The organism is Lacticaseibacillus huelsenbergensis (assembly GCF_029726355.1).
GTDB classification, from domain to species: domain Bacteria; phylum Bacillota; class Bacilli; order Lactobacillales; family Lactobacillaceae; genus Lacticaseibacillus; species Lacticaseibacillus casei.
In genome coordinates, this window is record NZ_CP120687.1 from 519,044 (window position 1) to 576,714 (window position 57,671).

54 protein-coding genes (2 of these 54 running past the window's edge) are annotated in these 57,671 nt (G+C 46.3%); 25 read left to right on the top strand and 29 right to left on the bottom strand.

The genetic code is table 11. The features are described 5' to 3' along the window. Nucleotides 1-16, top strand: partial view of a CPBP family intramembrane glutamic endopeptidase gene (locus LHUE1_RS02295; RefSeq protein ID WP_277848219.1) — the end only. 752 nt of this gene lie to the left of the window's left edge; the window shows 16 of its 768 coding nt (coding positions 753-768); the start codon falls outside the window, past its left edge; its stop codon occupies nucleotides 14-16. 10 nt (nucleotides 17-26) lie between these two features. Here the strand turns inward: LHUE1_RS02295 and LHUE1_RS02300 are convergent, their stop codons facing one another. After that, the gene (locus tag LHUE1_RS02300; RefSeq protein WP_049171329.1) at nucleotides 27-1,226 is read right to left on the bottom strand and encodes a DUF2075 domain-containing protein; all 1,200 of its coding nucleotides are present in this window, start codon (nucleotides 1,224-1,226) and stop codon (nucleotides 27-29) included. A 200-nt stretch (nucleotides 1,227-1,426) separates the two neighbouring features. Between LHUE1_RS02300 and LHUE1_RS02305 the strand changes: the two genes are divergently transcribed. From LHUE1_RS02305 to LHUE1_RS02330, 6 genes are all read left to right on the top strand, one after another. After that, entirely contained in the window at nucleotides 1,427-2,482 is a 1,056-nt protein-coding gene (locus LHUE1_RS02305; RefSeq protein ID WP_049171328.1) for an Mbeg1-like protein, read from the top strand. Between the two features lie 247 nt (nucleotides 2,483-2,729). Next, complete coding sequence (locus LHUE1_RS02310) at nucleotides 2,730-3,386, top strand: helix-turn-helix domain-containing protein (RefSeq protein WP_049171325.1); 657 nt, start codon at nucleotides 2,730-2,732, stop codon at nucleotides 3,384-3,386. Nucleotides 3,387-3,608: 222 nt separating this feature from the next. Further along, a complete protein-coding gene (locus tag LHUE1_RS02315; protein WP_049171324.1) occupies nucleotides 3,609-4,256 on the top strand; it encodes a helix-turn-helix domain-containing protein in 648 nt (215 codons plus the stop codon). Between the two features lie 128 nt (nucleotides 4,257-4,384). Beyond that, complete coding sequence (locus LHUE1_RS02320) at nucleotides 4,385-4,714, top strand: PadR family transcriptional regulator (protein ID WP_049171321.1); 330 nt, start codon at nucleotides 4,385-4,387, stop codon at nucleotides 4,712-4,714. Further along, nucleotides 4,714-5,499, top strand: a complete 786-nt coding sequence (locus LHUE1_RS02325) for a UbiA prenyltransferase family protein (RefSeq protein ID WP_049171319.1) — start codon at nucleotides 4,714-4,716, stop codon at nucleotides 5,497-5,499. Before LHUE1_RS02320 ends, LHUE1_RS02325 begins: the two co-directional genes overlap by 1 nt. A 30-nt stretch (nucleotides 5,500-5,529) precedes the next feature. Next, entirely contained in the window at nucleotides 5,530-6,333 is an 804-nt protein-coding gene (locus LHUE1_RS02330; protein WP_277848220.1) for a hypothetical protein, read from the top strand. Nucleotides 6,334-6,348: 15 nt separating this feature from the next. Here the strand turns inward: LHUE1_RS02330 and LHUE1_RS02335 are convergent, their stop codons facing one another. Continuing rightward, the gene (locus LHUE1_RS02335; protein ID WP_049171314.1) at nucleotides 6,349-6,639 is read right to left on the bottom strand and encodes a bacteriocin immunity protein; all 291 of its coding nucleotides are present in this window, start codon (nucleotides 6,637-6,639) and stop codon (nucleotides 6,349-6,351) included. Nucleotides 6,640-7,403: 764 nt separating this feature from the next. Here LHUE1_RS02335 and LHUE1_RS02340 point away from each other — a divergent pair. Next, nucleotides 7,404-8,381, top strand: coding sequence for an aldo/keto reductase (locus LHUE1_RS02340; RefSeq protein ID WP_213291504.1), 978 nt, complete (start codon nucleotides 7,404-7,406; stop codon nucleotides 8,379-8,381). Nucleotides 8,382-8,667: 286 nt separating this feature from the next. Here LHUE1_RS02340 and LHUE1_RS02345 read toward each other — a convergent pair whose 3' ends face one another. The 4 genes from LHUE1_RS02345 to LHUE1_RS02360 form a co-directional block, all read right to left on the bottom strand. Beyond that, nucleotides 8,668-10,023, bottom strand: a complete 1,356-nt coding sequence (locus tag LHUE1_RS02345; protein ID WP_049171308.1) for a threonine/serine exporter family protein — start codon at nucleotides 10,021-10,023, stop codon at nucleotides 8,668-8,670. A 113-nt stretch (nucleotides 10,024-10,136) separates the two neighbouring features. Continuing rightward, nucleotides 10,137-11,516: a bacteriocin secretion accessory protein gene (locus tag LHUE1_RS02350; RefSeq protein WP_049171305.1), complete on the bottom strand. Its 1,380-nt coding sequence runs from the start codon at nucleotides 11,514-11,516 to the stop codon at nucleotides 10,137-10,139. Between the two features lie 11 nt (nucleotides 11,517-11,527). Further along, nucleotides 11,528-13,720, bottom strand: a complete 2,193-nt coding sequence (locus LHUE1_RS02355; RefSeq protein ID WP_049171302.1) for a peptide cleavage/export ABC transporter — start codon at nucleotides 13,718-13,720, stop codon at nucleotides 11,528-11,530. Nucleotides 13,721-14,033: 313 nt separating this feature from the next. After that, a complete protein-coding gene (locus tag LHUE1_RS02360; protein WP_191978410.1) occupies nucleotides 14,034-14,180 on the bottom strand; it encodes a bacteriocin-like peptide, LSEI_2386 family in 147 nt (48 codons plus the stop codon). Between the two features lie 168 nt (nucleotides 14,181-14,348). Between LHUE1_RS02360 and LHUE1_RS02365 the strand changes: the two genes are divergently transcribed. Next, a complete protein-coding gene (locus LHUE1_RS02365; RefSeq protein ID WP_049171300.1) occupies nucleotides 14,349-15,650 on the top strand; it encodes a GHKL domain-containing protein in 1,302 nt (433 codons plus the stop codon). Nucleotide 15,651: 1 nt separating this feature from the next. Further along, nucleotides 15,652-16,458 carry a response regulator transcription factor gene (locus LHUE1_RS02370; RefSeq protein ID WP_049171298.1) on the top strand — a complete coding sequence of 269 codons (807 nt, stop codon included), beginning with the start codon at nucleotides 15,652-15,654 and terminating at the stop codon, nucleotides 16,456-16,458. A gap of 180 nt (nucleotides 16,459-16,638) precedes the next feature. On the opposite strand, the gene LHUE1_RS02375 is transcribed toward LHUE1_RS02370, so the two are convergent. The 4 genes from LHUE1_RS02375 to LHUE1_RS02390 all read right to left on the bottom strand — a co-directional run bounded on the left by LHUE1_RS02375 (nucleotide 16,639) and on the right by LHUE1_RS02390 (nucleotide 19,491). Beyond that, nucleotides 16,639-16,920 carry a hypothetical protein gene (locus tag LHUE1_RS02375; protein ID WP_049171294.1) on the bottom strand — a complete coding sequence of 94 codons (282 nt, stop codon included), beginning with the start codon at nucleotides 16,918-16,920 and terminating at the stop codon, nucleotides 16,639-16,641. Nucleotides 16,921-18,055: 1,135 nt separating this feature from the next. Then, complete coding sequence (locus LHUE1_RS02380) at nucleotides 18,056-18,214, bottom strand: hypothetical protein (protein WP_047105543.1); 159 nt, start codon at nucleotides 18,212-18,214, stop codon at nucleotides 18,056-18,058. Between the two features lie 27 nt (nucleotides 18,215-18,241). Beyond that, nucleotides 18,242-18,439, bottom strand: a complete 198-nt coding sequence (locus LHUE1_RS02385) for a ComC/BlpC family peptide pheromone/bacteriocin (RefSeq protein ID WP_213291503.1) — start codon at nucleotides 18,437-18,439, stop codon at nucleotides 18,242-18,244. 431 nt (nucleotides 18,440-18,870) lie between these two features. Beyond that, nucleotides 18,871-19,491, bottom strand: a complete 621-nt coding sequence (locus LHUE1_RS02390; protein ID WP_080978145.1) for a CPBP family intramembrane glutamic endopeptidase — start codon at nucleotides 19,489-19,491, stop codon at nucleotides 18,871-18,873. Nucleotides 19,492-21,393: 1,902 nt separating this feature from the next. Here LHUE1_RS02390 and LHUE1_RS02395 point away from each other — a divergent pair. After that, a complete protein-coding gene (locus LHUE1_RS02395) occupies nucleotides 21,394-22,152 on the top strand; it encodes a response regulator transcription factor (RefSeq protein WP_049171945.1) in 759 nt (252 codons plus the stop codon). A gap of 270 nt (nucleotides 22,153-22,422) precedes the next feature. Here the strand turns inward: LHUE1_RS02395 and LHUE1_RS02400 are convergent, their stop codons facing one another. The 6 genes from LHUE1_RS02400 to LHUE1_RS02425 form a co-directional block, all read right to left on the bottom strand. Continuing rightward, nucleotides 22,423-22,593 (bottom strand): bacteriocin class II family protein, encoded by a 171-nt coding sequence (locus LHUE1_RS02400; RefSeq protein ID WP_049171943.1) that lies wholly within the window; start codon nucleotides 22,591-22,593, stop codon nucleotides 22,423-22,425. 194 nt (nucleotides 22,594-22,787) lie between these two features. Then, nucleotides 22,788-23,336, bottom strand: a complete 549-nt coding sequence (locus LHUE1_RS02405; RefSeq protein WP_049171939.1) for a PedC/BrcD family bacteriocin maturation disulfide isomerase — start codon at nucleotides 23,334-23,336, stop codon at nucleotides 22,788-22,790. Between the two features lie 232 nt (nucleotides 23,337-23,568). Then, nucleotides 23,569-24,399 (bottom strand): alpha/beta hydrolase, encoded by an 831-nt coding sequence (locus LHUE1_RS02410; protein WP_049171937.1) that lies wholly within the window; start codon nucleotides 24,397-24,399, stop codon nucleotides 23,569-23,571. Nucleotides 24,400-24,688: 289 nt separating this feature from the next. Continuing rightward, nucleotides 24,689-25,132 carry an RrF2 family transcriptional regulator gene (locus LHUE1_RS02415; RefSeq protein ID WP_049171935.1) on the bottom strand — a complete coding sequence of 148 codons (444 nt, stop codon included), beginning with the start codon at nucleotides 25,130-25,132 and terminating at the stop codon, nucleotides 24,689-24,691. Between the two features lie 55 nt (nucleotides 25,133-25,187). Then, entirely contained in the window at nucleotides 25,188-26,627 is a 1,440-nt protein-coding gene (locus LHUE1_RS02420; protein WP_049171933.1) for an MFS transporter, read from the bottom strand. A gap of 179 nt (nucleotides 26,628-26,806) precedes the next feature. Next, nucleotides 26,807-27,145, bottom strand: a complete 339-nt coding sequence (locus tag LHUE1_RS02425; protein WP_049171931.1) for a bacteriocin immunity protein — start codon at nucleotides 27,143-27,145, stop codon at nucleotides 26,807-26,809. A gap of 303 nt (nucleotides 27,146-27,448) precedes the next feature. On the opposite strand from LHUE1_RS02425, the gene LHUE1_RS02430 reads away from it, so the two are divergent. After that, nucleotides 27,449-27,625, top strand: coding sequence for a hypothetical protein (locus tag LHUE1_RS02430; protein ID WP_160312074.1), 177 nt, complete (start codon nucleotides 27,449-27,451; stop codon nucleotides 27,623-27,625). Nucleotides 27,626-27,817: 192 nt separating this feature from the next. On the opposite strand, the gene LHUE1_RS02435 is transcribed toward LHUE1_RS02430, so the two are convergent. Then, entirely contained in the window at nucleotides 27,818-28,771 is a 954-nt protein-coding gene (locus LHUE1_RS02435; RefSeq protein ID WP_010492394.1) for an aldo/keto reductase, read from the bottom strand. 215 nt (nucleotides 28,772-28,986) lie between these two features. Between LHUE1_RS02435 and LHUE1_RS02440 the strand changes: the two genes are divergently transcribed. After that, nucleotides 28,987-29,718: an SDR family oxidoreductase gene (locus LHUE1_RS02440; RefSeq protein WP_047105472.1), complete on the top strand. Its 732-nt coding sequence runs from the start codon at nucleotides 28,987-28,989 to the stop codon at nucleotides 29,716-29,718. Nucleotides 29,719-29,752: 34 nt separating this feature from the next. Beyond that, complete coding sequence (locus LHUE1_RS02445; RefSeq protein WP_049171928.1) at nucleotides 29,753-30,898, top strand: NADH-dependent flavin oxidoreductase; 1,146 nt, start codon at nucleotides 29,753-29,755, stop codon at nucleotides 30,896-30,898. Between the two features lie 11 nt (nucleotides 30,899-30,909). Here LHUE1_RS02445 and LHUE1_RS02450 read toward each other — a convergent pair whose 3' ends face one another. The 4 genes from LHUE1_RS02450 to LHUE1_RS02465 all read right to left on the bottom strand — a co-directional run bounded on the left by LHUE1_RS02450 (nucleotide 30,910) and on the right by LHUE1_RS02465 (nucleotide 35,512). After that, entirely contained in the window at nucleotides 30,910-31,227 is a 318-nt protein-coding gene (locus tag LHUE1_RS02450) for an SHOCT domain-containing protein (RefSeq protein ID WP_010492411.1), read from the bottom strand. A gap of 51 nt (nucleotides 31,228-31,278) precedes the next feature. After that, on the bottom strand, nucleotides 31,279-32,655 hold the full coding sequence (locus tag LHUE1_RS02455) for a class II fumarate hydratase (protein ID WP_049171926.1): 1,377 nt from the start codon (nucleotides 32,653-32,655) through the stop codon (nucleotides 31,279-31,281). Nucleotides 32,656-32,805: 150 nt separating this feature from the next. After that, complete coding sequence (locus tag LHUE1_RS02460; RefSeq protein ID WP_049171959.1) at nucleotides 32,806-33,561, bottom strand: hypothetical protein; 756 nt, start codon at nucleotides 33,559-33,561, stop codon at nucleotides 32,806-32,808. 343 nt (nucleotides 33,562-33,904) lie between these two features. Beyond that, a complete protein-coding gene (locus tag LHUE1_RS02465; RefSeq protein ID WP_049171922.1) occupies nucleotides 33,905-35,512 on the bottom strand; it encodes an Nramp family divalent metal transporter in 1,608 nt (535 codons plus the stop codon). 563 nt (nucleotides 35,513-36,075) lie between these two features. Between LHUE1_RS02465 and LHUE1_RS02470 the strand changes: the two genes are divergently transcribed. Then, nucleotides 36,076-38,793, top strand: coding sequence for an HAD-IC family P-type ATPase (locus LHUE1_RS02470; protein WP_049171920.1), 2,718 nt, complete (start codon nucleotides 36,076-36,078; stop codon nucleotides 38,791-38,793). Between the two features lie 288 nt (nucleotides 38,794-39,081). Continuing rightward, nucleotides 39,082-39,447, top strand: a complete 366-nt coding sequence (locus LHUE1_RS02475) for a hypothetical protein (RefSeq protein ID WP_010492426.1) — start codon at nucleotides 39,082-39,084, stop codon at nucleotides 39,445-39,447. A gap of 236 nt (nucleotides 39,448-39,683) precedes the next feature. Here LHUE1_RS02475 and LHUE1_RS02480 read toward each other — a convergent pair whose 3' ends face one another. Continuing rightward, entirely contained in the window at nucleotides 39,684-41,054 is a 1,371-nt protein-coding gene (locus LHUE1_RS02480; protein WP_049171918.1) for an MFS transporter, read from the bottom strand. 35 nt (nucleotides 41,055-41,089) lie between these two features. Then, the gene (locus tag LHUE1_RS02485) at nucleotides 41,090-42,619 is read right to left on the bottom strand and encodes a multicopper oxidase family protein (RefSeq protein ID WP_049171916.1); all 1,530 of its coding nucleotides are present in this window, start codon (nucleotides 42,617-42,619) and stop codon (nucleotides 41,090-41,092) included. Between the two features lie 132 nt (nucleotides 42,620-42,751). On the opposite strand from LHUE1_RS02485, the gene LHUE1_RS02490 reads away from it, so the two are divergent. The 3 genes from LHUE1_RS02490 to LHUE1_RS02500 all read left to right on the top strand — a co-directional run bounded on the left by LHUE1_RS02490 (nucleotide 42,752) and on the right by LHUE1_RS02500 (nucleotide 44,178). Then, nucleotides 42,752-42,952, top strand: a complete 201-nt coding sequence (locus LHUE1_RS02490) for a hypothetical protein (protein ID WP_010492431.1) — start codon at nucleotides 42,752-42,754, stop codon at nucleotides 42,950-42,952. A gap of 125 nt (nucleotides 42,953-43,077) precedes the next feature. Next, on the top strand, nucleotides 43,078-43,707 hold the full coding sequence (locus tag LHUE1_RS02495; protein WP_049171914.1) for a cation transporter: 630 nt from the start codon (nucleotides 43,078-43,080) through the stop codon (nucleotides 43,705-43,707). Nucleotides 43,708-43,845: 138 nt separating this feature from the next. Next, the gene (locus LHUE1_RS02500; protein ID WP_049171912.1) at nucleotides 43,846-44,178 is read left to right on the top strand and encodes an ArsR/SmtB family transcription factor; all 333 of its coding nucleotides are present in this window, start codon (nucleotides 43,846-43,848) and stop codon (nucleotides 44,176-44,178) included. Between the two features lie 161 nt (nucleotides 44,179-44,339). Here the strand turns inward: LHUE1_RS02500 and LHUE1_RS02505 are convergent, their stop codons facing one another. The 5 genes from LHUE1_RS02505 to LHUE1_RS02525 form a co-directional block, all read right to left on the bottom strand. Continuing rightward, nucleotides 44,340-45,281: a metal ABC transporter solute-binding protein, Zn/Mn family gene (locus LHUE1_RS02505; RefSeq protein ID WP_010492438.1), complete on the bottom strand. Its 942-nt coding sequence runs from the start codon at nucleotides 45,279-45,281 to the stop codon at nucleotides 44,340-44,342. Then, nucleotides 45,278-46,171 (bottom strand): metal ABC transporter permease, encoded by an 894-nt coding sequence (locus tag LHUE1_RS02510; protein WP_049171910.1) that lies wholly within the window; start codon nucleotides 46,169-46,171, stop codon nucleotides 45,278-45,280. Before LHUE1_RS02510 ends, LHUE1_RS02505 begins: the two co-directional genes overlap by 4 nt. Then, nucleotides 46,168-46,911, bottom strand: coding sequence for a metal ABC transporter ATP-binding protein (locus LHUE1_RS02515; RefSeq protein WP_010492443.1), 744 nt, complete (start codon nucleotides 46,909-46,911; stop codon nucleotides 46,168-46,170). Before LHUE1_RS02515 ends, LHUE1_RS02510 begins: the two co-directional genes overlap by 4 nt. A 342-nt stretch (nucleotides 46,912-47,253) precedes the next feature. Next, entirely contained in the window at nucleotides 47,254-47,523 is a 270-nt protein-coding gene (rpsN, locus tag LHUE1_RS02520; protein WP_025012864.1) for a 30S ribosomal protein S14, read from the bottom strand. A 76-nt stretch (nucleotides 47,524-47,599) separates the two neighbouring features. After that, nucleotides 47,600-47,719: a putative metal homeostasis protein gene (locus LHUE1_RS02525; protein ID WP_010492447.1), complete on the bottom strand. Its 120-nt coding sequence runs from the start codon at nucleotides 47,717-47,719 to the stop codon at nucleotides 47,600-47,602. A gap of 199 nt (nucleotides 47,720-47,918) precedes the next feature. Here LHUE1_RS02525 and LHUE1_RS02530 point away from each other — a divergent pair, with 199 nt between their 5' ends. The 5 genes from LHUE1_RS02530 (at nucleotide 47,919) to LHUE1_RS02550 (ending at nucleotide 53,480) form a co-directional block, all read left to right on the top strand. Continuing rightward, nucleotides 47,919-48,848 (top strand): metal ABC transporter solute-binding protein, Zn/Mn family, encoded by a 930-nt coding sequence (locus tag LHUE1_RS02530; protein WP_049171909.1) that lies wholly within the window; start codon nucleotides 47,919-47,921, stop codon nucleotides 48,846-48,848. A 401-nt stretch (nucleotides 48,849-49,249) separates the two neighbouring features. Continuing rightward, the gene (locus tag LHUE1_RS02535; RefSeq protein ID WP_010492451.1) at nucleotides 49,250-49,891 is read left to right on the top strand and encodes an NAD(P)H-binding protein; all 642 of its coding nucleotides are present in this window, start codon (nucleotides 49,250-49,252) and stop codon (nucleotides 49,889-49,891) included. A gap of 159 nt (nucleotides 49,892-50,050) precedes the next feature. Further along, on the top strand, nucleotides 50,051-52,015 hold the full coding sequence (locus LHUE1_RS02540; RefSeq protein WP_277848221.1) for a SpaA isopeptide-forming pilin-related protein: 1,965 nt from the start codon (nucleotides 50,051-50,053) through the stop codon (nucleotides 52,013-52,015). A gap of 210 nt (nucleotides 52,016-52,225) precedes the next feature. Next, nucleotides 52,226-53,128 (top strand): metal ABC transporter solute-binding protein, encoded by a 903-nt coding sequence (locus LHUE1_RS02545; RefSeq protein WP_049171904.1) that lies wholly within the window; start codon nucleotides 52,226-52,228, stop codon nucleotides 53,126-53,128. Nucleotides 53,129-53,330: 202 nt separating this feature from the next. Then, entirely contained in the window at nucleotides 53,331-53,480 is a 150-nt protein-coding gene (locus LHUE1_RS02550; protein ID WP_041084771.1) for a hypothetical protein, read from the top strand. 271 nt (nucleotides 53,481-53,751) lie between these two features. Here the strand turns inward: LHUE1_RS02550 and LHUE1_RS02555 are convergent, their stop codons facing one another. Continuing rightward, nucleotides 53,752-55,266, bottom strand: coding sequence for an MFS transporter (locus LHUE1_RS02555; RefSeq protein WP_087912778.1), 1,515 nt, complete (start codon nucleotides 55,264-55,266; stop codon nucleotides 53,752-53,754). A 652-nt stretch (nucleotides 55,267-55,918) separates the two neighbouring features. On the opposite strand from LHUE1_RS02555, the gene LHUE1_RS02560 reads away from it, so the two are divergent. Then, nucleotides 55,919-57,671: the 5' portion of a family 78 glycoside hydrolase catalytic domain gene (locus LHUE1_RS02560; RefSeq protein WP_049171899.1), read on the top strand. 986 nt of this gene lie beyond the right edge of the window; the window shows 1,753 of its 2,739 coding nt (coding positions 1-1,753); it begins with the start codon at nucleotides 55,919-55,921; its stop codon lies off the right edge, out of view.

The window sequence follows — 57,671 nt, forward strand, 5'->3', positions numbered from 1 at the left end:
TGAAAAACTGACATAGCTTTACTTTTTCACCGCTTTGCAACCTCCAACAACCGTTCCCGCAGTGCCGGATCGGCCGCATATAGGTACAAGCCATGCTTTGCCCTTTTCAGCAAAATGTTAATGGCATTCATCATAATCGCGGCTTTGGCATCCTGCGTGTCTGCCAGATCCGGCCGCTTTTTGAAGGCTTCCTTGTCTTGGTACTGTGCCAGATTAACGGTCAGGCGATCGCGTTGCTTATCGTAGCCGAGACTTGGTCCCAAAATCACTCCGGCATAATTTAAGTCAAATCCTTGAATCGTATAAATCGAGCCGACCTCATGGAGCGTTTCCGGCCGTTGCGCCCATGGTCGATCGGTGAAGTTGATTTTGTCCCATGGCAAACGCAAGGATCCCGCAGTGACATACCAGGTTTTGTTGTCCAATACCGTAAACGGATAGTCCGCGGTCGCAATCATGCGCGATAGGCCCACCGCCGCATCGCGTTGCTGAATCAGTTGATACATTGGCTGGCCATCAGCAAAAATTCGAAAGTCAAAGTTTGTCGGTTGCGGCAGGGGCATGATCCGGCCACGGACAAAATGATCAATCCAGCGATTCACCGCCGCATCCCCTACCCGCATCTGCTCGGTTAGCCGATAATGCGTCACGGGATAATCGCGCGTAATTCGTTTGAGCAGCGCTGGGGTCCAAAAGCTTTTGAGTTTTACCAGCTGATGAAAATCAAAGACCAGCACCACCAGTCTCGCCAAGTGAAGGATATCTGCCAATTGATTGGCGTCCCGAAAATTGTTATACGGATCTGGCGCGGTCAAAAGCAAGTGGCCTTCGTCAATAAATACCACATCAGCCTTTTTGCCTGCTTTTCGATAAGCGTTGATAAAGGGCGTGGGCTTCATGAAATCCTTTTTATGGAAGTAGGCTTTGGTTCCGGCAATTTCTTTGTAAATCTTCAACATTTCATTGTGATTGACCAACAGCTTATTGTCCGTTCCTGCAAGTGGCCCACTATCTGCACGCGCGGCTTGTTGCAATTGGGCAAACGCCGCGTCCAGTACCACACTTTTACCGGATCCCGCGTCGCCTGAAATGATCAGCAGATGCGTCTGACTCGTTGGATAATTGGTAGTGATGAAGTCATGAATGTGTTGCTTCAAGGCAGCCTGTGCTGAAGTCAAAGCCGCATCCTGTGGCAAAATAAACGTTGACTGCGCTAAGTCCGGCATATGAGCACCTCCGAAATTAATATAGCATTTTCAAATTAAGTTGCCACACGTCTTCGCCAGATAGCTGAATAGCATGACTTTTCAAAAAGAACACTAAAAGAAACCTATCTGTAAAGCAAATCACATACTTTATTCATATAAAGCGGTTAAACTATAAGTAATGAGTTTGAACTGTGATTCAAGAACTAGGAGTACTTCATATGCCTTCAATTGCTGATTACCCACAACGCCCGAGTTTGGCGTCATTTCAACAGGCTCCGCTGACTGAGCTTGATGCCGGTTTATTTGCGCAGCTTGGTTATTTGAATTTTAATTACCTCATTGGCCAGCCGTATGCCCGGTTTGCCGATTTAAATGACAGTATGCGGCTGCATAAAGCGACCTTAACGACATGGGCCATCCCGACACATCAAGCCATGCTGCATGCGATGCATCAGAGTAAGCGATTTGCCCGAGTTGCGTGGACCAACTGGCTTGAGACCTGCAGTCATCGTAATGAAGAAGATTTCGCGGCCATCACCTTTACGCTGGCACCGGATGTGTATTGTGTTAGTTTCCGCGGCACGACGAATAAACTGGTCGGCTGGAAAGAAGATCTCAATATGAGCTTCATGCCGACCATTCCGGCGCAGCGACGGGCGTTGAGCTATCTGACTAAGCAAATCAGCCGCCACCCTGGCACCTATTATCTGACTGGGCACTCCAAGGGCGGCAGCCTCGCCACTTACGCGTTTGACCACCTGCCAGAACCTCTTGCCGATCAAGTTGCACATGTCTATAGTTTTGATGGGCCAAGTGGTGTCCCACTCGATCCCAGCCATCGCGACCGGGTGACCAAGCTTGTGCCGCAAAGTTCGCTCATCGGTGTCAGTTTGGATCCGGCAACCAACTTTGAAGTCGTTAAAAGTCGCGTCAAATTATTCGGTCAGCATGATGTGCTCACCTGGAGCATTGCAGACGATACCTTTACGCACTTGCCGACAACGACATGGGTTTCGCGCTATTTTCAAAAAACCTTTGCCCTGTGGTTAGCTGGTCTCGATGCTACGGCAACTGCCATCACGGTCGACGCTTTGTACCGAATTCTTCGCAGCGGCAACGCCATTACACTTGATGATCTGGCGAAAACTAAAAACCACTGGCGCCACTATTTCCACGCCTTCCGTAGTTTGGACAAACATCATCGCAAACAGCTAGGCCGTTCATTCCGCGGTCTGCTTGGTGCAATGGCGGGATCGTTGGTACAAACGCATTAAAAGTAGCAAATGGGTATGATTGTCCCACAAAATGTCTAAGAAAAAACGTTCCGCCAGACAAGCAACCGTCTTGCGGAACGTTTTTGTTTGTGTTGACATTTTTGGGACATGTGCGACTATCGACCGCTCATAAAAATCACACAAACCGCATCACACCAGTACTCTATGATTCTTAGACCCGTGCTGAGCAAAAAAGACTTGTGCAAAATCAAAAATGCTTTGACAATGTTCTCAAGGGGGTAAAGGTATGCAGTTCAGTGACAAACTCAAAATGGCACGCCAACAGCAGCACTACACGCAGACACAAGTCGCCGAGCAATTACACGTGTCACCAAAAACCATTTCCAGTTGGGAGAACGCGCGCAGTTTTCCTGACATCGGCACACTCGTCAAAATCAGCGACTTCTATGATATCTCATTGGATCGCTTACTAAGGGAGGATCAGACTATGATGGATCATTATGAGGCTATCGACAAACAAGCAATACGCGACAAACGGATTTTTCAGTTCACTTACTTCACTAACCTTATACTTCTTTTGGGTATCGTGAGTTTGAAAATGCTCACTGTTATGCTGCCTTGGGTGCGTCAATATGCTATCGGGTTAAGCTTGATATTCATTGTGAATCTGATTGTATTAGCAACACACTATCCTGATTATCATCAGTGGGTTCGTTCACGACCGAGACTAGCCTTATTCCTCATACTTCTTGTGGGACTCACAACGACCTTAATTTTTATTGGCTTATATGAACCAATTACAGTCCCCGGTGGCGATAACTCGTATGCTCAGGAAGCTTATATAGCCGGGTCAAGAATGGGCATTGTCTTACGCGGCATAGCAGTGACTTTCAGTACCATCTTCATCGTCTTCGGTTCTGAAGAGATCTTGGACAAAAATTAGGCTTTTATTCATAGCATACCTAGCGCACAAAAATCACAATTCTGTTTCTTGCTTGGTCTTGAACCAAGCTTTTTTAGTTGGTTATCAATTGAGATGCTTTTTGATGGGTGGCTCATATTCCGCGCCACACCAACAACTCTACGATTCTTAGAGTCAGTATTTCGCAAAAAGACTTGTACATTTTTAGCCACACCTTAACAATAGCAACAGGTGGTGAAGAATATGCAACTTAGCGACAAGCTGAAATTGGCTCGGCAACAACAGCACTTGACCCAAACACAAGTTGCCAAGCAACTACATGTTTCAGCGAAAACAATTTCCAGCTGGGAGAATGCGCGTAGCTTCCCCGACGTCGGAACATTGGTCAGCATCAGTGACTTTTATAACATTTCTTTGGATCGATTACTTAGGGAGGATCGTACAATGATGGATCATTACGAGACAATCAGCAAACAGGCGCAACGAGACAACCGGTACTTTCAAGTTACATATTATTTGAACGTCATACTTATTTTAGGAATTTTGGCGGTTAAAAGTTTTCCAGCTAACACACGGCAATTATCAGGATGGCTTGCCATCGCTTTAATCATTAATCTAGTAATCTTAGCGACTCACTATCCTAATTATCACGCCTGGGTTGACAGCTTCTCTCATAAGCTTCTGCTGACGGTACTGGGGATTGGCTTAGGTGTTGTCTTAATATTTATTAGCGTGGAAGGCAGCATGACACTTCACATTTATAAATCAATTTCTGACGAGGCTGCTTACTTATTCGGCTACTATTCAGGCTTGCTTATGAAGCCGGTAGCCGAAACATTCAGTATTATTTTTGTGATCTTTGGCTTCGCCGAACTCAAAGAAAAGCCTTAACCTCCGCATTCACAGCCATCCCAAAGCCAGCCAATTGCGCTGGCTTTTTTTAGCTAAGATATCTTGCTTTACAAGGTATCTCCCCATGATTATACTATGCTTAACAAGGTATCAAGGGAGGCGAGGCCATGCAACCTTCATCGCAAATGCTGAAGGGCATTCTAGAAGGCGCCATCTTGAAAATTATTCAGCAAGGCGATATTTACGGCTACGCTTTACACGAAAAGTTGGCCGCGCTTGGGTTTGGCGACATTCCTGAAGGCACCATCTATCCTTTACTGTTGAAGCTGCAGAGAAATAAACTCATCATCGGTGTCCGCCGACCAACCGGCAATGGCCCTGATCGCAAATACTACCATCTCACCGACGAAGGGAAAAAGACGCTCACCATTTTTCAACAACAATGGCATCAATTGGTTCAAGCCATGGCAAATCTCAATCAAGGAGGCGAATCGTGATGAAAAAACTAAACCAACTCCGAGCTGCCAATGACCAACAACTCAAAAAGATTCACGGTACAGACTATAGTTACACGGAATCCGTCATCATCTATTTACGCAGCAAGTTAAGTAAAGATCCCTATGCCATTGAAGAGGCTATTAGCGACTTACTGGCGACTCTCATTGACGCCCAAGAGTCCGGCCACCGCGTCGCAAGCTTTTTCAGCGATGACCCTCAAAAGGCTGCGGATCAGATTCTAGAGGAGCTACCACCTGTGCCTGCTTGGTACCTCTCAAATCAATATTGGCCAGTAATCATGTTCTTCTTTACCGTTAGTTCTTTTATCATGTTAGCTAGTCAAAAAACTCAGCTATCCTTAGGCAATATTGCTGCATTGTTAACGGTTGCCTTTGCTTTCGTCAATATGCCATTTGCCCGCGGCCTCTCATTCAACAAACTCTCGCGTAAAACCGTTTATAGTGCCATGTTAGGCTTTGCCATGATGATAATTGCGTTACTGATACTCAGCTATTTGGTAGCTGGACGCACACCTTTTTCAGTTTCCAGATCAACGCTTATGCTCTTCAGCGTTAGCTTCCTCGTACTGAATCTAATCGGTGCTTTGGGCTTTCGCAAGGTTGCTCACTTGTTTCTCGCATGGACCTGTGTGTGGTTGCTGGCATTCATTGGTATGATGTTGCCCACTTCGCCACTGACTGTTGGCATCGCGATTACCGGCGTGCTCGTTGCCACCCTTTTGCTGTTCTATCATTCCGAGCCGAAATCACAGTTACCTGTCTAACTCAGCCAAGTTTCAAGGAGGCGACACCTCATGAAAAAATTAACCCAACTTCGCACCGCCAATGATCAACAACTCAAAAAGATTCACGGTACGGACTACACCTACACCGAAACAGTCATCCAATATTTACGCGGTGATCTACGCAAAGACCCTTATGCCATTGAACAGGCTATTAGCGACTTATTGGCAACGTTGATCGACGCACAACAGAATGGTCATAAAGTAGCAGACTTCTTTAGTGACGATCCTCAGGCGGCAGCCGACAATATTCTAAAAGAGTTGCCACACATCTCAATCACTTACCTTTTCACGATGTATTGGCCACTGCTCATGTTTCTGCTCATTCAAAATATATTAATCATGTTGATTAGCCCCAGTTTGCGTTTTAGCCTAAGCGATGTGATCGGCATTAATTTCTTTGCCTTACTCATGATTGGCGCCTCGTTTGCCCGTGGCATTTTCTTTAACAAACTTTCGCGCAAGACAATCGCTGGGTTATGGATATTATTAGTGCTTATGTTTGTGGTGCCTTTTTTGACGGGATACCTGTTCCGTGGCGTGGCACCCTTTGCTATTTCCAGTCCGACACTCATCAGATTTTCTGCGATTCTTTGTGCTATTAATCTAGCTTGCGCACTGTGGTTACGGCCGATTTTTCTCATCTTCCTCGGCTGGACCGGCGTGTGGCTAATCGCCGTGCTCGGCCTTGCTTTGCCGTCTTCTGAATTAACGGTCATCCTGGGCATTGCCGGAATCGTTTGCGCGCTTGGCTTGCTTTTCTACCGGCCCGATCCGCTGCATTCATCAACAAACGGTACTAGCATCCATTCTTAGTCGCCTTTTCCATCTTTATCTAAAAAATAGACTAAAAACACTCGCCTCACCGTTATAGCGTTCACCCATCGGTCCAATTGCTATAAAGAGTCGTCCCGCCGCAGCCGGCATTTGCAAATGGTTCAGCAAAACGTACCGCGAAATCGTCCGCTTCAACTTGACCGCAACTATCTGATAAGCTGTCCCGTTTTGCAATTCTTGGGCCGCCATTAATAAGTCACGCCGAATTTGTGGGTAGGCCGTCATTTCAGGATCGTTGTAAGCTGTGTCGATCGCCTGAAATAACTGGGTTTCTTTTTTATTCATTTTGGGCACCTCCAGGATGAATGCAGTTTAGCGCGTTACTGTACTTGATGCAATGTTACATCGCTTTTTGTCTAGAAGAACGTGTCGTTTTGACAACTTGAAAAATAACGCAACGTTTATTTGGGAAAACCCAACGTTTATTTAAATTTTGTCACAACGCGGCGGTTTTGTCGCAAACTGAGGGTTAGTAAAAGTATTCATTGCAAAGCAACGGGAGGGCGCATATGACCGATTCAACCTACAAATTCGCTGTCGAACCAACCCTAGGGCAAAATTTACGAGGTGTCTGCTCATCATGAACGCAAAAGAAGCGCTTATCAGTACCTGTGTTTTCACGGTTTTCCTTTTTGGCGTTGATTTATTTTTAGGTGGCCACTTTCAGGTCTTCAGAAATCTGTTTACTGGAGTCGTGTTCTTTTTGATCGTCTGGATCTCGGGATACCTATTCCATAAGGAGGCGTAAATCTTGTTCGAGCCTGAGCCCATTGTGGATTTTATTGCGATGGGTTTTTGAATGTCCAGTTCTGGTGTCTGCCCGAAACTCCTTAATCCTCGTGCAGCCAATCCTATCAAATCCATATTGCATCGACACAAAATTATTTGTAAAGTTGAGATGGTGTTACGTCTCGCTTCGTGAAGTTTTGGGGGGACGAACCTTAGTGCAATGGATAGCCACCAAGCCAGCGCGATCCACTTTTAATCAGTGTCGCGCCTGCTTTTGCAAAAATTGGAAATCCTATTCAGGTTAAGAAAGGATCTTTCAAGTGAAATATCGTTTATTAGGCAAAACCGGTTACAAAGTCAGTGAAGTTTCCCTCGGCACTTGGCAATTAGGCGGCAAGTGGGGTGCGCCGTTTGATGCCAAGGTTGCGCGCGAAACTTTGGAAGAAGCTTATGCTCATGGCGTCAACTTTTTTGATACTGCCGATGGTTATCAAGGCGGTGAAAGCGAAAAAATGGTCGGCGCCTTTGTCAAACAGCATCCCGACGTTCATTTCACGACAAAAATCGGCCGTAAAGAAGAACCATTGACCGCCGAGCATTTTGATCCTGATCATGTACGCCGCTATGTCGATGAATCATTACAAAATATGGGCTTGGACAGCCTGGATATTGTCTTGTTGCACTGCCCGCCAATGCAGGTCTACTACCAACCCGAGACCTTCTTTGCACTGGATGCCTTGCAAAAAGCCGGCAAGATCAAGCATTACGGTGTCAGCATCGAGCGCGCCGAGGAAGGCATTAAAGCTTTGGACTATGACACGGCTGTCGTTGAAGTGATTTTCAACATGTTCCGTCTGCGCCCTGCCGAAACCTTCTTCCCGCTGGCCAAACAACATGATGTTGGCATTCTCGCTCGCGTCCCATTAGCAAGCGGCTTACTGACCGGCAAGTTCGATGAAAACACCAAATTTGCCCCGACCGATCAACGAGCCAACAATCGTCACGGCGAGCACTTCAGCAAAGGTGAAACTTTCTCCGGCGTTGATTATCTAACCGGCGTTAAAGCTGCCCGTGAACTTAAGGAACGCCTCGGCTCCGACAATCTCGCCGCAACCGCATTGCGTTTTATCTTAATGTATGATGCTGTTTCAGCCGTCATCCCCGGTGCCAGCAACCCTACCCAAATCGAACGCAACACCGATGCTGCGGACGTGCCGCCACTGACGCCTGAACAAATGGCAGTGGTCAAAGATGTGTATGATCGCATCATCAAAAATCCGGTTGGATATGAATGGTAACAGCTTCATCACTGTTGTCAAAAGCTGCCGCTCACCGATTTATATTGATGTAAGGGTACATTTACACGCCACCCAAGTGTGATCAAGGCCAGCTCACATGTTAGCTAGGTGGCATCAGGATTTATGCACCACTCATCGCTGCCGGCAGCTTTCTTTGGCAACAGCGCTGTTGCGACATAACGATTTGCTTCATTGCTGACAAATCAAATCATTCAAGCAATCAACGCAACAACCCCACTTTGCCAAGCAAAGTGGGGTTGTTTGTGTGCTTCGGATGACTAGAGGCTCAATCGCTTTTCCGCCACCGCGAATCCATAATCAGACGCGCGGTAAATAAGCCCAGTGGCAAAAACATGATAATGAGTGCCGCGCGGGTCATCCATTCCGCGCCAACGCCAATGTTGTTAAGACCGATATTATACACAGCCCGATAAATATAAAGGCCCGGAACCATGATCACAATTGACGGCACGGTCAGCGAAATTCGCGGATAGCCGTCAACCCGGTTGATCGCCGAGGCAATCAAACCGGCCACCAACGCACCGATAAACGCTGCCGCAGCTGGCGGAATCGTATTTAAATCCACCAGTTCAAGCCGCAACGTGTTGGCGACGGCCCCGATCAAACCAGCCTGAACTGCCATGCGCCGCGGGCTGTTGAACATTACGGAGAAACCGAAAACCCCACAAAAGCTGGCGATGAGCCGGAAAACCAGTAAAAGTGCCGGATTAAGGCCTAAATCGGCAAAATTCTCCGGGCGCAAGTGCACCACCATGGCCACTAACCACCCAACCAATGAAGCGACAATCGTGATCATCAAGGCATATAACAGCCGCTCCATGCCTGAGCGCATATCCTGCTTGGAAATATCCAACATACTGGTGATAAACGGGAAGCCCGGAATGACGAATAACATAGCACCGATATAGCCAGCCTCATGCCGTGCAGCAATTCCCAAGCTCATTTCCAGGCCTCGGAAAACAAGAAAGTAAACCAGACAGGCAACCGCAACACTGACCCCGATGCACGCCAGCAACGTCCAATTGCGCCGAATCATGATCCCGCGCAGCCAGTTACCGATACCCGCACCGACAAAACAACAAATCATCTCAATCGGACCGCCTCCAAGCAGGAAAACGAAGGCACAACAGGCCAACGCCGCAGCAAGACCTGCACGAAGCGGATCATAGTTGCCGGACATTTTCTGAATCTGATCAAGCCGGTGATGAATATCCCGCACCGTCTCTTTGGCATACTGCGTATCAAACTCGCGCACAAATCGTTCCAGCGCATCCAACTTGTCCGTGTTCACACCACTTTGCGGCAACGATAACACTTCGGAATAAGCGTGGTTATTGCTGAAGCAGGTATACGACAATGAAATTAAGCCAATGTCAGCCGAACACGACATCCGCAAGGCTCGCGCCACCGTGTTCATGGCTTCCCGAACTCGCCACGCCCCTGTGCCACACGCCAGCAGCATAATGCCAACCCGGCCAACAAGCGATGCCCGTTCTTCAAGCGTTGCATGATCCGCCTGACGTTCTTCGCTAACGATGACGTCATACCAAGGAATCTGCATATGGTGTTTTTCTGAAAGCGGTGGATTCCCCTGCGCCGCCTGATTACTTTTTGACGTCATAACTTGTGCCAATCCTTCTTCTTATAGGAATATTCGTTTTGAAAAATGAAAAGAAACATTCACTATTTTAGCACAACTTTAGCTGGCTTATTTTAAAAATATCGCCGCACTTGTTACTGGCGATTGAACATTTTATCAACAAAATACTGCCAATACGTCTTTGTACCGGTAATCACGGTTGCTTCTCCAGCGATGCCATAGTAGAGCGACTGTTGATGTGTTTTAGACAAGTGTACCCTAGCCTGGGCTTTAAAGTAGTTGCCGGTTTTGGGATTTACGGTCGGTGCAACGTCAACTGCATAAATCCTGCCCGTTACCGTCATAGGCGTCGGAACGTTCCGAGCGATTCGTAAGCGAACGTTTTGACCGCGTTTCAGGCTCATGACCTCAGTCGGCGAAACTGCTAGCTTCAAATCAGCTTCTTTTTGCTTAGCCAAATCCGGCAAGATCTGGGCTAAGACTGTGCCGGTGGGAATGTACTTGTTGCCACTTAGAGTTGCTTCAAGATGCAAAATCCCGTCGGCTGGCGCTTTGACTTGATAGTTATTGCGTTGATCTTTGAGTGCCGTGAGTTTTGCCTCGCCTTCCTGAATGGCCTGTTGCACCTTCAGTTGCTCTGCCGCGATGGTTTGCTGCATTTTGTTTTGCAAAGAAGCTAACTTTGCCTCATTTTGCCCTGTTTGTTGCGTAGAAAGATCGGCTTGCTTTTGGTTGGCGCGTTGGGTTTTTAGTGCAGCGAGCGCCTCTTTTTCACTTGTCAGCAGATTTTGCAGCTGTGACTGGTATTGACCTTTTAAGTTGCCAAGATTAGCTGTCTCCGTATTTTTGGCTTCGGCTTGATATTGCGCATAAAGGTAACTATAAATATGGTCGGCTTTTAGCGGCTGATCGGTTCGGATGGCGTTTTGAGCCTCGCGAATCGCTGCTATTTTATCCTCGCTGGCTTGCATACTGGTCCGTAACAATTGATCAATTTCCTTGTTCTTGGCATTAGCCACGTTTTGGGTTGCATTCACGGCTTCCGACTCTAGTTCGTAAACCCGGCGCTGATTGAGATAATCGCGCACTTGTTGCTGATAGCCGAACTTGTCAGCACTGGTAAAAAGATCCTTATTGGCGGCAATACTCCGATTGAGCGTGTCCAAATGGCCTTTTTGATCTTTTAGCGTGTCCAACTGTTGGTTCAACACCTTTAATTGTGCATGATTGGCTACATCGTGATACACCAGCAGCGTCTCGCCTTTTTTGACCCGCTTGCCTTCCTTCATATGATTCGTCACAATCCGATTCGCTGCTGTCCCCTGAATGGTTACGGCAGTTTTAACTGGGGCAATTTCCGCCGCAATTGTCACGGTCACCTCGCGTTTAGCAAAAATTAAAAAGAGCAACAGGCCTATAAACAGAATCGCTGTCGGCAAGATAATCATGGTCGAAAAATTGCGGTAACGATGATTATAAAACTCGGTGGTCTCTAATTTCTTAAGATCAATCATCGTCAACCTCCTTATTCACTCACCAACCGCGCATAATATCCCTGCTTCGCCAGCAGTTCGGCATGATTGCCCTGCTCAACAATTGCCCCGTGATCCATCACCACGATCTGCTCGGTTTTAGCCGCGATGGTGAGTCGGTGCGCAACAAAAATAATCGTTCGATCCTTCATTGCCAACAATCGATCCACAATCCGCCGTTCTGTAATGGTATCCAGACTGCTAGTTGACTCATCAAAAATCAGCACTTTGGCCGGCGACAACAGTGCTCGCGCAATCGCCAATCGCTGCTTCTGCCCGCCTGATAAAATGCTCCCGCTTTCCGTGAGCTTGGTCTGCCACATTTGCGGCAGATTCATAATATCCGTGGCAATCTCCGCAACAGCACATGCGTCTTCAAGTTGCGCCTGCGTCAAATCGGCACGACTGCCTAACGTTAAGTTTTCCATCACCGATCCGGAAAAAATAAATGGTTCTTGCGGCACATACTCGATATATTGCCGTAGCGTCGTGAGCGCCACATCATCGATCTGCGCGCCATTAAAAGTGATTTTCCCCCTGCCTGTTTCGACCGGGTAAAAACCGACCAATAATTTGGCCAAAGTTGATTTACCTGACCCACTCATGCCGACAATCGTGTATTTAGCGTTTGCGGGCACTTCAAGATGGACATGCTTCAAAATATCCTGACCAAATCCATACTTAAAAGAAACGTCATTCACAATGATGGCGCCATCGATCAAGCTGCGATCGGTCAGATGGCGCTGTTCTTTAAACTCAGATTCAACCAAATAAACCTCATTCAGCCGATTATTCGCCACCTTAGCCATTTGCAATTTTGGTTGCAAGTTAATGATGCTTTCTAACGGATTGGTGAAGTATGACAGCAAGGCATTGAACGTCAGCATCTGCCCCAAGCTCATCTTGTTAGCCATCACCAGACTCGCCCCAATCCACAACACCACCACATTCAAGACGAGTTTCAGCAACCCCTTGATGGCTTGTTGAAGTTGGTCAGCTTTCGCGTAATTGAATGACTTTTTTAAATACGTAACGAATTCACGGTCAACCCGTTCATAACTGACTTTTTCGCCTGTCAGCGACTTAATGGTCTCAATACCGTTCAGATCCTCAATAATCGATGAGCTCAAAATGGCATTGCTTTCCATTGTCTCTTGATTCAGCCGATTGAAAGGACGTTGAAACGCGAAAACAATCACCAAGTAACAAGGCACCGCAATTAAGGACACCAGGAACAATGTGGTATTTTGAATGCCCAAAACAATGCCTAAAATAAGCACGATCCAAACGTCAAGAAACAGGGTCATAATCGTATTCGCCAAGGCATCGATAATTTTATTGGCATCCGAAAACCGCGACACAATCTCCCCTGTCCGGCGCGTTGCAAAAAAGGACATGGGTAATTCATACAGATGCCGAACGTAACCTAAAATAACGTCAATCGACAATCGCTGGCCTAAAACCGCCATCAAGAAATTCTGGCCATACGTCAAAACGGATTGGAGAATGTAGGCGAGAATCAGCCCACTGGCGATCATCCCTAACGTCGTCCGCATGGCACTTGGAATGTAGGTATCAATGATCGATTGCAGAAAATACGACCCAACAATGCTAATCATCGTGATCAACAAAGCCGCCACAATAATATTGGCAATGATCACTTTTTGCCGCGCGAGCAACGGCACGAAGGCAAACAAACTGCCTTTGTCCTCTTTGCGCGGTTGATATTGCGGTTCAGGAGCAATAAAGATAGCCACCCCCGACCACTCCTTGGCAAACTCCTCTTTTGAAAGCCAGGTCATCGCGACTGAAGGGTCAGGATCACCGATTAAGATATGATCCTTCGTCGCCTTAAACACGACATAATAATGCGACAACTCGCCGCGCTTCAAAACATGAACCAAAATCGGATATGGCGCATCATCCAAATCAAACAACGTCATATCCGCCTTAACTGCCTTGGTTTCAAAATGAAGTTCCTGGGCAGCACGAACAATGCCTAACGCTGTTGTTCCTTCCTGATCCGTCTTTGCTAATTGCCGTAAATGTGCGAGCGAATAGTCGGACCCATGAAACTTCAGCAACATATTAAGCGCCGCAACGCCGCAATCACGCTCATCCACCTGAGGCGTGTAATAGCGTTTGAAGTATTTTGCTTGGCCTAGTTTAAATTTGTATTTGAACATCCACGGCCTCCCCTTATTGGATTTCAGATTGTAAAGACTGCAACGTCAACAGTTCGCAGAGAGATGCGACAAGTTTGCTCGGAGCTTACCCTTTTATCATAGTTGTTAAGGTTAAGCATATTAACTGCCACGAAAACAAATTTATGGTAATATGACCCTGCTGAGAACCAATAGCATCTTAAAATAGAGAATTTAATATTAAATAAAAATCACAATTTACTTTTTATTTAATAAAAGTGGCTTATCCGCTGCTTCATTCATGCATCCTTGACGAAGATATCAGGCCCAAAAGCAGATCTTTTTCCTGCACCCCTTATTGTTTTCCTCGAAAAAGACCAGCAATCCAACTTTTTAAATCCTCAAACGGCTGACTCGAGACACGATTGGTGCCTCCGCGCACTTGCGAAAGGCTGTAATCGGACATGGTTGTCTCCTTCTGAATACTCTTTTGGTCAGTCATGGTAAGTTTCCTCCTAGACACTTTATTTTGATACCATCAGCCTAGCATGAATGGCACAGCTGTTGTTAAACAAAAAATTAACGTCGTATTTTGGCCAATTAACGTCGTTTTATGACACGAATGCAAAAAATAAATTGGCCTATTCTCAAGGAAACGGGTGTTTTTAATATGGTCAGTCTTCCCGGTCATATATACTTTTTTATAAATTGGCCAGTCTTCATTTTTGGCATTGGGTTTCTTTCGTATATCTTCTTTTGCCGTATCCGTCCGCTTCACGTTGCTTTATGGTCAATTACTGGAACGACGCTTTCGTTGTTTTTTCTAACTTATGGAGAAATCAGTTTTTGCTTAATTTATGCATGGTATATATCCAAAACGAACCAAAGTTCTGACAAATTCTGGGTCTTTATCTTTATGGAAGTTAATCTCATCATCATCACGATTCAAACCTGTGTCATAAGAACTTTCGCTGCGGCAGGTATAAAACACCTAATTTTAATCAGTGTGGTTACCACACTGATTCTAACTGCAATATTAGCAGTGATTGTGATATGGCTCTTAGTAAAGAAACAAACGCAACTTGACCAGCTACGAATGCTCATCAGGGAGCAAAACCATCTCCAGAAATCAGTTATTCTCTATACAGGTGCCACATGCGTTTCGTTGTACTGCTTTGAGGCGATATCTAATTTAGTCAACATCGGCATCATGTTGGACTTGCTTATTCTCGGTATCTTTACGCTGTCAATTATCATCAACTTATATTCACTTTTCTTGATTTTGAAGTCGTTCAGTTACTATGTTGAACTCACCTGGATCAAGCGGGCCGAGGCCTCTCAGCGGGCGTACTACACTACCCTGAGCCAACAGCAAAAAAACACGAACAAGCTTCTACACGACTACAAAAATCTGTTAGCATCGCTTCAACTGTCTCTGCAGCAATCCTCTTCAACCATCTCGCCGGATACCCAAGCCATCCTTTCGCGAGCCCAGGCATCGCTAAATCAGGCAGAACTAGGCAAAAGTTCATTCACATCAATTAAAAGTGATCCTTTAAAAAGCTTGCTTTATTTAAAATGGGCTGAATCAATGAACCACAATGTCATCATGAATGTCCAAACTAAAGGAATCATTCATCCTCTAGAAAGTGCCCTTGGTTTTGCCATTATCAGAGCGCTTGGCATCTTGATCGACAATGCTCTAGAGGAAACGGTCAGAATTAAACATCATCGCTTCAACGTCACGTTAATTGCCTTGGAGCAAGGTCTAGAAGTCAGCGTCATAAACGATGTCGATCCTGATTTTAATCTGGCAAATCTCGAAAAGAAGGACTTTACGACTAAGGGCGACGGACATGGCAATGGCTTGTCCATCATCAATGAGCTCATGCAACAAAACAAAAATATCCTTATCAGAAAATCGGTTATTAACCAACAGCTGAAAATCACTTTATTCATAGGGGATTCATGATATGACTACCAACCGTACAACCTTAAAAATCTTCATCTTGGAAGACGATGCTACCTTCCTAAGGTTCATCGAAAAGACACTAAACAACTACATCATGATTGAAGAATTGCATGCCGAAATTAAAATCGCTACCCAATCTGCTACGGATCTGTTAAACGCCATTGATCTACAGCAAATTAATGACAGCTTCTTTCTGCTGGACATTGATATTCCCGGATCCTCTATCAATGGTATTGATATTGCCAACATTGTCCGGAAACATTCGCTATATGCAGACATCATGTTCATTACCAGCCACACCGAACAAGCACTTGCCATTCTATCCCAGAAGATTCTACCTTTAGACTTAGTGGATAAAAGCGTGCCTGCAGAAGTTGAAACGCGACTGCGTACCAATCTTGTTCAAGGGATAAAGCGATTACGGTCACGTCAACTCGAATCTCCACGGCTATTCAGCTACCAGATCGGAGCCAATCTCTTTTCACTTCCGCTAGACGACGTGCTGTACATTCAAACCGTGCTCGGTACACCTAGCACGCTCGAATTGCACGCTAAACATGAAACCACGACTTTCCCAGGGAACTTAAAGGAAGTTTCAACTCGATATCCAACCTTATTTCGATGCCATCGAAGTTTCCTGCTTAACCCCCTTCACGTTCACAAATTGAACGCCTCTGGTCGGTTTGTTTACATGGATAATCAGGATAAGCTTGACGTCAGCATTCGTAAAGTTTCAGCTTTACGTAGACTCATGGCAGCGGCTAATCGTTCACATGCTGAGGCTAACAATCTGGCGGATGACGCTTAAAAAAACGCCCGTCACCCTCGCGGCAAGTGCAAAAAAGGCCCAGAAATTCTTCCGTTTTCGAAGGAATATCTGGGCCTTTAGAAAGCTTGTCGATTGAGCTGACTTTTCGCCGATTCTCGGGCTATTGGTCGCTGATTCAAAGAACAGCTGAAAAAGCATATTAAGGAATACAACAGCCGCTCATTCACTTGCGATCCAATCATAGTTGCCTAATTGTTTGTACTCAAAGACAGCATCCCAAAATGTTTTTTCTGACTCACTGAAAGAAATACTGTCAGACAATTTGATAACTGCGGTGTTAAAGAAGTATTGGAGCTTGTTGTGGAATGCAAGACCATCGCACGTTTTCAACACTTCTAATTCTCGGTCAACAAACAGTGCTGTTTCAGAGTTTTTATGACACATACTCAACTTAATGGCTAGCTTCTCCATTGCAACAATTATCTCATCTTTAGATGGCATTTTTCTGCTCCTACCCGCAGTTGCGTGATTCTTCTGCCTTTATAAACAAACTTTTAAATATGGTCATTCCTTGTTGTTTCGTTGTCGATCATACGCTCTTGTCATTGTGAACAGTTTTCTCAAAAAATCGTACGAATTGGATAGAATTGCAATGAGGATAATCGCATACACCTGCCAACTCGCATCATCAGACATGATCCACAGTAGTGTGAACAAACAAATCTGGACTATCCATATAGAAAGCGGCTGTCTAAGTCGCTTATGATCAAATGCAGCCATTTCTTTCATGTAAGTGAATTCACCTTCGATTTCGCCGATAACTGCTCGTGCAACAGTGCGCACAAACCCAAAGAGAATCCGAGATATGGACCGGAAAGGAAACCCTAACAGCTCTTGCTTCTGCAGTGCCAGAGCCACATTTTCCTGAACGGTTATCATCCCGTCTCTCTTAAGAGCACGCCGATTATAAACTCGTTACGGGCTTTTTTCTACGATGTTTAAAGCCGTCAATTTCCTAGTAAGTGTAATTTGCCGGAATGCCTAAAAATGTGCTTAATAACGCGCATCACCATTGCAAAGGTTGCCAAACTAATTGCAAAAACACTTCTCAAGCCTTTGAACTCTTTCGCTAATTATCGTCAGTGCTTTAAGTTCATCATTGAGTCGAAAAAAATGGAGACTTTCAAGACCAGAAAGTCAAGACAATTTACGGTCATAAAGCTCTAAGCATAGGTAATAAACCATATTGCATTTAAAACGTAAGCACGTATAAAAGATATTTCGTTATCACTATCGAGGTACTTATCATTCCAAACTCGATAATGCCCGTTTTTTTTGCTGAGTGTATATACAAGAACCCCTAATAGATACACCAATACAAAAATAACTAAAAGTAAAGTTTTTGTCATATTCATACGTACTTTCATCTCTAAATTTAGCGGTGTCCACGAATAAGTTGTCCGCCGACATCAAATCCCGCAGACACTGCACACCCACCTATGGCGTTTCCTCCGAAAGCAACACCTAGCAAAGCGCCTTTAGCGCATGAACCGATCACTGTTCGACAAAGCAACAGCTCTGCAGATCAAACAAATTTAGGCCAGTACTAGATCCACATGCTCTCGATATGACTTTGTTATGGCCTCTCCCAGCCTTGTTTAAACCCATCAATCAGCTGGTCAGCATGATTAAATGCATCTGTCGCCAGAATACCTAGAATCGTTGCTACCGGAATCGCGAACGGTAAAAAGCCACCTGTAATCTGGCAAAGTTCGGAATCTTTTAAGTTGGTCATGACGCTCATCCTTTCTTTTGACTCATCCTATGGCAGGTTTTCTTTTCGTTTAAGCTCGTTGAGAACATCGATGCTAAGACTCATTGCAGGTGCCACAAAACCACCTTGAACCCAGCTTCGTGCAATCGCTCCGAGTCCCATGCCAATGTAAGTCCAAAAATTATCAGTGCCGCCACCACTGATCCGTTCCAGGCTGCTATCATCCAACGTCACGAATTGTTGCATGGCGTTTCCTCCATTTCTTCGACTTATTCACAGCCGATATATTTAAACTTTTTAGGGTGCTAGCTTCCCTAAACACAATATACGATAGGTTTGAGTTCATCTGATTAATTAATTTTAAACGTCGGTATTTTTGAACTTTTCGTAGTGAATTTAACCAAAGACGACAAAATTCAACGAAAAAAGCCGATTTTGCGACGTTTATTTTTTGGCTGGATCATCTTTAGTCGCCGCCAGAGCATTAAAAGCGGTGATTAATTCGACAAGCAGGTAGCGCCTTGCTGGAATTAATCGCCGCTTTCAACGAACATGCTGTTGGTATAATGCGCCGTAGCACAACAGAACCATCAGGGATTAGACACTATCGACAGCCAGGTTTGCCATGGCAATAACGAGTCACTTAACTTTTTCAGGTAGGCAACTCCTATAAGTGCCTAAAAGTTAAGGAAAAATACGACTGTGTTGACAACCATGTGGGCAACAATCGACGCGCTGATATCTGTCTTACCACGATTACAGAAACTGAAAATCAAAGCCATTAAAAAATACAAGATGATGAGCGGAGAAAGATAGTCATGTAGCAGGGAAAAGCCAAGCGATGACACGACCAGTCCAAGAATTGATCCGCGAAAGATCCTTTTGTTCAAAATACCTCTAAACAGAACTTCTTCCCAAAGTGGCCCACAAATACATGCGTACAGTGGGATAAACGGTGTCATGTTGGGATCCAGTTGCGAGCCTTGGATATTCGGAAAAAGTTCAGCAAAGATCACCTCCAGGATTAAGACGAGTATACCGCCAAGCAATCCGATGAATATTTTCGAAGGTGAAGGCTTTAGATAAGACACTGCAGCGAGATACTTATATGAAACGAACATATAAAAGAAAGTGAGCACATACCAAATAACCAAAAAAATCGGATTATTCGGACGAACAAAACCAATGCCCCACAGCGCTACTTGCGGCATCACTAGTCCAAACCATATTGCAAATCTTAAATTGCTTACTCCGCCATGAGAATCTATCCTTGGATTCAACGACACTTCCCCTTCCATAAAAAAGCGTTCGCATGTCGGCAGCCGGCATTGCGAACGCTTTTGTGGCTAAATACATTCAAATTAGCTCTTCATTTTTCATCTTTGTATTTTCCTTTTTCTCGGCTTTAAAAATACCGTGATATAAAAATGAAGTCCAAGTAGGATGAATCCAGCGATCAAGCCAAAAGTTCCTAGGTATTTGAAAAGATAAAACGGCACAATAAACATCGGAACCGCTAGTATTCGCGGAATTCCCACAGAAATGAATCTTCGCATCGAGAACAGCGCGAATGCAAAAAGCGACAGTCCGATCAGGAGCGATAACGGAGCATATAGTACACCAATGGTATTGGCCACTAGTGCACAGACAAAATAAAGCAAAAATTCTGTCACAGTGACTTGTAGAAAGGCACGTTTGCTAATCGGTAATCGCAAATTTGCAAAAGACCACATGCCACGCCAGTTTTTTAAATACCCATTCAAGATTCCCACAAAAAATTCCCCAATCTATCATTTCTTCAGCAAAATATTACCGATCCGTGATTGAACTTGGCAATTCGACCGCTAACTCTCCTGCAAAATTGGACGGACAATTGGCAACCCGTATCTTTTCCCTGGCAAATGGACTGGTTCTATCAAGGTCTTATTCCAGAGTAGATCGTCAAATTTCGTGAACGCATTGCCGCCCACGACTTTCTCAAGTGTACGTCGTGTTAACGCATGAAATGGTTCACCGTTCAGTTTAGTCATTTAGAATCACCTTTCTCAAAATTGGAGATGTTGAAGACTAAAAGGCATTTTAACGTAATGACCTTAGTTAGTGTCTCTTAGCCATCCCAATTGTCACTTTCTATCCACTTTTATCTTCAGCGTTGAATGTCATCGCTCGACCATCATTCGCATACGGCTCATCTCTTTAATCTATTAATCAGATTCGTCCCGGCTATAAGGATGAACAGAACGAGTAAAAGCCAATAGTAACGATCGATTAATGAAACCCGCGGCAATACTTTTAAATCACTTAACATTAACCACATAGTTGCGGTTAAAAACACGGCCCAAACCAGAACAATGCTAACTGTTCTTATTTTCATAGAAATTCTCCGTTAATTGCGATTGACGATACTCCTACTTAAAAGCCCCAAACTGTGAAGCCATGCAGTACAACGAGATCCTCTCGAATCAAATTAGTAGGCTAGCTTCCCTACACACAACATACAACTTAATGCATACTTTTAGGTTCTCAAATTTTAAACGTTGAAATTTGCCGTTTTTTCGTTGCCTTCTTTTCTAAAGGCGTCAAAAGACGACGAAAAAAGTGCTTTTCATTGCGTTTACTTTGTGAGTACGCTAGTCTTCTGAAATTTTCACGCCAAATCCATCTTCACTAACATCCAATCAGCCTTCCCCATTCAACCGGTTACCGCCATAGGCTCTCTTCGATCCCTAATCATATTAAGATTCACCTTTCTTTGAAACTTCGGCCTTGCACTAACTTCAAGCATAGGCAAGCGTTAATAAATAACTACACTAATCTAATGGAGGCTATTTTATGGTTAAAATAGTTCTAAATACATGCTCATTTTTATTTTGTGTGTTATTATATTTACTGGGTAGAGGCAATGGCCCATCGTTAAATGTTGTAAGCATATTTTTGATCAGTAAGTCTTTGTCCCCTTTTAAAAATTTATTTCAAGGGTCTTAAAACGCTAATTCCGTCTTTGCTATAGTATTCGAATAGCTGCGCTTAATGAATACGGTTTTTAACACCCCAGACCAATGCTTAATTATAAAGTCTCATTATGCCCAACGAACCTCCATGTTAACCGTAGTCGTTATTAATAAATAGTTTAGCAGTATGTTCCATAAGGTTACTTCCGGATTAAGCTAACAACCGTTGTGTTTGCTGGAGGATTGCATATGTTGCAGAGTCAAAACGTACTTCATATTTACATTCTCGAAGATGATCCTGATTATCTTACATTTTTGTATAAGATGTTACAGCGTCGCATTTCATTTGAGGAATGGCCCGCCAAAATTGAACTTGCCACCACATCACCAAATGAATTAATTTCAAATATTGATCAGCGGATTGCAAACGATAGTATATTTTTTCTCGGCTTTGGGTTCACAAATTCATTGAAGGATGGTGTTGATGTTGCACTTGCCATTAGAAAGAAATCACTATATGCAGATATCATCTTCGTTACCGGTCACACTGAGCAAGCATTGACGATTCTATCGCATAAGATTGCTCCATTGGATCTGATCACCAAGGACAGTTCGATCCCTGTAGATTCACTCGTTCAAGACAATGTTGAATATTCCCTTAAACGCCTTAGAGCCCGAAAGCTAATGTCCCCGAGGTTATTTAGTTATAGCATGGATTCAAGCGTCTTCTCGTTTCCATTGAATGAAATAATTTATATACAAACAATCCCAGAAAAATCAAGCATGTTAGAGTTCCACGTAAAAAGTGAGTCCGTACCTTTCTCTGGTAACCTTAAGGATTTGACTTTAAAATATCCTACGTTGTTTCGTTGTCACAAAAGCATTCTTCTCAATCCCTTACATGTCATCAGTGTAAACACCTCAGAACGATTTGCTTACATGGACAACCACGACAAAGTTGAAGTTAGTTTCAGGAAAATGGTCGCTCTTCGTCAGATGTTGCGATAATCCATAGTATTTTCGGACACGTCAATCAATATTACTTCGTCAACTCCACCGTGTTATGTACCAATATCCTTGATCACTCAAACACCGACACCCTTTAAGTCAAGACTATTTTAAAACTTCTATTCACTTGCATCAAAGAACTTATAAATCCACAAAAACAGAGAAGTCTCACAGTCAATTAAGCAATTATCTTGCGACTATGAAACTTCTCTTATTCATTTGGCACAATGGTGAAGCAACTTTTTCCAAAAAAATACGTTTCAGAAAAGATTAGCAAAAAGTAGCATAACCCACCATTGCTCCACCCCAATATCCAACTGGTCCGCCAGCGCTTCCTAATAAAGCGCTCCCGATCGTTCCCGCATAACATTTAACCCAATTCTTTCCACCCATAATGTTCGCCATTTCTTCGGTATTCATCTCTACAAATAACTCATTCATATTAATTTCTCCTCTTCTTTAGTCGTCGATAAGTGATGATTTCTGCATAAATAACCAAAAGCAATCCAGTAATTATTAGAATGCCGTTTGCTGATAGAATTTGATTAGCATAGAACAACTTGCCAAGAGTGACAAATCCTATCAATAGAAGCAAATTTAGGGGTAAAAGTTGTCTATACTCTTTAGGAATCATATCAATTTGCATAGCTCATCGATATTCTTTTTAAATATTGAAGATCAGCTAGAGTTGTTGCTGATCCGACAAACTCTTTTTCTGCAACCCCATCTATAAGCAATTCAAAAGTTGGAGTACCGTAAAAATGAATCTGGTTATTTAAGATGTTTAACATCACTGCTTCTTTGGAACCTTCAAAATCATTTAAACTAGTGTCCAAATCAATATAATAGATCGGACGATCCATTTGAGGGATAAAGTCTTTGAGAACCTTAGAAAACTCCCGACAATATGGACATTCTTTGTAACCTATAAACAGATAGAAGCTTGTTTTTGATTTTAATAATTCAATCAACTTCCAACCGTCGATTTTGACGACACCCTGGATATTTGACACATATTGAGTCTCAGTAACATCTGTTTCAAACTGCTTTCCCAAAACATCTGTTTGACCCACATTACTAGCATCAACAACATTAGGTTTCATTATTGTCGTCAAGAGTGTCATGGAGAGAATGAAAGCCACGAAACCTGTTATACATTTTGGGCATTTCACTTCATGAGTCATACATTCACCACCTTTCTGTGTCTTCATAATACCGTGAAAACAGAGCGATGAATTAAAAAGATTTAAACGTATGATTTTAACTAATTAACGTCAAATCGAGACCAAAATAAGCTTTGATTCTTGCAAATCTTTCCTAATAAGAAACATTTCCCCCGTGGATCATCTAATAAAGACCACTTGTTTCAAATCTCAGGTAAAGCTCGAAGGAACATGTTGTGTTGACGGCTCAACCTTATTTCTGATTCAAAAATTTATAAAGATGCGCATTCACAACTTTATTCCGCTGATGCAACTGACTATGCTGCGCCCGATGCCTGATTTCGTGTTCCGTGTATTCTCTGACCCGATCAGCTACAAGGTACCTTAGTGACTTGGCCGAGCCAATTGGCACTCGGCCATCGGAGCCGTCACCAAGATTGCCAAAAAGATTGAGCACCTTGGCTGTTTTTGGGAAAAACTGGCGGTTGCGGTAAAAATCGGCATACTGCTTCGACATCTTTTGAAGCTGCCCCTTCGAATTTTTGGTAACTGTCTTACCGCTATTGACTCCCATTCCCGGAATGGCATTGAAAGGGCCACCAACGGCCGCAAATTTTTTCAAACTTGGCATACCCGTCTTATTCGCTTGCGACGCCCAGTATGTCCATCCCAGCGAACCGGCAGAATGGCCAACCGCGTTAAAATACCTGACACCATAACGAGTCTTCAGTTGTTTGAGAATTTTGCCGAGTGCAGAGGCATCTTCCGGATTGCCGCTTTCAAAAACGACCGCAATTAACGGATGCTTCACGTTTGGTCGCCATTTCCCCTTAACCACCAGCCGGCCATCTCTCTTAATCAGATAATAAAGCACTTCCTGATAGCCGGCATACTGACTAAGCCCGTCAATCATCCCTTTTTCCGAGGCATAGCTGCCGCCAAAACCATGGACAAATAAAGTCGGCACTTGATTGGTCTTACCTGTTTGACCTTGTGCAACTGAAGATTGGCGATTTGATTGAAGTCCAAACCAACCAGCCGTCATCATGAAAAAAATCAGTGCGATTTTAGCGAAAAACTTCATGGTCTTACTCCTTGTCTACTTAGGCAATGGGATTAACTACTTGGACTACCATTGTATCATGCAACGTTTTTTCTTTTAATTATTTTGCCTCGTCCGCTGATAAGGCACCATCTTTCCTGAAACCCGACTTCTAAGCGGTTCATCAGATTCCGTCTAAACAGTCTTCATTGAAAATAGATTTACCATCCTCAATTTCTAAATTTGCCATAAGATCGAAAAAGCCACTTCATCCAAACCCAACATGTACGGGGGGTTGAATAAAGTGGCTATTTGTAACGATTTGTTTCGACTAATCGCGGTCTGAGCCCTTAGCCAGATCAGCGAGGCTGGTATTTTTTAACACCTTCAGCATCGCTTCTTCGGCTTGGTTCAATACCTTTGAGCTAGCATCAAGCCAGCGCTCAACCCTTGTTCCATTGACAAAAGCACTTGGATCCACTGCTTCATGAATTTTAAATAGCGGTGTTCTGCCTTCAATGGCGATCAAGATATCGTAAATGGTAATCGCGTCAGCAGGTTTGGCCAATCGCAGTCCACCATTGAGACCGGTTTTGGAGCTCAAGATGCCATTCTTTTTAAGTGTTGCCGATATTTTCTTAATGCTGGGCACCGGGATATTCAACATTTCGGAAATCTTTTGGATCGATAAATATTGGTCACGCTGATCTTGTGACTTCGCATTGACATAGGCAGCAATGTCGAGCGCTTGCGAAAATGCAACGGAAAAGGCCATCGAATATACCCTCCAATTAATCGATTAAGTATATTCCATTATACCAATTATCTGATCAAGCACTGCGCTTTTCTGCGGGAATGATCAAAGTCAGCACGAGGACAATGCCGACAAGGGTCATCCCGACGCCGATTAACATGGCCTGACCAAAAACATCGGCGATATTCGTCAGCCTTCCGGTCGTTGCCGCAAAAACAGCAAGTCCCAAAGCACCGCCGAATTGACGCGCTGTGTTGTAGACGCCTGACGCGGCACCTGATATCTGCGGCCGAATTCTAGCTAAGCCTGAGGTGGCTAATGTCGCGAAAGCCAGCGCAAACCCAACAGCAAATCCCAGTGTTCCGAGCAACAGTAACCAATAATTGGCAAAGCGTGAGACAACTACGAGTTCTGCCAGAGAAAGTGAAACAACCACGAATCCGAAAAGCATGACACTCGAATTATGCCAGCGATCGACGAATGTTCGGGCCCGGACTGCCACAATAAACAGTAAAATTGCCATTGGCACCATACCAAGCGCTGTCATGAACGGTGTCAGTCCAAGCGCTTTTTGCATAAACTGCGGCGTATAGAACCAAAAGCCGATCGCCGCGGCACTAAATAACAGTGAACTGACATAGGATGCCATCCGTTCCTTATCCGTAAAAATCTCCAGTGGCATTGTCGGATGGGCAACGCGTCCTTGACTGATAATAAATGCGCCCCATAACACCAATGAAATCAACAATGTCATTACTGGCCAAGGACTGCCATCAAGACCATATGAAATCGAGGTCATCGCCAAAACTGATAAAATTGTGCCAATCCAGTCAATCTTCCCGGTTTGGCGCTTAGCACTAGGCAAATACCGCGCTGCAATAATCACCATCAGCAACGCAATCGGTCCGTTAATGTAAAAACCGACCCGCCATGAAGCAAAAGTGGCAAAAAAACCACCGATCACCAAACCGACTGCTGCGCCGGCGCCAATGACAGACGCATAATAGCCAATTGCCCGCTGGCGTGCTTTTCCTTGAAAGGTATCGGTTAAGAGCGCGAGACAATTCGGAGCAAGTACTGCGGCACCAATCCCTTGAATCGCGCGAAAACCGATCATGATCGGCGCATTGGTTGCCGCTCCGACAACAAGACTACCAATGCCAAAAATGATTAAGCTTGCAATAAAAAGCGGTTTACGTCCATAAATATCGCCTAATTTCCCGCCTACAAGCATGAACCCCGCATAAGTCAAGGCATATGCAACCTGCACCCATGACAAGGCATTGGCATTCAACTGTAATTGTGCCGCCATCTTAACCGTTCCTGTATAAACAATCGAGGTATCAAGCACCCCAAGAAAAGCACCGATCAGCGCCAGTCCTAAAATGATACGCTGTGTGATCGACATGATGTTAGTTTTAATCGGCTTGGATTCAGTCAAGTCCGTATCTTCAAGTGATTCATCAGCTACCAGCCTATCTGCAGCCGCAACCTCTTTGTCTTCTGTTTTATTCATATGCGATTCTCCCTTCCTTGGTTCAATTAGTATATTCCGTATATACTAATATTGCAATTTTTTTTTGTATAAAAATAGCCGTAGACTGCTCCACGGCCAGTTGCAGCAATGATTTATTTGGGTAAGGTTGTCATTTTCAACGATTCCCCAGTCAGTTTACCCCGGATCTCACACCAGTATTAATGACCACCCCAAACAATCGGCATGGCACCTAATCCTGCTGCCAGCGCCTGTTTTCGATAACGGGCGGCGTCAGCCTCGCTTATGGCGACATCTTTCTTAATGAAGTTGAAAATGTCCACCAGCTCTTTTGGCATCGTATGATGAATGAGATAATACATTGAAATATCGTGGGACAACTGGGTCACCGCAGTCACATAAGCTTTGTCATCATCGCCTTCATCAAGTTTCTTGGCATTGATTTTGATTAGCGCCTGTAAATCTGCCTGTGCTTTGATCGTTGGACTCGAATAAGCCTTGCTTAACAAGTCTAATAAGGTTTCACGTTTGTCTGGCATCTTGCACTTCCTCACGAAAATCGGCTTGCGTAATTTCACTCTTCTGAAATCTTGTCTACTTTCCAAGTACCCATAGGATGCTCCGGGAAGTTAATGATTGAAAGTCCAACCTCAGCGCTCTTAAGTAGGCACGAGATATTAACTTTTTTTAACGCAGTAAAATCTCCTTTTTTCGTCGTCATTTACCATTTTAAAAACCTCAGACGACGAAAATTGCCAAATTACCTACGTTAAAATTTTTTGATTCCCGAAGTCATGCTGTCATCGTATACTGGGTGTAAAGAAGTCTGGAGGAACTTTCAAATGATCATAACCGCAGATATGGTACTAAGAGTGATTACATGGATCAGCGCCATTTCCTTGGTGCTGTATATCGTTGCTGCCGCGTTCAAATGGCTGCCTTCATCTGATTTTGTCGTCCCGATGCTATTGTTATCAGCCCTGATTTCATATTTTGTCTCATCAATCGATGAAGAATGAAAAGATCAACGCATAGCTTTTTGCCGCGTAAGAATTGATGTACGGTTGCAAATTTCCATTTTGCTAAGGGATTCCAACGAACCAAAAAGTCCGACAAGATTTTGACATTTAGTCAAATTTTGTCGGACTTTTTAACGAGCCACGTAAAATTAAAATACTTCAGTTGCGTGCCCTTAACACGCTAGCTGATGTTTACGGCAAATCATTGCCTGCCGCAAAGTAAATGTTGTACCACTCTTGCCGCGTCAGCGTGATGTCCGCGCCAGCTGCACTTTCCTTAATATGCTCAGGATTCATGGAGCCGAGGATAACCTGGACACCAACCGGATGGCGTAAGAGCCAGGCAACGGCGATGGCATTTTTATTGGTGTGGTAGTGGTCGGCGACTTTTTGCAGTTCATCGTTCAGATCCTTGAACTTCGGGCTGTCGATGAAGGTGCCTTCAAACATTCCGTATTGGAACGGTGACCATGCCTGTAATGTCATCTGTTTGCGCTGGAGATAAGGCAACAGACTGCCATCATGGTCGATGGACCGATCGTCTTCCATGTTCGTGTGCATGCCTGCGTTGACCATGCCAGTATGAGCGACCGAGAATTGCACTTGGTCGATTAACAGATGCTGGTGAATGCCACTTTGTAGTAAGGCAATTTGCTCGGGATTAAAGTTTGAAACGCCGAAGTGACGAACTTTGCCGCTTTGCTGCAACTCGTCAAATGCCGCCGCCACATCGTCCACTTCCATTAATGGATCCGGCCGGTGCAATAACACTGAATCGAGATAGTCGATTTGCAGGCGCTCCAAGATCTTATCAACTGCGCCCAGCAAGTGTTCCTTTGAAAAGTCATAGCGCCGGCCAAAAACAAGACTGCCGTGTGAACGATCTGGGTCAACCACGATACCGATCTTCGACTGAATATAGAGTTGATCGCGGTTAACACCGGATTGCTTCAAGGCTTCACCGAAAACTTCTTCCGACTTGCCTTGACCATAAATATCCGCGGAATCAATAAAGTTAATGCCGTCATTATACGCACTGTCTAAAACGATCGCAGCTTTTTCCGGCGAAAGTACATTCATGCGCATGATGCCCAGTGCCACGCTTGAAGCCTGCCAGTTAGAACCGCCTAATCGCACTTGTTTCATGTCTTAAAAACCCCTTTCAATGCAAACTTAACCATCGTGATATCATCTATCACAACCGTAACCGCCTCTAGTTTAGCCCCTAAAGTCCACTTGAGGTCAAGCCATTATTAGAATTTCAATATAACGACTTGTCATCATCTTTTTCGCGCGGTAATTTAAATATATAGTCACTTATTTTTTATCAGCAAAAGTCCCTTATTAGGAGGTCAATTTTCATGACTGTTAAAGATAAAGTCGTTGTTATTACCGGTGCATCCAGCGGTATTGGTGCCGCGACCACGCAAGTATTGGCGCAAGCCGGTGCGAAATTGGTGATTGGTGCACGGCGCACGGAGCGGCTCGCCGAATTGGCTAAGCCTTTTGGCGATCAAGTTCGTTATCAAGCAACCGATGTCACCGATCAGCAACAAGTTAAAGCCTTAGTTGATTTGGCCATCAACACCTTTGGCCACGTCGATGTGCTGTATAACAATGCCGGCCTCATGCCGCTGTCGGAACTTTCTGAGTTGAAGGTCAATGAATGGGAGCGGATGATCGACGTCAACATCAAAGGCGTCCTTTACGGGATCGCCGCCGTCTTGCCACATATGATCGCTCAGCATAGCGGGCAAATTATTACGACTGATTCGGTTGCCGGCCACATCGTTCATCCCGGAACCGCAGTTTATTCCGGAACCAAGTGGGCGATTCAGGCAATTATGGATGGTCTCCGGCAAGAGCAGGCTGCCAACCATATCAAAACGACGATGATCTCCCCAGGTGCTGTTAACACCGAGCTGTTCAGCACCATCAGTGATCCTAAACGGCGCGAAGCAGTTGAGTCCGATGAAAAGAATAACGGCCTCAGTGCAACCGATGTCGCCAATGCGGTTTTGTACGCCATTGATCAGCCGGCCAACGTTGCCGTTAACGAGGTTCTGATGCGCCCAGTTACCCAACAGCGTTAACCCGTACCCTTGTCTTTTGCAAAAGGAGCTTTAAATGTCAGAGTATTCTTTTTTGAAACCATTCACTTTTAAACATCAAGCAATCCAGTTGAAAAATCGGATTGTGATCCCACCGATGACCACGCGCCTTTCGTTTGAAGATGGCACGGTCACCAGTGATGAAATTCGCTACTACCAAGAACGCGCTGGCGGTGTGGGGCTTTTTATTACCGGAACCGCCAACGTTAATCCGCTGGGTAAAGGCTTTGAAGGCGAATTAAGTGTTGCGGACGATCGGTTCATTCCCGGTCTCAGTAAACTGGCCGCTGCCATGAAAACCGGTGGCACCAAGGCGGTTCTGCAGATTTTCAGTGCCGGCCGCATGAGCAGCAGCAAGATTTTGCGCGGCGAGCAACCGGTCAGCGCCAGTGCCGTCGCCGCCCCACGTCCCGGTTATGAAACGCCGCGCGCACTCACGACTGCCGAGATCGAAGCAACGATTCATGATTTTGGTCAGGCGGTGCGGCGCGCGATTCTCGCCGGATTTGATGGCGTGGAATTGCATGGTGCCAACACGTATCTGATTCAGCAATTCTTTTCCCCGCACTCTAACCGGCGAACCGATGAATGGGGCGGCAATCGGGACAAGCGGATGCGCTTCCCGTTGGCTGTTGTTCATGAAGCCGAAAAAGTGATTGCGGCAACCGCTGATCGGCCATTTTTGCTGGGCTACCGGATTTCACCCGAGGAATTGGAAGAGCCGGGCATTACGTTGGATGATACGCTCGCCCTTATTGACGCCTTGAAAACCACCAAGATTGATTATCTGCATGTTTCACAATCCGATGTCTGGCGAACTTCGCTGCGTCAGCCGAATAACCCCGCAATTGTGAACGAAGTCATTCGGGATCACGTTGCCGGTGCCTTCCCGATCATCGTGGTCGGCGATGTCAAAACGCCTGCCGATGCCGAAAAAGCTGCGCAGGCATTTGATCTTGTCGCTATCGGCCACGAGCTGATCCGCGAGCCACATTGGGTTCAAAAAGTGTTAACCCACGACGAAAAGGCGATCCGTTACCAGATCGCCCCTGAAGATCTTGATGAGTTAGGGATTGCCCCGACTTTCCTTGACTTCATCGAAAGTATTTCCGGCGGCGCCAAGGGTGTTCCTTTGACGACCGCACTAGCTGACGACCATTAAGCCGTTGCAATTTAAAATTTAAGTTCATCATGCGAGTCGAGCCGTAATAGCTCGGCTTTTTTCTTGTTGTATTCGTCTTGCGTAATCGCCCCAGTGTCGAGCAGATCCTTATAGGCTTTCAGCTTGGCAATGGTCGCCTGTTCATCCGCTTGTTCCTGAGCCGTTTTGGCTGCCTGGGCTGCCGCTTCCTGCTGCTTGCGGTGGTAGTACAAGTAAAGCGCGACGCCTAAAACAACGATGGCCAAAACAATGTACCAAAATTGAATCAGAATGGCGATGACGACCAGAATGGCAAAAAGGCCTGCGCAACCCATTTTTTGATTTTTCATATTGTCCTCCATATGTGCCGCTAGTAATCGTTGCAATCGTCATGATCCGGATCAGATACCGGTCATTTTTGCAGGATCCACCCAAGCATCGAACTGGGCGCTAGTGACATAACCTGACTTAAGTGCGGCAGTTTCGAGATCGGTCCCTTCGCGTTCAGCTAGTTGCGCAATTTCGGCGCTTTTTTCATACCCAATGTGTGGCGTGAGGGCCGTTACTGTCATCAGCGAGTGCGCCACCAGTGCCTTCATTCGCGGTTCATTCACGGTTAGCTGATCTACCAGCTTGGTCGTAAAACTCGTCACGGTTTGGGTGAGCAGCGTGGTTGATTCAAGGAAGGTGCTGATGATTACCGGTTTATAAACATTCAGTTCGAAGTTGCCTTGGGAAGCCGCGACGGCAATGGTGGCGTCGTTGCCCAACACGCGCACAGCCGCCATGGTCAACGCCTCGGCCTGGGTTGGATTCACCTTGCCTGGCATGATCGAGCTGCCTGGTTCATTGGCCGGAATGGTCAGCTCCCCATAGCCTGCACGCGGACCACTGGCCAGAAACCGAATGTCGTTAGCAATTTTCAACAAGTCAGCAGCCAAAGTTCTGATGCCGCCATGAACCAGACTGATTTCGGAATGCGCCGCCAAAGCCGCAAATTTATTGGTCTGCGCCGTCAACGGCAACCCATAAACATCGCTCAACCGGCCAGCAACGATTCGGCCAAAGTTCGGCGCTGCATTTAGTCCCGTTCCCACCGCCGTGCCGCCAATGGCTAACCGAAAAAGTGCCGGCTGCAGTTGCTTGATTGCCGCCTGATCGTGGTCCAGCATGGCCGCCCATCCGCTGACTTCCTGGCCAAACGTCATTGGCGTTGCATCTTGCAGGTGGGTGCGACCGATTTTAACCGTTTTGGCATATGTTTCGGCCTTTGTTTGTAGAGCTGCGTGTAATTCGGCCACTGCCTTCAACAATTCATCCACAGCCAAGGCTGCCGTGATGTTCATGGCCGTTGGAAAGGTATCGTTGGAACTTTGGCTGCGGTTTACATCGTCGTTAGGCAAAATCGGCAAATCGGGATTGAGCTTTGCTGCCTGATGACTGACAACCTCATTCACATTCATATTCGTCTGCGTACCGGAACCGGTTTGGTAAACATGCAACGGAAAGTCCTGGCGTAACTGGCTATCCGGCAAGGCCAGCAGCGTATCCACCGCGCGGGTAATGAGTTGACCCTTAGGCGCAGGCAAAACGTCGGCCGCCACATTGGCGCGCGCTGCCGCCTTTTTGATCTGCAGCAACGCTTTGATCACCGCCAGCGGCATCAGCGGACCCGCTTGAAAATTGTGCCGGCTACGCTCGGTTTGCGGCCCCCACAAAGCAGTCTCCGGAATTTCAACTGGTCCTAGTGTATCTGATTCGGTGCGTGTTTTTGTCATCCTTGCCTCCGTCTGCATCGCCACCATGCCTGTCGCGAGATTGATAGTCCTATTTTACACGATCCGCCAACCAAGCGAACCCTAGGAAGCAAAAAAGTGCGCCGCAGAAGCTGATTTTTCCAGACTTCAGGCGTACTTTTCTAAATAATTTCAGTGTAATAGTGCCGCAACGAGCTGGGCGGCATCTTTTTTCAATTCAACGGAAGACGAGGATAAAACCGATAAGTAATAGTGAAGCGGATCAGCTTGCGGCGTTGGCATTCCGGCGTGCAACCAGCGGCTGACCAGGGCTGGGTCGGTTGACCAGGTTTGGATGCTGACTAAGCGGCGATCAGGATGATCCGGTGTCGAACCCGCAATTTTGAGCGCTAATTCGGCTTTCAACAAGCGGTCATAAGCTGATTGCGAAACGGCGTACATGAGTGGCTGGTCGCTGCCAAATGTTGCGGCTTGCAGCATGACTACACCTTCTGTATGAAGCGGAAAATTCTTGCGATCCACCCCGCTCAACTTCAATAATTCGGCAAACGTGCCAGCATCATAGGTTCGGCTGGCCCGCACCGGTGACGCCATGATGCCGTTAAATTGCTTGAAAATCTGCCAAGGCGTTTGCGCTAAGTGGTAGTGCTTGTGAGTTTGCTGTTGATCCGAAAGCAACGCCCCACAAGCCTGAAGCTCCCACCGCGCTCTTTTTAAGGTGGTGCGATTTTTGATCCCTGTCAGTGGCGCAAAGGTAGCAAAAAAATCCTTGCCACCACGAAAAATCGTACGCTGTTCGTAACTACTCTCCACATCGAGATGATCAGCATACATCAACCCAATCAGCAAATCCGTTGCGTGTTGCGACAACATAGCTGTCCCTTCGTCTGTTTCAACATCATTCCCTAATTCTTTCGACGATTCCATTCCATCCCCACTTTCATCCTGCATCATTCAAAAAGCCGCCCTGATCACGTTGAGCTGATCAAGGCGGCTTTTTGAATATACAACAATGCTTAACAACTATCTCAACGATCTTTTGGCGTTAACGTATCAACCCACCCGATTAGAATTTGGAGTGTGCGGCCTTGAACGAAATGGCCGGGCTTTAACCATCACGACCAAGTGCCATGATCAGGTCGATTAAACACGTTCATGCGCATGGACTTGGGTTCGTGTATGTTCCAATCCGAGAATGGCAAATAGCCACGGATCGTAACCTACTGACTCTTCAATTCCATCGCAACTCATCACCAAAGATGCAACGAGATTATTGTACGTCATCACTTGCCTTCGCCTCTTTTGCATCGGCTACAGCTTCCAGATGTGCTTCATAACGCTTGTTCCCTTTGTAAAGATCCCAGACAGTCCAAGCTAACAAAGCAAGCACCGCAACAATCAGAGCATACGCGATGTCGTTCGCAATGGTAGTTTGCGTAGCCGTTGGATGGTCACCGAAGAATCCGGCGATTGAATCTGGCAGGCCTTTAAGGTTCAGATAGGTCAAGCCGAGAACGGAGATCCAGCCAAGCACTTTGACCCAGCCAGTGTTCTTAAACCGATCACCCATTTCGACTTTACTATTGGTAAACATTAACAGTGGCAACATTGAGAACGGTAGCGCGAAGGCCAGGAAGACCTGCGAGTTATTCATCAATGTGTTCAGCGCCTCATGTTGCTGAATCGGTGTTTCTCTGGCAGTCAACATAACGCAGACAATAACTGGAATGACGGAGATAATCCGGGTCACCAGGCGGCGTGCCCACAACGGCATTTTCATGTGAATGAAACCTTCCATGATAACCTGCCCCGTTAACGTACCGGTAATAGTTGAATTTTGGCCTGATGCCAACAACGCAACCGCAAACAGGATGGACAAAATACCGGACTTGGCAACGGCAATCAGAACCCCATTGCTGAGGGTCGAGGAATCTGACAATGCTTCAAACAAACCGAAGAAGGAAGGATCTTTAACCGCACCGCTCTTGAAGACCGCAACCCCCATAACCAGCAGCAAGCAGTTAACAACGAACGCAAATGATAACTGGATATTGGAATCCCATGCGGAGAACTTAACCGCTTGGGCCACATCATCTGGGTCGTGGTGATCGATTTTCCGTGTCTGGGAAATCGCGCTGTGCAGATACAGGTTATGCGGCATAACCGTCGCACCAATAATGCCCAACGCCCCTTGAATTGGGCTCATGCCATTCACTGAAGGTGAGTTGGCGAAAGTTTCGCTTGTCGGAATGAAACCTTTTAGCAGCGCCCCCATGTTCGGGTCCGATAAAGCCACTTGATAAATGAACACGAACAGGATGACAAGAATAAGTGCAACAACAATGGCTTCGATTTTGCGGAACCCAATCTTGGTCAGTAACAGTAATACCAAGACATCGAGCACCGTAATCAGCACCGAAATGACTAGCGGAATGTGGAACAAAAGATAAAGCGCGATGGCGGCACCGATAACTTCAGCAATATCAGTCGCCATGATCGCTAACTCTGTCAGAATCCATAAGACAATCCCTAATGTCTTCGAAGTTCTTGCCCGAATCGCCTGGGCAAGATCCATTTGACTCACAATGCCAAGTTTAGCTGCCATGTATTGCAGCAACATCGCAATCAAACTTGACATTAGGATAACGGAAATCAATAGGTACTGAAAGTTTTGTCCCCCGGTAATGGAAGTGGACCAATTACCTGGATCCATGTAACCAACGGCAACCAGCGCCCCTGGCCCGGAATAAGCAAATAGCGTGCGCCAAAAGCCTTTCCCGTGCGGTACCTCGACAGTACCGTTAATTTCTTCCAATGATGGCCCATTCGCGTATTGGATGAGCTTCATGGAATGTTTCTTCTTGTGATCATCACTCACAATATGTCTCCCCCTCTTGAAGTCGCTTGCTGGTGCAGGAGATTGCGCCGGTAAGTGCTTTTTGTAGACGCGTTCACCAGCCCAGAAACCTCCGTTTAAGGACCTTTGGCTTAAATGGCCAAAGCCCAGCCATTTAAGCCAAAGGCCACTTACACTCCGGGTTCTAACCGGGCTGGTTCACGCTCTGAAAAAAGTTAAGTCCCTGGGGAACAAGGCCTTTTAGGTCTCCCTAACTTAATCCTCTAATAGAATATGCCTTGAAGCTGATATCGTCAACCGTTTCATGAAAATAATTTGTATTTTCAGTGAACAAATTGTGATTAGTTAATTTAATAATGCTGGTGCAAGAATGCCGGCGCATGGGCATTTCGCAGTTTTCCCTTGTCCAGCTTGCTTTCAGAAAACTTTTTTCAATTTCACCGTGACCTTTTTTTAAAACTTGGAAAATGTGAAAATTTTCCTGCGTATTAAATCAGTTATACAAATTTATTGCATCAGGTTTAGGCATCCCATATGATAAGGATAGTAACAGAAAATTTATATCACGAAATGAGGAATTACGTATGGAAGAAGTTCCTGACGCGCAACCGCCCGCCACAGCACACAGTATCAAGGATCTGCAGCAACAGTTGCAGGTCCCATCCCTTGACCACGGTCTCTCCAAAGCTGAGGCCGCTGAACGTTTAAAAGTTAATGGTCCGAACGCCATTGAATCGCATCCGACACCCAAATGGCTGATTTTTCTGCGACAGTTTAACAACCTGATCATTTATATTCTGATGATTGCCGCAATTTTGACCACGATTATTGGTGATGTCACCGATACTTCAGTCATTGTTTTGGTGATTATCGTCAACGCGATCATCGGCTACTATCAGGAAAGCAATGCCAGCGATTCGCTTGAGAAAATCAAAAAAATGCTGACGCCTGAAGCCACTGTCTATCGGGACGGTGAACGCCTCGACATCCCCAGCGCGGATTTGGTAGTTGGTGATGTCGTGTTTCTAGAAGCCGGCGACAATGTACCTGCCGACTTGCGCCTCGTTGATATCGATAACCTCACCATTCAAGAGGCTGTTTTGACCGGTGAGGCTAATTCTGTCATTAAGACAACCGCCACGCTGCCGGCTGATACGCCGCTTGCCGATCAAAGCAATATGGCTTTTGCTTCGACAGCCGTTGCAGGTGGTAGCGGCATCGGGATCGTGGTCGCCACTGGCCACGACACGGAATTCGGTAAAATCTCCCAAGCCGTCTCCGATGTTCGCAAGGGCCGCTCCCCGATGATGCGTGAAATTGACGGCATCGGGAAAGGCATTTCATACGCGATTATCGCCGCGGCAGTTCTGTTGTTCATTTTCGGCCTGATCATCGGTAAGTACAGTCTGCCTGTGTTGGCACTCGCCATTGTCACGATGGTCGTCGGCTCGATGCCAGAAGGCTTGCCGGCCACCACCTCCGTCATCTTGGCTATGGGCGTTTCCAACATGGCCAAAAAGCAGCACGTCATCGTCAAAACCTTACCGGCTGCCGAAACTTTAGGCTCCGTTGATGTCATCTGTACTGACAAGACCGGTACGCTGACCAAAAACGAGATGACCATTACCACCGTTGTCACGCCAAAGGCTACCTATGAGGTCAGCGGTTCGGGTTACACGCCGAAAGGAACCTTTACCCTTGCAGGCAAACCGATTGAGCCAACCGCCCATCCAGATTTAATTGCTTTGTTGACGGCCGGTTTTGAAGCGAACGACACCGAGCTGCATCAAGAAGACGGCCGGTATGTGATCAACGGCGAGCCCACTGATGGCGCTTTTCTCACTGCCTATTACAAAGTCTTTAAAAAGGATCCGGACAACACCGAACGCGATTTAATGCCGTTTGATTCCAACAATCGCTATATGGCCAAGTTGGCAAAGTGTGCTGACGGGAAAACCCGCTTATTCGTTAAAGGATCCCCAGACAAGCTGCTGCCCTTAGTGGCAATTGCTCATCCGGATTTTGACACCGACCATTATTTAAAGTTAACCAGTCAGTTCAGTGTCCAAGGCCAGCGTGTCATTGCCGTTGCCGAAAGTGTCGTCGCGCCTGACACAACCGAAATTACGCCAGCGCTATTAAACCAAGGGCTCGATTTTCTGGGGCTCACTGCGATCATTGATCCACCGCGTGAATCGGTCATTTCGGCGATTAAGCAAATGCGGCGTGCGGGCGTTAAAGTCAAAATGATCACCGGTGATCACCCGGAAACGGCGCTCGCGATTGCGCAGAAACTGGACATGGCCGATTCCCCGAAAGCCATGACTGGCGCCCAGTTAGCCGCACTATCAGATGATCAGCGGCAACAGGCCATTTTGGACACCGATGTTTTTGCGCGAACCACGCCAAAAGATAAACTAACGATTGTGACCGCCTTACAGGATGCCGGCAACGTCACCGCCATGGTTGGCGACGGCGTCAATGATGCACCGGCCCTCAAAAAGTCAGATGTCGGCGTTGCTATGGGCCAATCCGGAACCGATGTCGCCAAAGATGCGGCCGACATGGTTCTGACCGACGATCGCTTTGCCCGCATGGAAACGGCGATCGCCCAAGGCCGCCGGATTTACCAAAATATCAAGAAAAGTATTTTGTTTCTGCTGCCGACATCGTTTGCAGAAGGCTTGGTGATCGTGTTCACCATTCTGACGCAACAAGCCATGCCATTGCGTGCCAGCCAACTATTGTGGATTAACATGGTCAGCGCGATTACCATCCAGTTTGCCTTCATCTTCGAACCCGCCGAAGCCGGCACGATGGATCGTCCGCCGCGAAAGAAGAACGCTTCGATGATGCACAAGCACGATGTTTTCCAGATTGCGTATGTCGCCATGATGATCGCTGGTATCGGGCTGTGGGCGTTTGATTGGTTGACTGCCAACCATTTGACCGACCGCGTGACTGCCAGCACCATGATGGTCAACATGATTGTCTTAGGTAAAATCTTCTACCTCTTCAACATCCGCACAAACACTTTGGCGCTTTCCAAGAACTTCTTCAGTAACCCTATGGCGTTTGTCATCATCGCGGTCATGTTGGCTCTTCAATGCTTCTTGACTTACGTACCGTTTATGCAGGATATTTTCCAAACCGCGTCTATGTCTTGGCGGGAATGGGGCTTGGCAGTTGCGGCGGGATCCATTATCCTGATCGTCACGGAAATCGACAAAATCATTCGCATCCGTTGGGACCGGCTACATGGCCACGGTGCCTTTCCTTCTGTTTCCAAAACCAATGAATAATGTTTGGTTGACCTAAACTTTTTCTTTTCTTTTTGCGATAACAATGGTAATAATATAAGTAAGGTTTCCCTAACAAACCTTATGCGTATTCAGAAAACCCGCCGAGTTGGTTAATTATCCCCCGACTTGACGGGTTTTTTGAGTGTTTCTTTCTTTTCAGTGCCAGTGACGAAGTTGAGTACATCCGCATCGTGTTGCCGAAAAATATTTCAGGCAATCCTAAATTCGGCCTTTTAAATAAAAATACAGCTGGTATACTGGAAGTGAAAAGAAGAGGAGCTGATCGTTTTGAAATTGTACCAAGGTCTCACGCAAGTCCAAATTAACGAAGAATTTGCTGGTGAAGCAAGTGGCTATAAGATTACCACGACCCTTGATAAACCGCTGAACTACGAGCCAACGATTTTGTATCAGTATTTGGATACCGTTTTAAGGCCAGGCAGTCGGCATGACCAAAATAATTTGCGTTATGTGACTGACCCGGCGTTCATCGGGGAAAATTTCGATTATCAAAGCGTTCCTTTCACCTCGCATATGACTGATTTCGATGAAAAAATGGCATTTGCACGCAAACTGGTTGCCGACCTCAACCGTCATTTGTCAGTCAACATTAAACCGGCCGACGCGGAAATCGAGTTGGTTTTTGTTGACTGAAGCAACCGCGTTACCTCCTTTCCTAGTCGCATCACGGCTTCTCTCCTGATCACTGCGGCTAAGTCATTCAGTCAAGCAGCTTAGTTGCAACAAAACGCCGCCTAACTTTTTCGGGTTAGGCGGCGTTTTGTTCATACAAGTATGAAAATGTTTTTAAGTCTAGATCCTATATTGCGTAAAGCCGGCTTTCCTGCGCAGGGATGTTACCCTCGTGACAGGAAGCCGTCTTTATCGTCTTATTGCGCTTTTGCGACCGTTTTCGGCAACGTCAACGCCAGTAACAAGCCGATGAGTCCCACACCGGCAAAGACAGCAAAGGTGACAACGAACCCGCCAGCATTGCTGTGCAGCGTCGTTTGCATGTTAGACAGCAGGACCGTTGCAAACATGACGCCTGCCGAACCGAACAGCTGCCGGGCGGTCGTGGTGACGGCGGTGCCATCTGCCACCAAGTCATTCGGCAAGGCGTTTGCACCAGCGGTCACTGATGGCATCATCACAAATGCATTACCCGCTTCCGTCGCCATCGCCAACACGATAGCGCCAATTAGTGGTAGGTGATGGGCAAAAATAGCCAGCAAACCAAAGCCGCCGGTAATCAGAACCATCCCGATCATCGCAACCAGGCGCGGCCCAAAGCGATCAAGCAACCGACCGCTAACCGGGTTAAGCAGACTCAGCAAAACCGCTGCCGGAACCAAGGACAGTCCCGAAACCAGTGGCGATAAGCCTAACAGCGTCTGAAAGTAAAGCGGCATTAGAATTGTCGTGACAATTAACCCGATATAAGAAATGCCGGTTAAGAACACCGCTTTGGTAAACATTCCGGTCGCAAACACCCGCATTTGCAGCATCGGTGGCTGCCGGTTTAACTGTCGGACCACGAAAATGCCTGCCGCTAAAACCCCTAGAATCAACAGACCAACAACCCCGGCATGTAAGCCTTGCTTTGACCAAGCGCTCAAGGCGTACAGCAGGATTGGAAAACTGGCAGACAAGATAAACGAAACCCAGTCCAATCGGGTCGGCGCCATCGGCATAACCGAAGCAATCGTCACCGTCGAAACTGCCAGCACCAACAGCGACACGATCAGGAAGAATAAAAACAGTGCCTGCCATGGAAACCACGTCAACAGTATCCCGGAAATAATCGGACCAACTGCCAACGCTGAGCCCATTACCAAGCCGGCGGTGCCCATCACTTTGCCACGCTCCGAATGCGGCGTAATCGTTAGCAAGACGGTCTGGAAACTAGGGAAAATTATCCCGACAGCAACTGCCTCAAGCAACCGCCCGATCATCAAAACGGTAAAATTCGGCGCCCAGATACATAGCCCGGTCCCGATCGCAAAAATCAGTTCAATCGCCTGAAATAACCGTTGAAACGGAACGTTATGCAAAAGCCACGGACTAACCGGAATCATTAACGTCATCACCAGCATAAAACCGGTTGTCAGCCACGCGACCGTATCCGCGCCTAGGCCAAATGCCTTCATAAACGCCGGATACGCGGTACTCAAAGAAGACTGCGAAATTGACATCGAGAACGTTCCTGTCAGCAAAGTTGCCACAAACGCACCGCGATGTCTTATCGTTGAAACACTCATAACATCATCGATTTCTATTTAGTATGGTTGGAGCCTCACATTTTCATGCCCATTTTTTCATAGGACTGCATACCGCCCATCCATAATTCAGATGGCTTGACGCCGCGTTCTTTTGCCAACGCCTTCATCAACGTATCCATGTCCATCAACTTGTATTCCTGTTTCGGCTTATTCGGATCAAACGTTTCAATTTGTGCCATCATGCCGCCATCTTCATGCTCGAGGATGTGGCAGTGATACATGTAAACGCCGGGCAAATCAAACCGAACCAGTAGCCGAACCGTTTCACCTGGGTTGACGCCAATGGTATCTTTGTAGCCATGCTCGTTCGGATAAGGCGCATGACCGTTACGTGACAGAACCAAAAATTGTGTGCCATGCACATGGAACGGGTGAACCATGCCCGGTGCCTCATTGCTGTTAGTGACATCCCAATACTGGGCCTTGCCAATCGGTTGAGTAGCGTCAATTCGCTGCATTTCAAATTTCTTGCCGTCAATGGCGACACTTTCATCCATCCCCTGCATGACCACGTGCCGAATTGGCAAAGCAGGATCCACTGCCGGTGCGTTCACGGTAAATAACTTATCCGGCAACTGGGTGTGATCCGGCTTAAATGCATGAATCCGGAACTTTAAGATTGGCACGTCATCCGTGAACAGGGTCACTTCGTCGCCTTCATGATACTGACCAAAATCAACGATGACCTCGTCCCGCTCGGCACACGTCATCATCAAATGGGTCAATGAAACTGGCTCTGGCAGCAACGAGCCATCCCCGCCAATCTGGGTAAATGGCAGATCATCGGAAAAATGCAGACGCCATTCACGACGATTGGCACCGTTCAAAAAGCGTAACCGAACTTTTTGCGTCGTGACGTCAAAATAAGGATTAACTGTCCCGTTGATCATAACAGTCGGGCCGGCAACCCCATCAGGATCATAATCAGCGCGGTAATCCCACTGATTGTTCTCATGAAAGCGCCGATCCTGCAAAATGACCGGAATGTCATCCACGCCATAATTCCGTGGCAGTGGCAGACGCTCCTCATGGTCATCTTTGACAATGACCATCGCCGCTAGTCCATGCCATACCTGCTCCGCCGTTTCCGGGCACGGATGGGCGTGCAGCCACAGCGTCGTAGCCGGTTGATCCAGCGTGAAATCAATTTGCTTACTTTCACCAGGATAAACCGGCGCGTGACAGCCGCCGTCCACATAAGGGCCACTCACATCGGCCCCATGCCAATGAAACGTTGTTACTTCAGGCAACGCATTTTTCAACGTCACGTGAACGTGCTGACCACGACGATAAACAATGGTCTGCCCCAACAAGCTGGCATTGTATCCCCAAGTCTTGGTCTTGGGTCCCGGCAGCAGTTGCGTCTCACCCGCTTCTGCCGTGACTGTGTAATAAACATCAGTTGCCGTCTCTTTGTCAGGCTTCAACAAAGGCGGTACGTTCAAGGGTTTGGCTGGCGCATCGCTTACCTCAAGCGGCACATAGCCGCCATCATGCAAGTCAAACGCCGGCTCATCAAAGAAATAGTCGGTATAGGTTTTCATCATCGGTCCCCCCTTAATTTGAATTTTAGCACTTTTTAGGGTTGCCATAAATACAATTTAGAATTAATCTAAACTAGGCGCGTATCTATCAGCGTTGTTTGGGGAACTTTTTTGAAAAAGGAGGAAATGAACATGCAAACAATGTCAAAGTCAATGGGCTGGTTCATGCTGGCCCTCAATGTCGTGTTGCTGGTGCTGATTGCTACCATGCACAACATGGCTGCGATGTGGTTAATGGGTATTATCATGTCGCTTGATGCCATCTCGGGGTTAATCTCAGCCTATCACGCTGACCGCGAAACGCATCATCAAGGCCACGCTCCGCAACATTAATGTGCCCAACCAGCTGTCCGATTTCGGCCATCGATGAACCCCTCGATCAGTTATATATGTTGACACATACATATGTTAAATGTATCATGTGTTAGCAATCAAGATGAACAAGGGGGGGAACGGGCATGCAACCACTTTCCATCACTGCAAAGCGTGATATGACCGCTGCCATTCGGGTTGAATACTTCTCGACGGCTTGGATGGCTTTTGAATTCATCATCGGTTTCTGGTCAGGTCTTCAAGCCGGTTCGATTCTATTAATCGCATTTGGGCTAGATAGTTTTCTTGAAATCATTTCGGGAGCAACCTTAATCTGGCGACTTAAAAAAGAAAACAGCGGTGCACCCGCAGCCGTTGTAGCCGAGGCTGAACGGCGCTCGAGTCTTGTGGTCGGCAGTGTTTTGCTACTGCTGAGTCTTTATGTAGTCGGTGTTTCCGGCTTCAACCTTGTGACCCATGCTGCCGCTGAAAGCAGCTTTAGCGGGATTGGAATTGCCATTGCCTCTGTGTTGCTAATGCCGATTCTGACGTTGAAAAAACGCCATCTTGGCCAAAAGCTGGCTTCTGCAGCATTAGTCGAAGACGGCATGTGCAACATCACCTGTGCGTATATGGCCGCTACGGTTTTGCTTGGCAGTTTGTTAACCTGGCTGCTTAATTGGTGGTGGGCTGATTCAGTGGCTGCCTTGATTCTGGTTTACTTTGTTGCGAGTGAAGGTTGGGAAAGCCTACAAACGGGATTAGACCGTGATTGAATTCATGGTTCATTACCACCTCGAATCAAAATGACCTTAAAGTAACATGCCTTGAATGTTAAGACATCTTGCTTTAAGGTCGTTTTATATTCAAAAAACAATCCGCGAAACCCATTTCAGAAAAGAGCGATGACATTTATGACTGCCAACTCGTTAAAATTAGTCGAATCAGCTAAGCTTGTCGAAGCCGAACGTATTTTTAAGCTGCTGAGCAACCCGATCCGACTACAGATGTTGAAGTTACTCGAACAGCAGGAACTCAACGTCAGCAAGCTCGGCGACTTATTGGGGCTCGAACAATCGGTTGTCTCCCATCAGCTGGCACTCCTGCGTAAGCATCAGCTGGTCAGCGCCAAGCGAGTGGGCAAGGCGAATTACTACCGCTTGGACGATCCTCACATTATCACGGTGATCGACGCCATGCTCGCCCACGCCGACCACGTCGCCCGTGGTAAACGACATGGTGAGTAACAACACGCGTAGCAAGGCCCCCTTATGCCAACTAAACAGCGCCACCCGCAGATTCCTTTACGAAAATCCGCGAGCAGCGCTGTTTTTGATGTGAATCAGACCAATTACTAGCCGACTTCACACATGAGCATGTCTCTGTACTTTATCAAAGGCTTCGAGCGCTACCCCGCCAAGCCATCGTGGATCTTGTCGAGATTCCACTTCATCATCGTATAATAAGTGTCGCCTTGCTTGCCTTTCGCCGCAAGGGAGTCGGTGAAGATCTTGGAATAGATTGAAAGTCCGGTTTCTTTAGCTACTTTGTTCATCGACTTCGGTGAGACCGATGTTTCGACGAATAAATGTTTAACTTCTGACGACCGGATCTTAGCCAAAACCGTTTGCATTTGTTCTGGCGTCCCTTGAGCTTCGGTGTTGATTTCCCAGATATAGGCTGGAGTCACGTGATAAGCCTTGGAGAAGTACTTAAAAGCACCTTCTGATGTTACCAAAACGCGTTGCTTTTCTGGAATGTCCAGGAAGCGTGATTGCGCCGTTTTATGCAGCTTTTGTAACTTGGCAACATACTGATCACTGTTCTTCTGATAATAATCGGCATTCTTGGCATCTTTTTCCTTAAGCACCTTGGTGATGGTCTTAACGTATTGAATCCCGTTAGCCAAATCCAGCCACGCATGCGGATCTTCTTCCTTGACGTTGGTTGTCAAATGTTCTGGTGTGACCCCGGCACTTGCGGAAAAGACGTCCTTACCAAAAGCTTTGTGTGATGTTTTGACTAGTTTCTTGAACCAGCCATTGCCACCGGTTTCGAGATTCAAGCCATTATGGAAAACAAGATTGGCTTCGCTGGTTGCTGCAACGTCGGTTGGTCGCGGTTCGTATTCATGGGGATCCGTTCCGCGTTTCACAATACTATAAAGCTTGATCCGCTCACCACCGACATTTTGCACCATATCTTCGAGAATCGAGTTGGTTGTCACAACCCGTAACTTTTGGCCGGTGCTGGCAGCGTCTTTTTGCGCATTACTGCGGCTATTGACGAACCAAAATACGCCACCGATCATAACAATTAACGCGCCAACTGTGATTAAAATCTTTTTCATCGAACAATCTCCTCCGCTGTCTGAGTCGTCGCGGCTTCCTTGGTCCGCTGACGCTTGCTAAAACTAAAGAATGCTTGTTTTGGCGAGAAAATAAATGAGATAGCGAATAGGACGGCGGCTACGAGCACGATGGCCGGACCGGATGCCCAGTTCAAAGTAAAGCTGAAGTACAGGCCCGTGATGGATGAGATCACACCCACACTAGCTGCCATGACAAGCATGGTTTCGAGGCGGTCGGTCCACAAGAAGGCCGTTGCCGCCGGGGTGATCAGCATCGCAACCACCAGAATGATCCCGACTGTCTGCAAGGCCGAAACTGTCACCAAAGTCAAAACGAGCATCAAGGCATAGTGAATTGCTGTGGTGTTCAAGCCATACGTCTTGGCGAAGGTGTTATCAAAGGACGTGATCAACAATTCCTTATAAAACAGAACCACAAACAGGACGACGATGCCTAAGACGATCGCGGTGGTCATGATGTCGCTATCGCTAACCGCCAAAATATTACCGAACAAAATGTGGTGTAAATTCGTGGCGCTTTCTGCCATCGAAATCAAAATGAATCCTAAGGCATAAAACGCACTGAACACGACGCCAATCGAGGTATCGGTTTTAATCTTGCTGTTAGCGGCTACAAAACCGATTAATAAGGCGGCAATAATTCCAAATACTGAAGCGCCGATCATCACGTTGACGCCCAGCATATAGGCAACCGCTACACCCGGAAGCACCGCATGGGAGATCGCATCGCCCATCAACGACATGCCGCGCAAAATAATGAAGCTACCGATCAATCCGGACATGATACCAACCATAATCGCGGTCACTAATGCGCTTTGCAGAAAGTCATACTTGCCTAACGCGTTAAAAAATTCAATCAATGAGTTCATGCGCTCGCCCCCTCCTTAGTTGCAAACAATACATTGGAAAGGTCCGCCGAGAATGCCCGTTCAATATTCCGAGCCGTATAAACTTCTTCAACCGGTCCTTCAGCAATAATGCCGTGGTTCATGACGACAAGTTCGTCAAAATAATTCGATACCTTATTCAAATCGTGATGCACGACGATTAATGTTTTACCGGCATCCCGCCACTGGTTCAGAATCGTCATGATCTCTTGCTCACTTTTCATGTCAATACCGACAAATGGTTCGTCGAGAATCATGATGTCAGCTTGCTGGACGATCGCCCGTGCAACAAAGACCCGCTGTAGCTGGCCACCGGACAACTGACTGATTTGACGTTTGGTAAATTCCTCCAATCCCACTTGTTCAAGCGCATCATAGGCTGCCTGACGTTCTTTTTTCCCGGGACTTTTCAATAAACCCAAGCGCCCATACGTCCCGGTCAGCACCAGATCCAGAACATTAATCGGAAATGTCAGATCCAGATCTTTACGCTGTTCAACATAAGCAATGGCTTGCTGGACTTCTTTGAGTGTTTTGCCAGAAAAGTCCACTGTTCCTGATTGGACCTTGATCAAGCCCAGTATGGCTTTGATCAAGGTCGATTTACCTGCTCCGTTAGGCCCAATGATCCCGGTGATCTTGCCTGCGTTAAAATGAACGGCAACATCAGCAAACACCGGTGTGTCAGCGTAGGCAACGGTCAGGTTCTTGACTGTTAACATAAGAACCTCCAATTTTAGGGTGACCTAATTTGCTTTCATCTTTAGCTTACAGAAAACCACGCCTACTGACAAGTGTTTTTTAAGGCATACTTAAAAAATATTGGCAACTCATTTAAAGTTATAACTCGTTAACCAAATTTCTTCGTGATGACTGCTGATTAAGCTAAATTAATAAGCAATGAAATCGAATACATAAATTCATCGCTATTAGCCATAAAAAAAGCCCCATGAGCAATCTCATTGATTGTTCATAGGACTGTGTTTATCACTATGTTATTTTAAGCATTTTCACGGCTCAATGTCTCGCTAAAAGCAATGAATCTTTTCAGCGGTACGCCACTACTACCAACTAGCTTTGCGGACACCCGGAATCTGTCCTTTGTGTGCCAACTCGCGAAAGTTGAGTCGGGAAAGACCGAATTTACGCATATACGCATGCGGGCGGCCATCCAATGCATCACGATGGTGTAGTCGAACCGGACTCGAATCACGCGGCAATTTGCTAAGTCCGATGTAATCACCTTTTGCTTTGAGTTCCGCACGCTTCGCCGCATACTGTTGAACTAATTTTTCCTGGCGCTCGGCCTTGGCGATCTTTGATTTTTTTGCCATTCGCTTACCTCTTTCTGTTATGAAGTGACCACACTGTCATTGCTGGTTTCGCAAATTGACAGGCGTATACTTCCTTTTATCGATTCTTTTGTTGTTTGCGTTTTGCCTCATGTAAAATCTTCAAGGCGCGCTTACGGGTTTTAATGTTTGGGCTTTTCATACGCCGCCGTGCACTCGCCAAATCGGTTTTTTCCAAAATTTTTCAGCTCCTTTTAATCGTAATCATTACGCTTAAACGACGGATTTAACCTTATCATGCCGGCCTTTTTGCTGTCAATGAAATTTTGGCAGCAATTGTTTTCGGATTAGAATTTAAAAATTTTGCTTGTCAATTTGCTTCGCTTGCTTTATGGTTTAAAGCGTAATGATTACGTTTTGGAAGGAAGCGGGTATTTATGATGAAGCGATTACTTGCAGGTATCAGTGTCGTACTGCTAGCCATTTTCGGCGTAGCGTGCGGCAATAATGGTGCCGCAAAGCAATCCAACTCTAGCAACAGCAAAATTCAGGTTGTTGCCAGCGTCGATTTTTATGGTGAGGTTGCCAAAGCAGTTGGTGGTAACAAGGTTTCGGTTCAGTCGATTATCGACAATCCGGCGGTGGATCCGCACGATTATGAACCAACTACTAAAGTCGGCAAGTCAGTTGCACAATCCGATTTAGTGGTTGCCAGCGGTATCGGCTATGACGGCTGGATGGACAAGGTTGTTAAGTCCGAAAACAAGTCGAAAAATTACTTAAAAGTTGCTGACGATCTGATGGGCAAAAAGGAAGGCGACAACGAACATATCTGGTATGATCCGCGAACCATGCCGAAGTTGGCTAATGCCTTAGCCGACAGGTTCGCCAAGAAGGACCCGGCTGACAAGGCTAAGTTCAAAGCCAACGCGAAGAAGTATATCGCCTCCTTGGATGATCTCAACGCTTTAATCAACAAACTAAAGGCTAATGCAAATGGCAAACTCGTTGACGTTTCCGAACCAGTCTTCGGCTATGCCTTGGATTACATGGGTTATAAAGTCAACGATGAACACTTCTCCAAGTCTACTGAAGACGGTACCGATTACAGTGCCAAGGATATCCACGGTATCGAAACCGACATTAAAGAAAAGAAGATTGCCTTCTTCGTTAATAACATCCAGGCATCTTCCAAGACTGTAACACGTTTGGTTAAATTAGCCGAACAGAACAATGTTCCGGTCTTAAAGGTTACCGAAACGCTGCCAAAAGGTAAAAACTACCGCACTTGGATGACAAGCCAATATGAGCAGCTTGAAAAAATCCAGGATCAGTCATCATCCAGCGCCACTTCGGTAAGCAAATAACCTCTTTCTGGCCACGAGGGTTTGCCACACTTTTTCTCCTTTACTTTTAATTTCGGCAAGACACATCCCCTGTCGAATTCGTCAATCGCTTAGCTTTGATTACATGACAAACCATAGCTCCGGGTCAAAAGCACCGGACAACCCCGGCCAGAAGGAAAGCACGCATCGTAAACGGTGCGTGCTTTTTTTGTGTGAGCGTGAGTCGGCGCGTTTAGGGGTCGGAGTGTAAGCGGCCTCAGGCGCGATGACCCGGGCTTGCTCATTGCGACTGAGGTCCTTACACGCAGACTCCTGCGCCAGCGAACGCGTTATAGAAGCCAACACCTCCCTTCCGCCGCCTTCCACCCAAAATCGACAGTGTTACAATAAAATTGACTTACGAACAAGAAAGGAAGATGACCATGGCAAATGTCATGATTCTAGGCGCCCACGGACAAATTGCAACATTGGTACGCCAGCGCCTGTTGAAAGAAACTCAGCATCATCTTAACTTGTTTCTGCGTCACGCTGAGCGGCTGCAAAACGTTAATGACCAGCGGGAAACCGTTGTTGACGGAGATGTCACCGACACTCCCCTTCTGACAAAAGCCATGAACGGCAGTGATCTTGTCTATGCCAATCTAGGCAACAAAGGCATTGAAAACCAAGCCAAGTCAGTGGTCCAAGCCATGGATGCCAACAACATTAAACGGTTAATCTGGATTTCAACGCTGGGCATTTATGATGAAGTTCCCGGTGCATTTGGCCGCTGGAATCACAAAATGTTAGACGGTGGCTATCTGGAAACTTATGCGGCGGCCGCTAAAGTCATTGAGACGTCTGATTTAGCTTATACGATTATCCGTCCGGCATGGCTGTCCAACAAAAATATCGTGAGCTACGAGATCACCCAAAAAGGTGAGCCGTTCAAGGGAACAGAGGTTTCACGCCGCAGCATCGCGGATCTAGTCGTCAATTTAATCAACGATCCTAGCCAGCACATTGGTCAATCACTTGGGGTTGACCAACCGAATACGCAAGGTGACAAACCTTCCTTCTATTGAAACCCGTTCTTTGCCAATTAAAAAAGATTTCACCGGAAGCCTGCTCAGTAGGTAGCAACTTTTGAAGAAGACTCGGCGAATTTTTTTATATTATTAATTCCATAAACCGCGATCTGATATAAATAAATTGGAATCTAATTTTTAAGAGGGAATGTATCTATGCAAATTCAAAACCGCATCCGAAAATATACGTCGAGTTGGTTACTGTTAACGCTGCTGCTTGCAAGTCTAACGTTCTTGTTCAGCCCGCTAATCAGCCCGCCGACCGTCGTTGATGCGGGAAAGAATGTCCCGGTTTCTGGTTTAAATCGCAATGATGCAACGATTACCGACATTAATCAAAAAGATGTGACCCATACAGCGCGTCTTTCACGAGGCCAGCTTTATTACTTAACGTACCATTGGCAAATTTCCGATGGGGTCACCGTTAATGCCGGCGACACTGCCGAATTTTCACTGCCATCATCGGTGTTGCCGCAATCCGACATTAGCTTCAAAATATTAAACCCCGGCACCCAGGAAACGATTGGCAATGTTTTTGTTAAAGCAGGCAGCTCCCAAGGGCTCATCACCTTTACCGACTTTTTCAGCCAAAAGACGGTCAAACGCGAAGGCACCTTAAAACTCCAAGTCAATGGCCGCTTTAACGATCCCGATCACCAGCAGGTTAGCTGGTATATCAATAAAGCCGGCTGGGTGGTGACGCCGCCTAAGGGTAATCATGCAGCTGATTCGAACCAATATGTCGATTCACTGGGCAGACCAAAACTCTTTCAATGGCAAATCACGTTAAACCCTCAAGGCAAAACTATCCACGATGTTGTCCTGCACGATACTTTGGATGCAGGTCAGAAATTTGATACTTCGCATGCATTGACCGCAGCCACTGGCACGTACAGTCAGAATGCCTTTCATCAAAATGGTACGATTAAAGTTGCTCCTCAAGTAAACGGTCGGGAAATGACGATCCCCTTAGGTACCATTACCACAGCCGTTGAAGTCAGCTTATGGACCAATCCGCTTTCAACCAGTTTTGGCAGTTTTAGCGGTGACAAGAACACCTGGAACAATCAGGTCACGGCAACAGGCTCGCAAGATAGCGGGCTGAATCCAACTGCCAAGGGTCAAATCACTTGGAATAACACTGGTGTTGGTATTGGCTCAGTCAGTCAGGTGAAGCTAACTAAAGTAGGTGCGACAAGACCGCAGCAACCATTAAAAGGAGAAACTTTTGCACTTTACCGCAATGATGGCAAACTTGTTAAAAACGGGCTGACGACTGACAAGAATGGCAGCTTATCAATTTCTCAGTTACTGGCTGGTCAGTATCAGTTTCTCGAAACCAAAGCACTCGCTGGCTACCGACTCAACCGACAGCCAATTAAATTCACTTTGACCAAAGATCATCCGCGGGTGGCCATCAAGTCAGCTGATATGCCGATAGCACCTGCTTCATCATCAAATTCATCGAGCACTTCCAATTCGTCTGCATCATCGGCAAAGCCATCTTCTAAAGTATCGAGCAGCTCTAAGCCATCAAAACCTTCGTCTGAAGCCTCAAGAAGTTCAAAACCATCAGAGCCCTCGTCTAAGGCATCCAGCAGTTCAGAAACTTCAGAACCTTCATCTAAAGCACCGAGCAGCAGCACCAAGCCGTCTAACCTGCCGTCAATGCCATCAAGCACGCAGTCATCTGCATCTTCCTCAAGCCATCAGGTTGCCTCTTCTAAATCGAGTTCGTCAGTTCCTGAATCAGCTTCCAGTACTGGGTCAAGTGATTCATCAGCAAGTCTTAAGCCATCAATGGGCGCTTCTTCATCAGCCCCTACTAGAGAATCCGCCAGTTCGACCTCTGAAAGTCATACGTCTCAGCCAGCCAAATCTGCAGTAACTTCTTCGGTAGCCAGTTCCGATACAGCTTTGCCAACGGACTCAGACACGAACACGCAATCCGGGCAAAACGATTCCTCAACTGAAACAATTAATCCCCACGGCAAGCACGCCTCCAAGCGATGGATGATCCTACCCAATACAGGTGAACGCCTTGTAAGCGCCCTGTCCACTGCGATCGGCATCGTGTTAACTGTACTCGGTAGCGTTCTGTTCTTTAAGAATCATCGATAAACATCAATTCAAACGCTTTTACTGAAAAGAATAGGCCAAATCAAGGGCTTATTCTTTTTCTCGTCTTTAGAACAAAACCGCGGTCATCTTTGATTCGATTATGGATCCCTCAAGACTGACAGCTGATCAAACGAATATTTTACTTGCGTCTATAGCCCTCAGTACGCTACGCTTATGCTCGTAACGATTACGGTTAAAGGGGTTTTACGAATGATGAAACGAGTATTGACAGTCATCAGTCTACTATTGTTGTCGGTTGTGGCAGGCGCTTGTGGCACAACCGCTAAGCCGTCCGGTGACAATGATAAAATTCAAGTTGTCGCTTCTGCAGATTTTTACGGTGAGGTCGCCAAAGCTGTCGGCGGCAAACAAGTGCAAGTCACTTCGATTATTGACAACCCGGCAATTGATCCCCACGATTACGAACCGACCACCCAAGTCGGCAAGCAGATGGCCACTGCCGACTTAGTAATTGCTAATGGCATCGGCTACGACGGCTGGATGACCAAATTGATCAAGTCCGAGAACAAGTCGAAACAGTCTTTACAGGTCGCGGAAGATATCATGGGTAAACATGAAGGCGACAATGAGCACATCTGGTACGATCCGCGAACCATGCCGAAACTTGCAAACGCGCTAGCTGCCAGATTTGCAAAACAGAATCCAGACAAAAAGGCGACGTTTAAAGCTAACGCCAAGCACTATATTGCTTCACTTGGTAAACTCAATGACCTGATCGGAAAACTTAGGCAAAATGCCAAAGGCAAGAAAGTAGATGTTTCCGAACCGGTCTTCGGTTATGCGCTCGATTACCTCGGCTATCAGATCAACAACCGCCATTTTGCCCAGGCGACTGAAGAAGGTACCGATTATAGCGCTAAAGATATTCATAGCGTCGAAGAAGACATTAAAACAAAGAAAATTGCCTTTTTCGTTAACAATAGTCAAGCCAGTTCTAAAGTTGTCGATAGTTTCATTAAACTCGCAAAAGAAAATAAGGTTCCGGTTCTGAATGTCACCGAAACTCTTCCTAAAGGCAAAAACTATCGCAGCTGGATGCTCGGTCAGTATCAGCAGTTAGAAAAGATTCAAACCCAAACAGGTGCTAAGTAATTTTGACCGCCAATCGCTCCGATTTCGCTGTTTATTTTAGGAACTTTTCTTGGTCGCTTGTGAAACATTGTAACATCTGCAATCTTTTCGTAAACTTTTTGCAATGAATGCGTTTTCATTTGCCCCAGACCGATTGAATTTCCTTGACATAGCTCCTACAATGTAATTGTAAACAGGAGCAACCAAAGGGGAGATGTTTCTAATGTCACTGATCAAGCATACTTTTAAACGCGTTGAGCATCTGATCGCCACACCACGCGATCCCCACGAAGAAGAACAAGCCCGTTTGCAGGCTGACTTGTTCTACACAAATCTCAGTAGCCTACAACCAAAAACAAATGCAAGATTTTGATTGATGGTTACCACAGTTGTGGCTGTCTCGACGTTGGTTGAGGCGGCTTTTTTCTTTTACTAACAATTCGGTGCAGCAAAAACGGCACGAAAAAACCCGCATTCACCTGAACACGGGTTTTTCATTTTGCCATGTACATCGGATTTATGTTTCCGGTGGCCATGGTTTACGTTGTGCGTTGTTCCGCTCGTTGCGGCAGAATTGATTGAATTGGGAGTGAATCAAATGACAACGCTCTCTAAAGCCTTTTTTGAGTAGCTGCGTGAACACCTCAGACGATGTTGTTGTGGCCCCAAAGATGGTCATACTTAAATCCGGTTAGGTTTTCAACTTGCGCTTTAACCTTCGGATCAACATCGGACATCTTACCACCGGCCTTCAGACGATCGATTTCGTCACGCAGAACCTTGTGACTTTCACGATCCAATTTGAAGAAGTAAGAAGTGACAAATGCCAAGAGCAGCATGAGAGCGGTACCAAGCAGCATCCATAAGATCAAACCGTTTAACGCGCCTGCACTTTGGCTTTTGGCTGATTCATTGAAGCCAAATGCTGATAGCACAATCCCGGTTAAGAACGGTGCCAGTGCAGAAGTGGTCTTGCGAGCAAACGTCATGATGCCGGCAAAAATACCTTCGCGCCGTTGTTTGGTGACCATTTCATCCACATCAGGAATGAAGGTGTAAACCGTCCACGGAACATAACCGGTACCAGAGTTTGAAATGCCCCACGTAACCTGAAGTGCGTACAAGGTCATGATGCCCCAGCTGGTACCTGCAGCCGAACCATAATAAAGACCGGCATAGCAAGCAACCGTAAAGAACATCATTAAGTACATAATCCGCAATAACTTAGACGGGCCAAGTTTGCTCATGATCTTCGGCCAGAACAGGTTACATGGAATACCAATGATTGAACCAACTGTCAGGATGTTCGAAGCTTCGGTTGGGTTACTCTGCATCGCATAAACAATGTAGAAGACATACGTCGCACCCACAATATCGCGGGCGGTAAATGAACTAAGATAAATAACTAAGTGAAGTGCAAAGGACTTGATTCGGAAAACCGAACCCATATCCTTAATCATGTTCCAAAGCGTTACCAAAGGATTTTCGCCTTTGTTGCGGCTTTCTTCGATGATCGCTTTACGTTCTTCAGGCGTACCGTCAGTTTCCCGCTCGAAAGTGGAGAAGTAGGTTAAGCCGATCGCAAGAATAAAGATGATGGCTAGGACAATACCAAGCGTTAAGAACGCGTTGGGATTGTTTTTACCCATAATAGCAAAGATCCGACCTGGCAACCATGATGCAAGGAACGTTGCAAGCGCTGACCAAAGCATCCGGGAACTGGACAAACGAGCTTTCATATCGTAATCATCTGTCATTTCAGCAGCTAAGGTCTCATAAGGAATCATGACCAGCGCCGTGAATGCTTCCATGAGCAGATAGGTAAACAGATAATACCAGAAGCCCATATGTGAAACCCAGATGACAACGTAGATAAACATTAACGGAATGGAGATCAGCAGGAAGAATCGTCTGCGTCCAAATCTCCGTCCCATTTTAGTTGCGCCAAAATGATCGGTTAAATACCCCATCAATGGACTAATTAATGAGTCAGCTACACGAGCAATGGCAAGAATCGTACCACCAAGGACTGGTGACAAGCCACCAAAGGATGTGTAGAAGAAAAGCATCCACGTTGAGGCAACCGTTAGCGCCCCATTACCAAATAAATCTGCGGCGCCGTAACCAATAACATTACGCCACCGGACTTTCCTCTTCACGATGAAAGACCTCCCTGTTTGATTAACAACAAATATGAATCCGAATCCGCTTTTCGTAAACGTTTACAAAAATGAGATTAACATCGTTTTCGTAAAACCGCTACCAAAATTAGGAGATTTTAGTAAAAGAGACGCGATTGCTATTGATATGTCCCAAAACCGGAACAAATCTACAGGGTCCGTTCATTTTGAGCCATCTGTCTTCATATTTGTTTAACAATGACGACTAGCCAAAAATCGATACCACTTACTCACTAATAGCCATCTGTCCAATCGGCAGGGTTTATAATCCCTGTCGCGAAAACTTGTGAAACATGCGGCAAGTGCTTCTTAAAACATAGACCTTTTTACTAGAATGACCCGGAATTTACCGGTATCGACCATTGTTTCGAAGTTTCTCTTCACGCTGTTCGTCAAAAAAAGCGCCTGTTTTGGTCGCGTATTTTCACTTTGGGACAATGAAATACTAAGTTTGGAACAAATACACATTTCGCCAATCCTACTATTCTCGAGAATAGGTGATATTACGCAATTTATGCTCGCCTAGTCGCTTTGATTTTTAGTAAACGCTTAAACGCCATATTGATTTTTCAATATTTACAACGTACGCTAAGAAAAAGCGTTCTTTACTTATAAAGGAGTAAGTTAAATCATGTCAAACATAACAGCAGCATTGTACGCGCCAGATCATTTAAGCGTTAACTTGCAGCACTTTGCCTATAACGTTCAGCAACATCCCCGCTTCAGTTGGTGGAATCATAGTAGTTTCTCTGATGCCTCCCAAGCGGCGTATCAGCTAGTTGTCTTCAAGCGGCTTCAGGATCGCGATCACCAAACCTACCTATACGACAGCGGCTGGGTCCATTCAGCACAAAACTCAGCCGTCACTGCTGCAGACTTAGCAGACAGCTTGCATCCTGGCGATCTCTATTACTGGCAGGTCCGGATTAAAGACAATCTTGGCCATACCAGTGATTTCTCACAGCCAGCGAAATTCATTTGTGCTGACCCCGCACTGCCCGTTCAGCAAGGCATCTGGCGGCAATCGCAACCAAAATCTGGTGAAGAACTAGCCCATATCGGTAACGTCGTCTTTCTTCACAGTCCGCAGTTGACCATTGACACGAACGATGTCGACACGGCAGTTGTGGTTGCCTTCGCGCGCGGCAATGAACCGATTTTTGCCCAAAGCTTTGACCTATACGTTAATGGCCACTGCCTCGGGGTCGGTTCCGCGCGTCAGCAAGAACACGATCACGGCACGGACCGCACGGCAGTTTACTATAATGTCTACGACGCCACTGATTACCTGGAAAGTGGTACCAATACGGTAGCAGCGCTGGCAACCGGCAGTTCAGACCGACGCGCTTTTTGGTGCCAGTTGATTGTGTACAAACATGACGGTACCAAAGAAGTCGTCACCACAGCTGATCCTAGCTGGCGGGCGCTGGACGGCAGCAGTGCTTTTGGCGACTTCGGGGTCAAAATCCGCTCCCAATATTTTGGCATGGTCAGTGAAAATATCGATATGCGCTACTACCCACAAAACTGGGCAAGCAAGACCTTCGATGACCATGATTGGCCAGCTGCTTGGCGCAACCCGCAACCGATGATCACTGATGACGAAGTGCTGGTTCCCTATCGCAGTGAAAATACCGAGCGCATTGAGGTCCATGACGCCAATAAACGTATCGTCACTTTTTCACCGCAAAATCGGTTAATCGATCTAGGTAAAGAAATTATCGGCGGCTTGACCGTTGATCTTGCCAGTGACACGGATCAACGCGTGACTGTACTGATGGGTGAACAACTCGAAGACAACGGCCACGTTCGCCACGATATGGCTTGCGGCCCTGACTATGTTGAAAATTGGACGCTGGTCAAGGGTGAAAATCATTTCACCACTTTGCAAATGAAAAATTTCCGCTATGTTGAACTGCTTGGTTTCGAAGGTGACCTACACCTCGATGCCATTAATGGCTGGGCCATGCAGCAACATTTTCCGGATGACGAAAGCAGTTTTCAAAGCGATAGCGACCTGCTAAACCGTGAATACGAGCTATCTAAGTACACGATTAAGGCCACTAATCAGGATGTTTTTGTTGACTCGCAGGCTCGTGAACGGCGGCCGTATGAAGGCGACTTGTTGGTTAACGCGAATACAAGCTACACAGTATCCGCGAATTATTCACTGGCCCGCCACTCCTTGGATTATTTAATCGACAACCCGACCTGGCCGGAAGATTACAAGCTGTTCGCAATTGAAATGGCTTGGCTTGATTTTCTTTACACCGGCGACGATACGCTACTCAAGACCCGTTACACGGCCTTGCAATACAAGCTCAACCGCGGCAAGTCTGCCGAAAGTTTTGACGGCGCATCGCAGAGTTTCAAAGGCTCACTGA

Coding starts and splice junctions, on each gene's coding strand:
- LHUE1_RS02300 (WP_049171329.1), bottom strand. CDS start 1,226: ATGCCGGACTTAGCGCAGTCAACGTTTATTTTGCCACAGGATGCGGCT.
- LHUE1_RS02305 (WP_049171328.1), top strand. CDS start 1,427: ATGCCTTCAATTGCTGATTACCCACAACGCCCGAGTTTGGCGTCATTT.
- LHUE1_RS02310 (WP_049171325.1), top strand. CDS start 2,730: ATGCAGTTCAGTGACAAACTCAAAATGGCACGCCAACAGCAGCACTAC.
- LHUE1_RS02315 (WP_049171324.1), top strand. CDS start 3,609: ATGCAACTTAGCGACAAGCTGAAATTGGCTCGGCAACAACAGCACTTG.
- LHUE1_RS02320 (WP_049171321.1), top strand. CDS start 4,385: ATGCAACCTTCATCGCAAATGCTGAAGGGCATTCTAGAAGGCGCCATC.
- LHUE1_RS02325 (WP_049171319.1), top strand. CDS start 4,714: ATGAAAAAACTAAACCAACTCCGAGCTGCCAATGACCAACAACTCAAA.
- LHUE1_RS02330 (WP_277848220.1), top strand. CDS start 5,530: ATGAAAAAATTAACCCAACTTCGCACCGCCAATGATCAACAACTCAAA.
- LHUE1_RS02335 (WP_049171314.1), bottom strand. CDS start 6,639: ATGAATAAAAAAGAAACCCAGTTATTTCAGGCGATCGACACAGCTTAC.
- LHUE1_RS02345 (WP_049171308.1), bottom strand. CDS start 10,023: ATGACGTCAAAAAGTAATCAGGCGGCGCAGGGGAATCCACCGCTTTCA.
- LHUE1_RS02350 (WP_049171305.1), bottom strand. CDS start 11,516: ATGATTGATCTTAAGAAATTAGAGACCACCGAGTTTTATAATCATCGT.
- LHUE1_RS02355 (WP_049171302.1), bottom strand. CDS start 13,720: ATGTTCAAATACAAATTTAAACTAGGCCAAGCAAAATACTTCAAACGC.
- LHUE1_RS02360 (WP_191978410.1), bottom strand. CDS start 14,180: ATGACTGACCAAAAGAGTATTCAGAAGGAGACAACCATGTCCGATTAC.
- LHUE1_RS02365 (WP_049171300.1), top strand. CDS start 14,349: ATGGTCAGTCTTCCCGGTCATATATACTTTTTTATAAATTGGCCAGTC.
- LHUE1_RS02370 (WP_049171298.1), top strand. CDS start 15,652: ATGACTACCAACCGTACAACCTTAAAAATCTTCATCTTGGAAGACGAT.
- LHUE1_RS02375 (WP_049171294.1), bottom strand. CDS start 16,920: ATGCCATCTAAAGATGAGATAATTGTTGCAATGGAGAAGCTAGCCATT.
- LHUE1_RS02380 (WP_047105543.1), bottom strand. CDS start 18,214: ATGACCAACTTAAAAGATTCCGAACTTTGCCAGATTACAGGTGGCTTT.
- LHUE1_RS02385 (WP_213291503.1), bottom strand. CDS start 18,439: ATGCAACAATTCGTGACGTTGGATGATAGCAGCCTGGAACGGATCAGT.
- LHUE1_RS02390 (WP_080978145.1), bottom strand. CDS start 19,491: ATGGAAGGGGAAGTGTCGTTGAATCCAAGGATAGATTCTCATGGCGGA.
- LHUE1_RS02395 (WP_049171945.1), top strand. CDS start 21,394: ATGTTGCAGAGTCAAAACGTACTTCATATTTACATTCTCGAAGATGAT.
- LHUE1_RS02400 (WP_049171943.1), bottom strand. CDS start 22,593: ATGAATGAGTTATTTGTAGAGATGAATACCGAAGAAATGGCGAACATT.
- LHUE1_RS02405 (WP_049171939.1), bottom strand. CDS start 23,336: ATGACTCATGAAGTGAAATGCCCAAAATGTATAACAGGTTTCGTGGCT.
- LHUE1_RS02410 (WP_049171937.1), bottom strand. CDS start 24,399: ATGAAGTTTTTCGCTAAAATCGCACTGATTTTTTTCATGATGACGGCT.
- LHUE1_RS02415 (WP_049171935.1), bottom strand. CDS start 25,132: ATGGCCTTTTCCGTTGCATTTTCGCAAGCGCTCGACATTGCTGCCTAT.
- LHUE1_RS02420 (WP_049171933.1), bottom strand. CDS start 26,627: ATGAATAAAACAGAAGACAAAGAGGTTGCGGCTGCAGATAGGCTGGTA.
- LHUE1_RS02425 (WP_049171931.1), bottom strand. CDS start 27,145: ATGCCAGACAAACGTGAAACCTTATTAGACTTGTTAAGCAAGGCTTAT.
- LHUE1_RS02430 (WP_160312074.1), top strand. CDS start 27,449: ATGATCATAACCGCAGATATGGTACTAAGAGTGATTACATGGATCAGC.
- LHUE1_RS02435 (WP_010492394.1), bottom strand. CDS start 28,771: ATGAAACAAGTGCGATTAGGCGGTTCTAACTGGCAGGCTTCAAGCGTG.
- LHUE1_RS02440 (WP_047105472.1), top strand. CDS start 28,987: ATGACTGTTAAAGATAAAGTCGTTGTTATTACCGGTGCATCCAGCGGT.
- LHUE1_RS02445 (WP_049171928.1), top strand. CDS start 29,753: ATGTCAGAGTATTCTTTTTTGAAACCATTCACTTTTAAACATCAAGCA.
- LHUE1_RS02450 (WP_010492411.1), bottom strand. CDS start 31,227: ATGAAAAATCAAAAAATGGGTTGCGCAGGCCTTTTTGCCATTCTGGTC.
- LHUE1_RS02455 (WP_049171926.1), bottom strand. CDS start 32,655: ATGACAAAAACACGCACCGAATCAGATACACTAGGACCAGTTGAAATT.
- LHUE1_RS02460 (WP_049171959.1), bottom strand. CDS start 33,561: ATGGAATCGTCGAAAGAATTAGGGAATGATGTTGAAACAGACGAAGGG.
- LHUE1_RS02470 (WP_049171920.1), top strand. CDS start 36,076: ATGGAAGAAGTTCCTGACGCGCAACCGCCCGCCACAGCACACAGTATC.
- LHUE1_RS02480 (WP_049171918.1), bottom strand. CDS start 41,054: ATGAGTGTTTCAACGATAAGACATCGCGGTGCGTTTGTGGCAACTTTG.
- LHUE1_RS02485 (WP_049171916.1), bottom strand. CDS start 42,619: ATGAAAACCTATACCGACTATTTCTTTGATGAGCCGGCGTTTGACTTG.
- LHUE1_RS02490 (WP_010492431.1), top strand. CDS start 42,752: ATGCAAACAATGTCAAAGTCAATGGGCTGGTTCATGCTGGCCCTCAAT.
- LHUE1_RS02495 (WP_049171914.1), top strand. CDS start 43,078: ATGCAACCACTTTCCATCACTGCAAAGCGTGATATGACCGCTGCCATT.
- LHUE1_RS02500 (WP_049171912.1), top strand. CDS start 43,846: ATGACTGCCAACTCGTTAAAATTAGTCGAATCAGCTAAGCTTGTCGAA.
- LHUE1_RS02505 (WP_010492438.1), bottom strand. CDS start 45,281: ATGAAAAAGATTTTAATCACAGTTGGCGCGTTAATTGTTATGATCGGT.
- LHUE1_RS02510 (WP_049171910.1), bottom strand. CDS start 46,171: ATGAACTCATTGATTGAATTTTTTAACGCGTTAGGCAAGTATGACTTT.
- LHUE1_RS02515 (WP_010492443.1), bottom strand. CDS start 46,911: ATGTTAACAGTCAAGAACCTGACCGTTGCCTACGCTGACACACCGGTG.
- rpsN (WP_025012864.1), bottom strand. CDS start 47,523: ATGGCAAAAAAATCAAAGATCGCCAAGGCCGAGCGCCAGGAAAAATTA.
- LHUE1_RS02530 (WP_049171909.1), top strand. CDS start 47,919: ATGATGAAGCGATTACTTGCAGGTATCAGTGTCGTACTGCTAGCCATT.
- LHUE1_RS02535 (WP_010492451.1), top strand. CDS start 49,250: ATGGCAAATGTCATGATTCTAGGCGCCCACGGACAAATTGCAACATTG.
- LHUE1_RS02540 (WP_277848221.1), top strand. CDS start 50,051: ATGCAAATTCAAAACCGCATCCGAAAATATACGTCGAGTTGGTTACTG.
- LHUE1_RS02545 (WP_049171904.1), top strand. CDS start 52,226: ATGATGAAACGAGTATTGACAGTCATCAGTCTACTATTGTTGTCGGTT.
- LHUE1_RS02550 (WP_041084771.1), top strand. CDS start 53,331: ATGTCACTGATCAAGCATACTTTTAAACGCGTTGAGCATCTGATCGCC.